This window comes from Bacillus paramycoides (assembly GCF_001884235.1).
Lineage (GTDB): Bacteria > Bacillota > Bacilli > Bacillales > Bacillaceae_G > Bacillus_A > Bacillus_A paramycoides.
Genome location: NZ_MAOI01000075.1, coordinates 1 through 57,671 on the forward strand (window position 1 = coordinate 1; position 57,671 = coordinate 57,671).

60 protein-coding genes, 3 pseudogenes, 2 riboswitches and 1 other annotated feature (1 of these 66 running past the window's edge) are annotated in these 57,671 nt (G+C 34.9%); of the genes and pseudogenes, 19 read left to right on the forward strand and 44 right to left on the reverse strand.

All coding sequences use genetic code 11. The features are described from left to right. From BAU28_RS15275 to phaZ, 7 genes and pseudogenes are all read right to left on the reverse strand, one after another. The coding region (locus BAU28_RS15275) for a helix-turn-helix domain-containing protein (RefSeq protein WP_165615167.1) at positions 1–351 on the reverse strand (351 nt) is incomplete at its 3' end. 604 nt (positions 352–955) lie between these two features. Continuing rightward, positions 956–1,687, reverse strand: coding sequence for a M15 family metallopeptidase (locus tag BAU28_RS15280; RefSeq protein WP_083594742.1), 732 nt, complete (start codon positions 1,685–1,687; stop codon positions 956–958). Positions 1,688–1,735: 48 nt separating this feature from the next. Beyond that, complete coding sequence (locus BAU28_RS15285; protein WP_071719016.1) at positions 1,736–2,971, reverse strand: CapA family protein; 1,236 nt, start codon at positions 2,969–2,971, stop codon at positions 1,736–1,738. A 302-nt stretch (positions 2,972–3,273) separates the two neighbouring features. Further along, positions 3,274–3,514: pseudogene (locus BAU28_RS30925) on the reverse strand (hypothetical protein); the annotation flags it as partial. Positions 3,515–3,692: 178 nt separating this feature from the next. Continuing rightward, complete coding sequence (locus tag BAU28_RS15295; RefSeq protein WP_000166302.1) at positions 3,693–3,893, reverse strand: NETI motif-containing protein; 201 nt, start codon at positions 3,891–3,893, stop codon at positions 3,693–3,695. Next, positions 3,877–5,073 carry an MFS transporter gene (locus tag BAU28_RS15300; RefSeq protein ID WP_025148639.1) on the reverse strand — a complete coding sequence of 399 codons (1,197 nt, stop codon included), beginning with the start codon at positions 5,071–5,073 and terminating at the stop codon, positions 3,877–3,879. The genes BAU28_RS15295 and BAU28_RS15300 overlap by 17 nt, the downstream gene beginning before the upstream one ends. Before the next feature lie 108 nt (positions 5,074–5,181). Then, entirely contained in the window at positions 5,182–6,081 is a 900-nt protein-coding gene (gene phaZ, locus BAU28_RS15305) for an intracellular short-chain-length polyhydroxyalkanoate depolymerase (protein ID WP_071719018.1), read from the reverse strand. A gap of 188 nt (positions 6,082–6,269) precedes the next feature. Between phaZ and BAU28_RS15310 the strand changes: the two genes are divergently transcribed. From BAU28_RS15310 to BAU28_RS15330, 5 genes are all read left to right on the forward strand, one after another. After that, a complete protein-coding gene (locus BAU28_RS15310; protein ID WP_002172648.1) occupies positions 6,270–6,689 on the forward strand; it encodes a MarR family winged helix-turn-helix transcriptional regulator in 420 nt (139 codons plus the stop codon). Positions 6,690–6,704: 15 nt separating this feature from the next. After that, the gene (locus tag BAU28_RS15315; protein WP_071719019.1) at positions 6,705–7,904 is read left to right on the forward strand and encodes an MFS transporter; all 1,200 of its coding nucleotides are present in this window, start codon (positions 6,705–6,707) and stop codon (positions 7,902–7,904) included. A 99-nt stretch (positions 7,905–8,003) separates the two neighbouring features. After that, entirely contained in the window at positions 8,004–9,263 is a 1,260-nt protein-coding gene (locus BAU28_RS15320) for a serine hydrolase domain-containing protein (protein WP_071719020.1), read from the forward strand. Between the two features lie 174 nt (positions 9,264–9,437). Then, entirely contained in the window at positions 9,438–9,809 is a 372-nt protein-coding gene (locus tag BAU28_RS15325; protein WP_002172651.1) for a cupredoxin domain-containing protein, read from the forward strand. A gap of 311 nt (positions 9,810–10,120) precedes the next feature. Beyond that, the gene (locus tag BAU28_RS15330) at positions 10,121–10,225 is read left to right on the forward strand and encodes a YjcZ family sporulation protein (RefSeq protein ID WP_081806744.1); all 105 of its coding nucleotides are present in this window, start codon (positions 10,121–10,123) and stop codon (positions 10,223–10,225) included. A 288-nt stretch (positions 10,226–10,513) separates the two neighbouring features. On the opposite strand, the gene BAU28_RS15335 is transcribed toward BAU28_RS15330, so the two are convergent. Beyond that, a complete protein-coding gene (locus tag BAU28_RS15335) occupies positions 10,514–10,942 on the reverse strand; it encodes a helix-turn-helix domain-containing protein (RefSeq protein ID WP_071719022.1) in 429 nt (142 codons plus the stop codon). Positions 10,943–11,330: 388 nt separating this feature from the next. Here BAU28_RS15335 and BAU28_RS15340 point away from each other — a divergent pair, with 388 nt between their 5' ends. Beyond that, positions 11,331–12,677 (forward strand): short-chain fatty acid transporter, encoded by a 1,347-nt coding sequence (locus BAU28_RS15340; protein WP_048373104.1) that lies wholly within the window; start codon positions 11,331–11,333, stop codon positions 12,675–12,677. A gap of 52 nt (positions 12,678–12,729) precedes the next feature. On the opposite strand, the gene BAU28_RS15345 is transcribed toward BAU28_RS15340, so the two are convergent. From BAU28_RS15345 to BAU28_RS15360, 4 genes are all read right to left on the reverse strand, one after another. Further along, a complete protein-coding gene (locus tag BAU28_RS15345) occupies positions 12,730–13,083 on the reverse strand; it encodes a group-specific protein (RefSeq protein ID WP_071719023.1) in 354 nt (117 codons plus the stop codon). Then, positions 13,080–13,655: an NAD(P)H-dependent oxidoreductase gene (locus BAU28_RS15350; RefSeq protein ID WP_071719024.1), complete on the reverse strand. Its 576-nt coding sequence runs from the start codon at positions 13,653–13,655 to the stop codon at positions 13,080–13,082. Before BAU28_RS15350 ends, BAU28_RS15345 begins: the two co-directional genes overlap by 4 nt. A 23-nt stretch (positions 13,656–13,678) precedes the next feature. Next, positions 13,679–14,068, reverse strand: a complete 390-nt coding sequence (locus tag BAU28_RS15355; protein ID WP_071719025.1) for an SWIM zinc finger family protein — start codon at positions 14,066–14,068, stop codon at positions 13,679–13,681. 263 nt (positions 14,069–14,331) lie between these two features. Next, positions 14,332–14,652, reverse strand: a complete 321-nt coding sequence (locus tag BAU28_RS15360; RefSeq protein WP_002172659.1) for a hypothetical protein — start codon at positions 14,650–14,652, stop codon at positions 14,332–14,334. 40 nt (positions 14,653–14,692) lie between these two features. Then, positions 14,693–14,791, reverse strand: a riboswitch (SAM riboswitch). A gap of 112 nt (positions 14,792–14,903) precedes the next feature. On the opposite strand from BAU28_RS15360, the gene BAU28_RS15365 reads away from it, so the two are divergent. After that, positions 14,904–15,095, forward strand: coding sequence for a hypothetical protein (locus BAU28_RS15365; RefSeq protein WP_002172660.1), 192 nt, complete (start codon positions 14,904–14,906; stop codon positions 15,093–15,095). A 31-nt stretch (positions 15,096–15,126) separates the two neighbouring features. On the opposite strand, the gene BAU28_RS15370 is transcribed toward BAU28_RS15365, so the two are convergent. The 7 genes from BAU28_RS15370 to rraA all read right to left on the reverse strand — a co-directional run bounded on the left by BAU28_RS15370 (position 15,127) and on the right by rraA (position 22,840). Beyond that, a complete protein-coding gene (locus BAU28_RS15370; RefSeq protein ID WP_002172661.1) occupies positions 15,127–15,849 on the reverse strand; it encodes a YwiC-like family protein in 723 nt (240 codons plus the stop codon). A 272-nt stretch (positions 15,850–16,121) separates the two neighbouring features. Continuing rightward, positions 16,122–16,823 carry an ECF transporter S component gene (locus tag BAU28_RS15375; protein ID WP_071719026.1) on the reverse strand — a complete coding sequence of 234 codons (702 nt, stop codon included), beginning with the start codon at positions 16,821–16,823 and terminating at the stop codon, positions 16,122–16,124. After that, complete coding sequence (locus BAU28_RS15380) at positions 16,796–18,457, reverse strand: ABC transporter ATP-binding protein (RefSeq protein ID WP_071719027.1); 1,662 nt, start codon at positions 18,455–18,457, stop codon at positions 16,796–16,798. Before BAU28_RS15380 ends, BAU28_RS15375 begins: the two co-directional genes overlap by 28 nt. After that, the gene (locus BAU28_RS15385; protein WP_071719028.1) at positions 18,430–19,308 is read right to left on the reverse strand and encodes an energy-coupling factor transporter transmembrane component T; all 879 of its coding nucleotides are present in this window, start codon (positions 19,306–19,308) and stop codon (positions 18,430–18,432) included. The genes BAU28_RS15380 and BAU28_RS15385 overlap by 28 nt, the downstream gene beginning before the upstream one ends. Positions 19,309–19,331: 23 nt before the next feature. Further along, positions 19,332–20,135, reverse strand: a complete 804-nt coding sequence (locus BAU28_RS15390; protein ID WP_071719029.1) for a DUF4430 domain-containing protein — start codon at positions 20,133–20,135, stop codon at positions 19,332–19,334. 56 nt (positions 20,136–20,191) lie between these two features. Next, positions 20,192–21,997: a DUF4430 domain-containing protein gene (locus tag BAU28_RS15395; RefSeq protein ID WP_071719030.1), complete on the reverse strand. Its 1,806-nt coding sequence runs from the start codon at positions 21,995–21,997 to the stop codon at positions 20,192–20,194. 360 nt (positions 21,998–22,357) lie between these two features. Beyond that, positions 22,358–22,840, reverse strand: a complete 483-nt coding sequence (gene rraA, locus BAU28_RS15400) for a ribonuclease E activity regulator RraA (protein WP_071719031.1) — start codon at positions 22,838–22,840, stop codon at positions 22,358–22,360. 221 nt (positions 22,841–23,061) lie between these two features. On the opposite strand from rraA, the gene BAU28_RS15405 reads away from it, so the two are divergent. Then, entirely contained in the window at positions 23,062–24,495 is a 1,434-nt protein-coding gene (locus tag BAU28_RS15405) for a YfcC family protein (RefSeq protein ID WP_071719032.1), read from the forward strand. A gap of 62 nt (positions 24,496–24,557) precedes the next feature. Here the strand turns inward: BAU28_RS15405 and BAU28_RS15410 are convergent, their stop codons facing one another. From BAU28_RS15410 to ybaK, 3 genes are all read right to left on the reverse strand, one after another. After that, positions 24,558–25,535: an alpha/beta hydrolase family protein gene (locus tag BAU28_RS15410; protein WP_071719033.1), complete on the reverse strand. Its 978-nt coding sequence runs from the start codon at positions 25,533–25,535 to the stop codon at positions 24,558–24,560. A 54-nt stretch (positions 25,536–25,589) separates the two neighbouring features. Further along, a complete protein-coding gene (locus BAU28_RS15415) occupies positions 25,590–26,714 on the reverse strand; it encodes a helix-turn-helix domain-containing protein (RefSeq protein WP_071719034.1) in 1,125 nt (374 codons plus the stop codon). Positions 26,715–26,864: 150 nt separating this feature from the next. After that, positions 26,865–27,341: a Cys-tRNA(Pro) deacylase gene (ybaK, locus tag BAU28_RS15420; RefSeq protein ID WP_025148658.1), complete on the reverse strand. Its 477-nt coding sequence runs from the start codon at positions 27,339–27,341 to the stop codon at positions 26,865–26,867. Positions 27,342–27,685: 344 nt separating this feature from the next. On the opposite strand from ybaK, the gene BAU28_RS15425 reads away from it, so the two are divergent. Both BAU28_RS15425 and BAU28_RS15430 read left to right on the forward strand, forming a co-directional pair. Continuing rightward, a complete protein-coding gene (locus tag BAU28_RS15425; protein WP_071719035.1) occupies positions 27,686–28,978 on the forward strand; it encodes a histidine--tRNA ligase in 1,293 nt (430 codons plus the stop codon). Positions 28,979–29,148: 170 nt separating this feature from the next. Then, on the forward strand, positions 29,149–29,457 hold the full coding sequence (locus BAU28_RS15430) for a hypothetical protein (RefSeq protein ID WP_071719036.1): 309 nt from the start codon (positions 29,149–29,151) through the stop codon (positions 29,455–29,457). A gap of 87 nt (positions 29,458–29,544) precedes the next feature. On the opposite strand, the gene BAU28_RS15435 is transcribed toward BAU28_RS15430, so the two are convergent. Both BAU28_RS15435 and BAU28_RS15440 read right to left on the reverse strand, forming a co-directional pair. Further along, the gene (locus BAU28_RS15435; protein ID WP_071719037.1) at positions 29,545–29,823 is read right to left on the reverse strand and encodes a DUF1292 domain-containing protein; all 279 of its coding nucleotides are present in this window, start codon (positions 29,821–29,823) and stop codon (positions 29,545–29,547) included. A gap of 168 nt (positions 29,824–29,991) precedes the next feature. Further along, entirely contained in the window at positions 29,992–31,044 is a 1,053-nt protein-coding gene (locus BAU28_RS15440; RefSeq protein ID WP_071719038.1) for a pyruvate kinase, read from the reverse strand. 282 nt (positions 31,045–31,326) lie between these two features. On the opposite strand from BAU28_RS15440, the gene BAU28_RS15445 reads away from it, so the two are divergent. Next, positions 31,327–33,000, forward strand: coding sequence for an alkaline phosphatase (locus BAU28_RS15445; protein WP_071719039.1), 1,674 nt, complete (start codon positions 31,327–31,329; stop codon positions 32,998–33,000). A 226-nt stretch (positions 33,001–33,226) separates the two neighbouring features. On the opposite strand, the gene BAU28_RS15450 is transcribed toward BAU28_RS15445, so the two are convergent. From BAU28_RS15450 to BAU28_RS15485, 7 genes are all read right to left on the reverse strand, one after another. Continuing rightward, a complete protein-coding gene (locus tag BAU28_RS15450; RefSeq protein ID WP_071719040.1) occupies positions 33,227–34,696 on the reverse strand; it encodes a S8 family serine peptidase in 1,470 nt (489 codons plus the stop codon). 459 nt (positions 34,697–35,155) lie between these two features. Further along, complete coding sequence (locus BAU28_RS15460; protein ID WP_071719041.1) at positions 35,156–35,455, reverse strand: hypothetical protein; 300 nt, start codon at positions 35,453–35,455, stop codon at positions 35,156–35,158. A 263-nt stretch (positions 35,456–35,718) separates the two neighbouring features. After that, entirely contained in the window at positions 35,719–36,441 is a 723-nt protein-coding gene (locus BAU28_RS15465; protein WP_071719042.1) for a hypothetical protein, read from the reverse strand. Positions 36,442–36,776: 335 nt separating this feature from the next. Beyond that, positions 36,777–37,535 (reverse strand): SDR family oxidoreductase, encoded by a 759-nt coding sequence (locus tag BAU28_RS15470; RefSeq protein WP_071719043.1) that lies wholly within the window; start codon positions 37,533–37,535, stop codon positions 36,777–36,779. A gap of 56 nt (positions 37,536–37,591) precedes the next feature. Beyond that, on the reverse strand, positions 37,592–39,256 hold the full coding sequence (locus BAU28_RS15475; RefSeq protein WP_071719044.1) for a putative ABC transporter permease subunit: 1,665 nt from the start codon (positions 39,254–39,256) through the stop codon (positions 37,592–37,594). Next, entirely contained in the window at positions 39,249–39,974 is a 726-nt protein-coding gene (locus tag BAU28_RS15480) for an ABC transporter ATP-binding protein (RefSeq protein WP_002172684.1), read from the reverse strand. The genes BAU28_RS15475 and BAU28_RS15480 overlap by 8 nt, the downstream gene beginning before the upstream one ends. A gap of 102 nt (positions 39,975–40,076) precedes the next feature. After that, positions 40,077–40,271, reverse strand: coding sequence for a hypothetical protein (locus BAU28_RS15485; protein ID WP_071719045.1), 195 nt, complete (start codon positions 40,269–40,271; stop codon positions 40,077–40,079). A 324-nt stretch (positions 40,272–40,595) separates the two neighbouring features. Between BAU28_RS15485 and BAU28_RS15490 the strand changes: the two genes are divergently transcribed. Beyond that, a complete protein-coding gene (locus BAU28_RS15490) occupies positions 40,596–40,955 on the forward strand; it encodes a DUF3796 domain-containing protein (RefSeq protein WP_071719046.1) in 360 nt (119 codons plus the stop codon). After that, the gene (locus BAU28_RS15495) at positions 40,943–41,143 is read left to right on the forward strand and encodes a helix-turn-helix transcriptional regulator (RefSeq protein WP_071719047.1); all 201 of its coding nucleotides are present in this window, start codon (positions 40,943–40,945) and stop codon (positions 41,141–41,143) included. Before BAU28_RS15490 ends, BAU28_RS15495 begins: the two co-directional genes overlap by 13 nt. Positions 41,144–41,430: 287 nt before the next feature. Here BAU28_RS15495 and BAU28_RS15500 read toward each other — a convergent pair whose 3' ends face one another. From BAU28_RS15500 to BAU28_RS15525, 6 genes are all read right to left on the reverse strand, one after another. Continuing rightward, positions 41,431–42,393 (reverse strand): tubby C-terminal domain-like protein, encoded by a 963-nt coding sequence (locus BAU28_RS15500; RefSeq protein ID WP_071719048.1) that lies wholly within the window; start codon positions 42,391–42,393, stop codon positions 41,431–41,433. Between the two features lie 234 nt (positions 42,394–42,627). Beyond that, positions 42,628–43,338, reverse strand: a complete 711-nt coding sequence (locus tag BAU28_RS15505; protein ID WP_071719049.1) for a YjjG family noncanonical pyrimidine nucleotidase — start codon at positions 43,336–43,338, stop codon at positions 42,628–42,630. Between the two features lie 48 nt (positions 43,339–43,386). Beyond that, the gene (locus BAU28_RS15510; RefSeq protein WP_071719050.1) at positions 43,387–44,331 is read right to left on the reverse strand and encodes a phosphotransferase family protein; all 945 of its coding nucleotides are present in this window, start codon (positions 44,329–44,331) and stop codon (positions 43,387–43,389) included. 90 nt (positions 44,332–44,421) lie between these two features. Beyond that, the gene (locus BAU28_RS15515) at positions 44,422–45,444 is read right to left on the reverse strand and encodes a tyrosine-protein phosphatase (protein WP_071719051.1); all 1,023 of its coding nucleotides are present in this window, start codon (positions 45,442–45,444) and stop codon (positions 44,422–44,424) included. A gap of 90 nt (positions 45,445–45,534) precedes the next feature. Next, positions 45,535–46,374: a hypothetical protein gene (locus tag BAU28_RS15520; RefSeq protein ID WP_071719052.1), complete on the reverse strand. Its 840-nt coding sequence runs from the start codon at positions 46,372–46,374 to the stop codon at positions 45,535–45,537. Between the two features lie 50 nt (positions 46,375–46,424). Beyond that, entirely contained in the window at positions 46,425–47,147 is a 723-nt protein-coding gene (locus BAU28_RS15525) for a GNAT family N-acetyltransferase (protein ID WP_071719053.1), read from the reverse strand. Between the two features lie 120 nt (positions 47,148–47,267). On the opposite strand from BAU28_RS15525, the pseudogene BAU28_RS15530 reads away from it, so the two are divergent. Both BAU28_RS15530 and BAU28_RS15535 read left to right on the forward strand, forming a co-directional pair. Then, positions 47,268–47,554: pseudogene (locus BAU28_RS15530) on the forward strand (DUF2785 domain-containing protein); the annotation flags it as partial. A gap of 17 nt (positions 47,555–47,571) precedes the next feature. Further along, complete coding sequence (locus BAU28_RS15535) at positions 47,572–48,030, forward strand: NUDIX hydrolase (RefSeq protein WP_071719054.1); 459 nt, start codon at positions 47,572–47,574, stop codon at positions 48,028–48,030. On the opposite strand, the gene BAU28_RS15540 is transcribed toward BAU28_RS15535, so the two are convergent. Then, positions 48,027–49,064: a tryptophan--tRNA ligase gene (locus BAU28_RS15540; RefSeq protein ID WP_116500372.1), complete on the reverse strand. Its 1,038-nt coding sequence runs from the start codon at positions 49,062–49,064 to the stop codon at positions 48,027–48,029. The two genes, BAU28_RS15535 and BAU28_RS15540, sit on opposite strands and share 4 nt — an antisense overlap. Before the next feature lie 4 nt (positions 49,065–49,068). Beyond that, positions 49,069–49,277 (reverse strand) — a binding site (T-box leader). Positions 49,278–49,417: 140 nt separating this feature from the next. Here BAU28_RS15540 and BAU28_RS15545 point away from each other — a divergent pair. Continuing rightward, positions 49,418–50,553, forward strand: a pseudogene (locus tag BAU28_RS15545) (1-deoxy-D-xylulose-5-phosphate reductoisomerase). Between the two features lie 28 nt (positions 50,554–50,581). On the opposite strand, the gene BAU28_RS15550 reads toward BAU28_RS15545, so the two are convergent. Together BAU28_RS15550 and BAU28_RS15555 are read right to left on the reverse strand one after the other, a co-directional pair. Next, on the reverse strand, positions 50,582–51,703 hold the full coding sequence (locus BAU28_RS15550) for an AI-2E family transporter (RefSeq protein WP_025148681.1): 1,122 nt from the start codon (positions 51,701–51,703) through the stop codon (positions 50,582–50,584). Positions 51,704–51,771: 68 nt separating this feature from the next. Next, a complete protein-coding gene (locus BAU28_RS15555; RefSeq protein WP_071719056.1) occupies positions 51,772–51,972 on the reverse strand; it encodes a hypothetical protein in 201 nt (66 codons plus the stop codon). Between the two features lie 114 nt (positions 51,973–52,086). On the opposite strand from BAU28_RS15555, the gene BAU28_RS15560 reads away from it, so the two are divergent. Both BAU28_RS15560 and BAU28_RS30435 read left to right on the forward strand, forming a co-directional pair. After that, positions 52,087–52,548 (forward strand): GNAT family N-acetyltransferase, encoded by a 462-nt coding sequence (locus BAU28_RS15560; protein ID WP_071719057.1) that lies wholly within the window; start codon positions 52,087–52,089, stop codon positions 52,546–52,548. A gap of 38 nt (positions 52,549–52,586) precedes the next feature. Then, positions 52,587–52,731, forward strand: a riboswitch (cyclic di-AMP (ydaO/yuaA leader). A 98-nt stretch (positions 52,732–52,829) separates the two neighbouring features. After that, positions 52,830–52,973, forward strand: coding sequence for a hypothetical protein (locus BAU28_RS30435; protein ID WP_002172701.1), 144 nt, complete (start codon positions 52,830–52,832; stop codon positions 52,971–52,973). A gap of 74 nt (positions 52,974–53,047) precedes the next feature. Here BAU28_RS30435 and tsaA read toward each other — a convergent pair whose 3' ends face one another. Genes tsaA through BAU28_RS15580 form a run of 3 tightly spaced genes read right to left on the reverse strand, consistent with a single transcriptional unit; the run spans position 53,048 to position 54,840 of the window. Then, the gene (gene tsaA / locus BAU28_RS15570; protein ID WP_071719107.1) at positions 53,048–53,506 is read right to left on the reverse strand and encodes a tRNA (N6-threonylcarbamoyladenosine(37)-N6)-methyltransferase TrmO; all 459 of its coding nucleotides are present in this window, start codon (positions 53,504–53,506) and stop codon (positions 53,048–53,050) included. 27 nt (positions 53,507–53,533) lie between these two features. Then, the gene (locus BAU28_RS15575; RefSeq protein ID WP_071719108.1) at positions 53,534–54,289 is read right to left on the reverse strand and encodes a class I SAM-dependent methyltransferase; all 756 of its coding nucleotides are present in this window, start codon (positions 54,287–54,289) and stop codon (positions 53,534–53,536) included. Positions 54,290–54,330: 41 nt separating this feature from the next. After that, positions 54,331–54,840, reverse strand: coding sequence for a CGNR zinc finger domain-containing protein (locus BAU28_RS15580; RefSeq protein ID WP_071719109.1), 510 nt, complete (start codon positions 54,838–54,840; stop codon positions 54,331–54,333). Between the two features lie 151 nt (positions 54,841–54,991). On the opposite strand from BAU28_RS15580, the gene BAU28_RS15585 reads away from it, so the two are divergent. Beyond that, the gene (locus BAU28_RS15585; RefSeq protein WP_071719058.1) at positions 54,992–56,188 is read left to right on the forward strand and encodes an MDR family MFS transporter; all 1,197 of its coding nucleotides are present in this window, start codon (positions 54,992–54,994) and stop codon (positions 56,186–56,188) included. Between the two features lie 542 nt (positions 56,189–56,730). On the opposite strand, the gene gerXC is transcribed toward BAU28_RS15585, so the two are convergent. After that, a protein-coding gene (gene gerXC, locus BAU28_RS15590) for a spore germination protein GerXC (protein ID WP_071719059.1) crosses the window boundary here: on the reverse strand, positions 56,731–57,671 show its 3' portion. Its footprint extends 220 nt past the window's final position; only the last 941 of its 1,161 coding nucleotides appear in the window; the start codon falls outside the window, past its right edge — the gene reads right to left on this strand; its stop codon occupies positions 56,731–56,733.

Here is a 57,671-nt window from a genome sequence, read left to right on the forward strand (position 1 = left end):
GTTTGTATGTTTCGTTGTATAGGATTGGACTTTATTGTTTTTCGATTTAAACCGAGGAGCTGTGTTTTGTTTTTTGAAGAATCTTGCATACGAGTCAGCAAGGTTGTGAAGAGAAGATTGAAGAGCGATACTGTCCACTTCTTTTAGCCATACAAATTCTTTTTTGAGAGTAGGTAATTGCGAAGAACAAGTGCCATAGGATAACCCTTTTCCTGTTTCTTTATATCTATCATTCCACTTTTCCAAAAAATAGTTAAATACAAAACGTGAACAACCAATTGTTTTCGTAATAACTATTTTTTGTTCTAAACTAGGATAGATCCGAAACTGATACGCTTTATGGGTAAGCACCGCTTTTCACCTCACTTCCTTTTTTTATTTGTTTACAATCTTTTTCATGATATGTATGAGAACGATATCATGATGTAGCAAAAAAATACTGATCACGTATCATTTCTTCTTTTTTGTCGAAAGTCCTCTGTCCCTTTCAAAAAAATATACAAATGAAAGAGCTTTTACAATGAAACAATTTCGTAGATGTAAAAATGCCTCGGAGCTGCAACATTTTCTTTCTATAGGAACGAACTGATTACGATACCAGTACCTTATACTGATTCTTCACCAAGAAGAACCTTTAGGCTTTTGCCTAACCGCCATTCAGCTCCCACCTACTCATTGGACCATGTCCTACCCATTCCTTGAGGTGGGAGTTTTCTGTCGGGAAATGATAAATTTAAGTTCTTGATACATACATCGCTTCACATGAGGTTGCTATTTACTAGTACACGATAACCCGGTTCATACGTGCTTAAATTATCATACGCAGTTTTTGCAATACTAGGAGGAAGGTTAACACATCCTCCAGATCCGCCTTTTCCGGTAGCAGTGCATAATTTATTTCCTTTGAGGAAGGGAATAATGTCCACTGGCTTTTTAATAAAATCAAATTGTATTTTTATTTGTCGGACTTAATTTTTTCGCAATATTCTTCTAAAGTTAATCCCTTTTCTTTTAGATACATAGCAACTTCTTTTCCTACATAACGATAGTGCCATGGCTCATACTTAATGCCAGTAATATCCTCTTTATCTTTTGGATAGCGGAGAATAAACCCATACTCTGCAGCATGCTTATCTAACCATTTGAATGCATCGGTAGTTTCAAATTTTGCATTTAAGTCTTCTACAGTATTCTGCCATTCAACTGAAATAATGTCTAACGCTAATCCAGTATGATGTTCACTTGCGCCAGGATACTGAAGATATTCCAATGCCTTAGCACTAGCCTCTGTATCCGACAAACCTTGAGATTTATAGCTTTTAACTGACGCATCATAATAAGTTTGTTGTAATTTTATAGCTCGATAACCTGACCTTAAATAAAGATTGATCCCCTCTTTTTTTGCAGCTGTTACCATATCCTGATAGCTAGTTGCAATTCTGCTATCTATTTTCATATTTGGCTTAGCATTTTGGGTGATACTTGTTAATTCAATCCCTAGTTCCTTTGATAACATTTGTTCTCTATTTACAAGAATAATTCTCCAATCATTAAGATCAGAAATAGGTAAAACATCTTTTTTATTCGCATTTATCTCAACTTTATTTTTATCGTTATGATTAGTAGTTTCCTGAGATGTTTGTTTTCCACTACAAGCAGCAAGGCTCCATCCCAATGCCAATACCAATGCTAAAATTATAAATTTTTTAATTGTATCTCATTCCCTTTTTGTTTATTAGTCTTTATACCAATTTCCCAACACATCTCTAGGAATATCCTTGAAATCCTTCAAAGAAACGGGGCCGACAAATTCTTTAATCCCATGATTTTTAGAATTTTCATCCGAATAATCTTTTAAAAATTGAATTTTAAAATGTTTCTTACCATCAGCATAGTCGGTTACTATCGGTACGACTGCCGCTTGTCGTATACCAAAAGTTTTATCTTCATACTTGACGAATTGTATATAAGATAGTCCTCCAACCAATGTTTCTAATTTTTCTTGAGCAGAAATAAGATTTCCAAGAGAATAATAGATTAGCGTTTGATGTCCATCTTTATTTTGTTTCCACTCAATTGGTTGAATTACATGTGGATGATTTCCAATTACTACATCTACACCTAAATCTGTTAAATATTGAGCAACTTCTTTTTGTTGCTTTGAAGGTGTAGAGGTATATTCAACTCCCCAATGCACCATAACAATCACCATATCAGAGCTATTCTTTGCCTTTTCCACATCATTTTGTATCGCTTTTTTATCAATTAAATTTAATGCCCAAGACTTATCAGCTGGAATTTTAATTCCATTCGTACCATATGTATAATTAAGTAGCGCAAAACGAATACCATTTTTTGTAATCGTTTTTATTTCATTACGTTCGTTTTGACTCTCATTAATGCCTACCGGGATAACATCCGGATATTTCTTCCAGTATTCTCTTGTATTCATAACACCTTTGATACCCATATCCATAACATGATTTGTCGCTTGAGTCACTATATTGAATCCAGTATCCACTAAAGATTGACCTACTTCTTCAGGTGTATTGAAAGTAGGATATCCCTGTACTTTTAGATTATTTCCTGCAATTGGAGTCTCCTGGTTCACTATAGCAAGATCACTTGATTGAACAGCACCTTTTATATTTTCATAAATATAGTGATAATCATATGAACCGTCTTTTTGTTTGCCATCTGTAATTACTGCGTCATGATATAAATTATCACCCGTTGCTATTAAATTCACAACCGATTTTACTTTTTTATCTTCAATAAAATTAGGAGACTGTTGAATAGGACTTTTATCTACCCAATTTGGCGCTTTTAATAATTTATCTGTATTTGATTGAGCCGGTGCTATTGAAGCTTTAGATGGCTTAACATCTGTATTACCGCAAGCGGTTAAAAGCACTAAAAAAATAAGACATAATAAAAAAAATTTTTCACTTCTCTGTAAATTATCTAACATGTGATCCTCTTTTCTGTTTTATTACTTATAACCAGTTCTAACAAATAACTTTTTAAAACAGCGTATTTTGGTTTTACACTTAATTATGGAAGGACACTCTGTTACATCTGCTTCGGAATATGCGGATAATCATTTTCCATTTTCTAACAATCTATCGATTCCATCAGAATTGATAGATTGCTAGAAAAACATTATCCACCAGGATGTCGACTAGATTCTAATCAGCATCCTCCAGATATTGAATTTGATATACCTGTTCCAATTGTAGTAGCTGGTTAATCTAAACAAGAGAGGAGAATAGTTCATATAGCCTCCTCTCTTGCTTTACTTTTGTGAGTGGCTCCAAAAAGAGGGAATCGTTGCCGTACCCCCTTATATATTGTGGAATCTTTGTAACTAATTTCTTTAAGTTGAGCGACAATCATTATACTGATAACAACAAGTAAGACCCAAGAACTTATTTTACCAATTTCCGAAAAAAGTAGCAATATTTTCTGCGATTCATATAAAGAAGCCAATTAGGAGAAATGAAAAAGGAAGTGGCGTTATCTCTATCGTACAATTGATAAAGATGTTAACGAGGCTAGAACAACCAATGTCTTTTCGTTCTTCCCAGAAAATGTCTTTTCCTTCACTGATCAATTGTAAAAAAACAAGCCATCCAACTCACAAAGAATTGGATGGCTTATTCAATACCAAAACAGAAAATCTGTAATTCGTATTACTTCAATTTCCCCTCAAAAACAATTTTTCTACCGCACGGTTCAACTTCTGTTTTCCCGTCTTTCTTCACTTCATGAAAGATTGGCTCTTCCATACGACGAGAAGGTGCATATCCTTCTTGTTCCATACGTGCTAAGCAATCTGTAATTGTTTCGTTTTCTAGTACTTCAAATTTTTTCTTATTAGGTTGTTTTGTCATGCCCTAACCTACTTTCTATTTTTCTTGATGCGAATTGATTTTTCATGTGAATAATATATAACAGTGCGAGAATTCCCATTATAATCATAACCGCAATAAAAAAGCTTGTATACTGTATTTTTTCTATAAATACGCCTCCTAATACAGGCCCCATAATACTTCCTATACTAAAGGCGATTCCGCATAATATATTACCTGCTGGTAGTAAGTGTCTCGGTAATAAATCGGTCATAAATCCAAGACCTAATGAGAAACATGATCCAATGACCATACCTGCTATAAGCATACATGCAAAGACAATCCAATAATATTGATCAAATACTGCTGCGAGTAAGAAAATGCCGGTGCTTATGCTAAATGTCCACGTTAAAATACGGTCTCTTCCGTATTTATCACTTAACATGCCGAGCGGAATTTGTGTAATAATGCCCCCAACTGCGAATGCTGGTAATAAGAAGGAAACATCTGATACAGACCATCCTTTACGAAGTGCGTATACTGGTAAGTTACTATTTAGCATCGCTTCAAGCACACCGTATGCGAGCGGACCGATTAATGCAATCCAAGCTAATCCAACGACTTGTTTATAACGAGAAAATGATGATTCACTTTCAGCTTTCGTTTCATCTTGTGCTGGAAATGCATTTTTCGTTGGTAGTAGTAAAAGCCATCCTATTAAGCAAAGTATAGTAGATACAATAAATGGTGTTGCTAGACCGTACTGAACAGTGCTTGCTAAATACGGGCCAACTGCAAAACCAATTCCGAAGAATACACCGTATATCGATACTTGCCTACCTATTTTACTCGGATCTGACGTTGTCGTAATCCAAGTTTGTGTTCCGACATGAAGCATATGATCTCCAACGCCAACTAGGAATCTAAGAATAAACCATACCCAAAATGAAAATGTTTGTGTAAAAAAGAATAATGAAATAATAACGAGAAAACCACCAATTACAATAATTGGTTTCATTCCAAACCTTTGCATCGGTTTTTCAAGAAACGGTGAAATAAATAATATCCCAATGTATAATGCCGTCGCATGAATACCATTAACGCTCGATCCGACTCCTTCTTGTTCGAATATCATGGCAATCGCAGGTAGTAACATTCCTTGTGATAAACCGGAAATTGCTACAATCCCAACCATAATCCAAAATGTAAATCGTATTGACATCCCTAACCTCTCCCTTTTCCAATTCACCACACTCATTATAAACGTTTTATTATATAATAAGAAAGAAGTTAGATATGTTTTATCTAACTTCTTTGCCATACCTATTTTTTAATTTTCCAACCAATTCTCCACATGTTGTATAAATACATCTAAACAATCAATAAACGGTGAATGTCCGCAATCTTCTAATATCGTCAATTTCGCGTTTGGCAAATGTTTTGCCAATTCCTCGCCAACTACTTGCGGGACAACATAATCGCGGTCACCTTGTATAACGAGTGTTGGAACTTGAATACGATGAATACGCCCATTTCCTTGTACAACACCATTCTGTTCATCTGAAATATTAAATGTAACTAACGAATAATTTACATCAACGAAATTGCGCTGCGTTAACATATCATCTAAATACTTTTCATAACGCTCTGATTCAGGTTGATTATGTGTATATATTAATAGATTCCATACTGTACGGTAATATACTTTATTCATATTTTTTATCGCATCTACAACTGGTATGATTTGTACTGGATCTTGCGCGATTTCTTCTTTCGTTTTTAATAAACTCGATACAATTGGTTGCCCATTAATATCTTTTTTAAAGATTGGATATCCTTTCATTCCTACCGATTCTACTAAAATTAGTTTTTCTACAAAAGTTGGGTGACTCGCTGTAAACTCCATCGCAACACCGCCGCCCATTGACCATCCCATTAATGAAAATGTCTCTAGCTTTAATTGATCTGTAAATAGTTTCACATCTTCTGCAAAGTCTTGTAATGAATCTATCGACTTATTATACGTTGATTGTCCAAATCCTCTTAAATCAATTGCGTAAATATGATATTGATCTTGAAGTTGCTCAATAACTAAATCCCAATGTTGTGACGATGTCATATTCCCATGAATGAGTACAAGTATTTCTTTATTTTGCCTTCCAACCTCTTGATATGCAATCGTTTCTCCATTCGATAATGAAACAAACTCCATCGTTGCAGGCTTAATCATCACAAGTCCCCCCATTCTTTTAATAGAAAGAAAATTATTTACTTATTTCAAGGATACCATGTAGAATGTATGTTCTCAATATAAAATCTATACGAAATTTTTACATAAAACAACATGTCTATTACTAGACAATTATTATAAAAAAGTATATAGTTAGCTAGGTAACTAATTTGAAAGGATCAAACTACATGGACGAAAAACAACATTTTTTTCACATTGTCAGTCAAACTTCTCGTAAATTTACGAAGAAATTTAATGAACGTGTATCTCCAACTGGATTATTTAGTGCACAATGGGCTGTTATTTTCCGCATTAATCAAACTGGATCTTGTACCCAAACAGAATTATGCCAGTATTTAAATGTTGAATCCCCAACGATGACTCGCACGTTAACACGTATGGAAACGATGGGCTGGATTATTCGTACAGAAGGAAAAGATCGCCGTGAGAAGCTCATTTCCTTATCGGAAACAGCAATAGAAATGATCCCAGTATGGCAAGAAGAAGTTGATGCCTTTGAAGAAAAAACGCTAGAAGGTATTAAAGAAGAAGACTTACATCAAGCATTTCAATTGTTACAACAAATTATCAAAAATTTAGATCATTAATATGGAGGGATGACGATGCAAAGTGAGAGACTTTGGACGAAGGATTTCCTCGGAACTTGTTTTAGTAGTCTGTTTCTCTTTTTAACGTTTTACATGCTTATGACTACTCTGCCTGTCTATGTTATAGACGGCCTAAAAGGAAAACCTGAGGAAATTGGCTTAGTCGCAACTGTTTTCCTTATTTCATCTGTTTTATGCAGACCATTCACAGGAAAATGGCTTGATGATTTAGGACGAAAGAAAATACTATTTATTTCTCTTTCATTATTTTTAGCCGCTACTGTTATGTATTTCGGAGCGCAAAGTTTATTTTTATTACTTGCCCTTCGCTTCTTACATGGTATTGGCTTCGGAATGGCAACGACAGCAACTGGAACCATTGTAACTGATGTTGCACCCGCTCATAGACGCGGTGAAGCACTTGCTTATTACGGCGTATTCATGAGTCTGCCGATGGTAATTGGTCCTTTTTTAGGTTTAACAATTATTTCTCATTTTTCATTTACTGCACTATTTATTGTTTGTTCGGTATTTTCATTACTCGCATTTTTATTAGGATTAGTAGTAAATATTCCACATGAAAAACCAGTAAGTAAACACAAACGCGAAAAAATGAAATGGAAAGACTTAATTGAACCATCCTCTATTCCGATTGCTCTGACAGGATTTGTTTTAGCCTTTTCTTATAGTGGTATTTTATCCTTTATTCCTATTTATGCGAAAGAGCTCGGTTTAGGAGAAGTTGCTAGTTACTTCTTTATTTTATACGCACTTGTTGTTGTAATTTCTCGTCCATTCACAGGAAAAATCTTTGATCGTTTCGGTGAAAATGTACTTATTTATCCAGCTATTATTATTTTCACAATTGGAATGTTCATTTTAAGCCAAGCGCAAACTTCATTTTGGTTCCTTGGCGCAGGTATGTTAATCGGTTTAGGTTACGGAACATTAATTCCAAGTTTCCAAACGATTGCAATTTCTGCCGCTCCAAACCATCGACGTGGTTCTGCGACAGCTACTTACTTCTCGTTCTTTGATAGTGGTATCGGCTTGGGTTCTTTCATTTTAGGTATAGTCGCTGCCAAATCAAGTTATCATAATATGTATTTTATCGCAGCTATTATCGTTGCGTTCACTTTACTTCTTTATTATGGATTACACGGACGAAAACAAAAATTCAAAAAGCAACGTACAGACGGACAAATATCCGCGTAACGTTAATAAGGAAAGTAAACTTCCCCGTTTACTTTCCTTATTTTGTATTTCTTTCAAGACGAGCGTATACTTATAATAGAAACAAAAGGAGGTACATACATGAATATAAAGAAATCTCCCCTGCTATTATTGCTATTAGTATTACTATTCGTAGTTACAGGGCTTGGGTTTACTTTCTTCAAACATAATAAAACGACTCCAACTAAAGATAATGTCACGAAAGAAAACTGGTTAAATGACCCTTACTTACGTTGGTCGTATACACATATGAAAGAATTCACTTTAATTAATGAAGTAAAAAACAATCCTGACCAAATTGCTCACTTCCCTACTGCGTTACAAAACTTAGACAATTTTGCAGTTGAACGCGGATTTGGAAATACGATCCCTCTAAAGAAGCTTTTAGACGAAAATAAATCAGATGCTTTTGTCGTTGTACATAATGGACAACTTGTTTATGAACGATATTTCAATGGTTATAACGGGAGCGAACCTCATGGAATGGCATCGTTAGCAAAGATGTTTACTGGTGCAATCATACAATCTCTCGCTGAAGAAAATCGTATTGATGTAGAGAAAACGGCTGATACTTACATAAAAGAATTAAAAAATACACCGTTCGGCAAAGCAACACTTCAGCAATTAATGGATATGCAAGTTTCTGTAGAATACCCTACGCACGGATATGTACAGCCTGGACTAGAAAATCAAGATGCACAACTATATTTAGCTAGTAATATTTTACCCCGAGGTAAAAACTACAACGGTCCTATGAAAATTTATGATATGTTACTAGAAGCAGAAGAAACCGCACCGCCTGGTTCAGCTTTTTCTTACAATAACGGATCAACAGAAACACTCGCTTGGATTATTCGAACAATCACTGGTAAATCGTTAGCTGAAAATGTAAGCGAACGAATTTGGTCTCAAATAGGTATGGAAGAAAACGCTTATTACGTTACAGATGAAACAAAAGTAGAACAAGCAAGCGCTGGTTTAAATGCAACTGCTAGAGATATGGCCAAGTTCGGTCAACTACTATTAAATAACGGTCAATATAACGGCAAACAAATCATCCCTTCTTCTATAACAGAAAGTTTGAAAAATGTACAAGAAGGTGAACTCGCAATTGACCGTGGTGCTTCTATTTCTTATCATAATCAGTGGTGGATTCCCCACAATGAACAAGGTGCTTTCGAAGTGTTAGGCAGTTACGGACAAACACTTTACATCGACCCGAAAGCAAATATGGTGATCGTCCACTTCTCTTCTAATGCTACGCCAAGTAATGAAATACATTCGATTTATTCAAATATGTATGTTGATATCGCAAATCATTTAGAGAAGCTTTCACAATAGTGGAAGCTTTCTTCTTATTGGAGTGTTTTATTTACACCAATCCTATTCCAGTTATCATTTCGTTATTAGGAGATGCTGAAAGAATTACTATTCGAAACACGCCAACCCCCCATTAATATTGATAATATTTTATAAATTTGAAAACACTAGTACTTAGGAAAGGAGGGATTGCGAATGTCTGTGAAAAAGAAATTAACTGTATTGATCATTTCACTTGCGATGATTGTAGTTATGACTACTTTAGGATCACTCCGTTTATTTGCCGAATCCGACGTTGTAACACAGCCTATTGAGGTCGAATTGAATGATGATTACTTTAATCCGAATGTCATCACTGTTCCGGTTGGAAAGACGACAACTTTACTATTGAAAAACAAAGGAAATAGAGATCACACCTTTACGGTGAAAAAGCTCGGAATCGACGCCGAAGTCCCGTCAGGAAAAGAAAAAACCATTACCATAAAACCTGAAACTCCCGGTACATATGAACTAATCTGTCGGTTCCACTACCTGAAAGGAATGGATGGAAAAGTAATAGTCAAATAACAAGCAGTACCAATTGATCCTCTCTTTTTAATAAAGTGAAACTTAGATTAGCGGAAAAAGTCAAAGAAAAGTAATAAATAATTCATCGTCCATACTTATAAAACCAACAACTGATACAAAAGCAATTCAACAGGATCAAAAGAAAAATGTTTAATTAAAAAAGTCAGGGGAAGACACTCATATACGAGTGTCTTTTCTTTATTTTCAAAAGGACCTGCTCAATTAACGCGTAAAAACATAAAGTAAAGTGAATCCATTAAAAAACATGAGTGAACCCTAGTTTTCCCCTCTTATCTAAAGGAGGAACTATTATGGGATTTGGTGGTAGTTGTGGCTGCGGCTTTTCTGGAGGATTTGCTTTATTAGTTGTATTATTTATTTTATTAATCATAGTTGGAGCTGCTTGCTTCTGCTAAAAAAACTATCGGAAAAGACACCATATAAGGGTGTCTTTTCTTCATGGAGTGCTGACGCATCGCCATCAAGCTAAAAGAACGAGTTATCCCCAAACAATAAATACGAGTAAAATGCACAAACTTTTCGTTCTCTGGGTGATATGAGATTTTAACTTGATGGGCATGGGGTACAGCCGTCATTTCAAAGGTTTGCGTATCCAAAATTGTGATTAAGTATGAATTTACTAAAGCCGACAGCAATCAGATACTATTCATCTCCCCGATTGCTGTCGGCTTTAATTTTAAAGTTTAATTAAAAAATTTTTTCTTGTTATTTTTGATGTAGTTAACGACAATTACAAAGTAAATAACAGCTATGAGATTAATTATGCTTAATGTTAGACCTGATGGATTGGACCAAGGAAGTACAAAAAGCCAAAATACTACTAAAATTAAACTCAGTACATATAACCATTTGAATTGATCTGTCATTTTTAATTCACCCATTTTTCCTTCTTTGATGATTTTATCTTTCAAGAAATCATCTCCTTTAATTAATTCATCAATGCTAATATTGAATAAATCACTTAATGTAATAAGTGTTTCAATATTTGGATAACCTTTTTCAAGCTCCCATTTAGAAACTGATTGTCTACTTATGTTTAATTTAAGAGCCAGTTCTTCTTGGGATAAGTTATGCTTTAAGCGTTCTTCTTTTAGCTTTTTATAGAATTCCATGATTTCAACTCCTCTAATTTTATTTTTACTATAGATTATAAAAGTTCGTAAGAATCGAAAAGTAGAATGATGTAACCTACGAGTAGCAAATGTTTGAAACAGGTGGTTGCATTATGTTAAAGATGTTTATTATCTTCCGCAATCGAGCACTTTGGCGGAACAACAAATTTTGAGGTTCTTACAAAATTCTTTATTTGATGGGCATGTGGCTTTACCCTCCTTTGAAATACTTCAACGCAAAATGAAATAACGTTTCTACATAGAATATTGATCTATCAATAAATTACGACAATCATCTAAAACTTCTGAATTTTCTATATATATTAAAGGTTATTACTCAAACACCCTCGAATATTGTAATAAATATACATAAGGAGGTTGATTTATTTTGTTTCGTTCCTTTACAAATGGTTGCGTCGCCTTAGTGCAACGCTTCTTACCAGAACCGTTTATTTTATCCTGTTTATTGACGGTTTTCGTTATCTTCTTCGGCATGTTTGCAACACATCAAACACCAGTTGAAATGATTACTCACTGGGGTAATGGTATTTGGGGCTTACTTGCCTTTTCTATGCAAATGGCTCTTGTACTCGTGACAGGATCTGCTTTAGCAAACGCTCCTCTTATTAAAAAAGGATTAACGAAAGCGGCGAAACTACCCAAAACAAATGGCCAAGGTATTATTGCCATTTCTATTATTAGTTTACTAGGAGCATATATAAACTGGGGATTTGGCATTGTTGTATCTGTTTTATATGCAAAGGAAGTCGCAAGACAGTTAGACGGACTTGATTATAGACTAGCAATCGCTTCTTCTTACTCCGGATTTCTCATTTGGCATGCAGGTCTTTCTGCCTCTATCCCTCTTACGTTAGCAACTGGTGGCGAAACGTTAATCAAAACGACAGCTGGAAGTATTAAAGAAGCGATTCCAATAACAGAAACGTTATTCTCACCATACGCTCTCGTTCCAGTTATTATCTTTTTAATTACGATGCCTCTCATTAATAAAGCAATGCATCCAGATGAAAAACATACGATTACAGTAGATCCAAGTGTGTTTCATGAAGAAGCTGCTGCTCAAGAAGTAGAGCAAAACACATTCGCTGAAAAAATGGAGAATAGTATTGTCATTACACTTTGCATCGGATTATTAGGTCTTATTTATATTTTTAACTATTTTAGTACGAAAGGCTTTAACCTTACACTTGATATCGTTATTTTTATGTTATTAATTGCGGGACTTATTTTCCACCGTACTCCGATTCAATATATTCGTGCTTTTTCTGACTCAACAAAAAGCGCTTCTGGTATTTTACTTCAGTTTCCGTTCTACGCAGGAATTATGGGGATGATGATTGGAGTGAATAGTGAAGGTCTTTCACTTGGAGGAGCTATTTCTACTTTCTTTATTAGCATTTCAAATGAAAACACATTCCCGCTCTTTACATTTTTAAGTGCTGGAATTGTTAATATTTTCGTTCCATCTGGAGGCGGTCAATGGGCAGTGCAAGCGCCAATCATGATTCCAGCTGGCGCTGAGCTTGGTGTACCCGCTGCAAAAACAGCGATGGCAATCGCATGGGGCGATGCTTGGACGAATTTAATTCAACCTTTCTGGGCGTTACCAGCATTGGCGATAGCTGGTTTAGGAGCTCGTGATATTATGGGATTTTGTGTTGTTAATTTACTTTATGCCGGCGTAATTATAAGCCTATGTTTCCTTTTCATTTAAATAATTAATTACTCGAAAAGCTAGTTTTATACTAGCTTTTTTATATGATAAATTATTCGCTTTCTATACAATTTATTATCTTTCTCCACACTATCTCTGTATGATTTAACACTTCATATGCAAACAAATCTTCGCACACTTTTTCAAGCATATGAGGATTGTCCTTTAAGAAATTCCACTGCAACACTTTAGGAAGAAAATATTTCTCATATTCTTTACTTCCCCTTATCACCTCATCAACTTCTCTTTCACAAATCCCTCTTATTAAAAAATCATTTCTTACTTGCAGCTGAATTTGTTTAAACGTTTCGCTGCATTTCTTCAATTGAACTAAACACTTAATATACGTACGAAAAAGTTCGTCCTCATAATTACAACACTTTATAATACGATCGATTTCATTCATAATTTACGAGCCTCTCCTTCTATTTGTAACAGCCATCTTTCACGCTTCGTTACTTTACTCGTTTTCACAGATTGAAAAACAGAACGCTTTATATTACGAATGCCACAAAAGCGTAAAACTCCTCTTTTCATCATAATCCAATCCGCTGATCGATATAATAGTGCCACGTACCATAACGGTGAGTCTAACGTGTTAATAACCCACGCCTTCTTTCCTTTAAATAAACCTTTCGGTAATGCCCCCTCATATTTATAAGCAAATCCAGCTACAAAAATACGATTGATAAATCCTTTTAAAATAGCAGGCATGCCCCACCACCATATCGGATATATGAATAGAAGCGTATCGGCCTTCTGCACTAATTCCCTATATCGCTTCGTCTCTTCTTCATGTAGTAAATCACGTCTTTTCTTCTCCTCATTAAATACAAGTACTGGATCGAATTGTTCCTTAAATAAATCGAGTAGTGTAACAGAATGATTTGTTTCTTGCAGTCCTTTTTGAACATGCTCCAAAATCGATGCATTAAAACTTGAAGGACTAGGGTGAGCGTATATAATTAATACATTCACTACAAAGTAACTCCCTTCTACAGTTAAATCTTCCCTTTCTTTAACATCTTCTCTACAATTTGCACATTTTTCGAACTTTGTAATAAACGATTTAACACTGTTAGTAACTCTTCTTTTTCTAAACCTGTTAGTTGTTCTTTAACTGTACTCTCACCAGCACCTTGAATTTCATAAACAACCGCTGCCATATGCTTGCAATAATTTTCATAAGGACACTCGCAGCTACTTTCTGTAAAATCTTCAAGATCAATAATCACTTCATAATTCCCTGCATTTCCAGTAACGAAAGCAAATACTTTCTTGTCGTGTATTTCAACATCTTCTACATGTCCTTCTTCATAATATTCATAGCCTCTATCTATAATGTACTTTGGAATCCATTTCGTTATATCTTTTAATAAATAAGCATACATAACAGCACCTCTTCCTTTAATTCCCTTTTGACTTCCAAAACCCTGCGTGTTATTCTAATTACTGTCAAGTAGCAAGTCTACGTGACAAAACAACTGACACCTATTCGGCGAAGGTGTCTATTTTTATTTGTAGCCGATATGAAGTGCCTCTTTCAGGTACATTCAATTTTTGACACTACACACTCAACACCATTCCCTTGTATCAGGCTGCTTTAGCAGTCTTTTACTCTACATACTTCGTTATTTCAAGAAAAAAAGAGAGCTTAGCTCCCTTTTCTCGCTTTATAAAATACCCCTTTTTCAGCATAGAGATATTCATCAGAAGCTAAAGTAATTTTCCCATCCAGTTTCAGTTCATCTAATAGCCTTGATAAATAAAATTGATGTAACATTTTTTTCGTGAATTTTCCTTCATGATGCGAAACGATATGTTCTTGAATATCTAACAATGATATTGGCTTATCTTGCTCTATCATATATTCATAAACTGCATTACGCAGTTTTACGTATTTTTCGAGTGTCACAGTACTTCGCAACCCCTTTCTTCTTATTATGTATTTTCGTAATCGGTTTTTTTGCAACAAAAAAACCTCTCCGATAAGAAGAAGTTACGTATATATCTTCGTCTTATCTCCCAGAACAAATATGTTCTGCTGGAATTAGCACCTGCATCGCGGTTGCTGGGTTTCATCGGGCCAGTCCCTCCACCTCTCTGGATAAGAAAATATTCACTTTGAATTTAACTATACGTATCTTTATTGTAATTGTCAAATAAATTATATTTTCTTCTTTATTGTTCATACTACAAACAGATGTACAAAAGGAGGTTACTACGTTGCAAAAGAACGCCCGTGGATACGTACAAGATTCATTTCATTCGTTACAAGAAGCGAAGCATTGTTTAGAAGATGCATTACAAACTGTTGAAAAAGAAAGTAATCGCGCACGTATTGAACAATCCCTTTATGCTGTAGAAGAAGCATTACAAAGATGTGATTATACTGTTCATATTTTAGAACAAGAATGAAAACTTCCCATCAAAAGATGGGAAGTTTTTTTCAAATGGCATACTTCATCATTATTGCCGTTATTATTAAAAAATATACAGAATTAACAATTTCCAAAATCCCTACTTTTAATATAGAAATCTTTTTACCATACAACATAATTGCTCGAATGACACTTGGTACGAATATGAGAGAACACCATGGATTTATAGCAAATACGATTACCGTTAATACAATATGATATCCCCAAGATATATAACGATACTTCGGATTATTTTTTTCACGAATCATTGTTTTCACGTAAAACGTGCTTCCTAAAAAATATAAGAATGAAATAAGCGCAATGAATACTGCTGTTCTATCAATAAATTTCATTGAGAAATAATAACTGATTAAGCCACCTATACAAAACACAACAATCGCGCAAATGTCATTTAGTAATGCTCTTTCATTTTTTTGACGAGCGTAATACATGTTTACAATAAACAAAGGAATCAGTAATACTACGAATAAAAGAATTCGCCATTCATATAATAAAGAAATCATCCCAAATACGAATGCGCAAATAAAATATACAATTGCAGCGTGTAGAAACTCTTTTTTTCTTCTTTGCTTTATGTACATGAGAAATGGATACGTAGCTAAATAGATAAAAAACCAAGCTAAAAACAATGGAATATGATAAAAAGTAGGTTTGCCAAGTAATACACTTAATAGAAATGGAATGACAAGCATCGCCCATGCTCCATGCTGCTTCGGAATAACTAACTTCATTAAATATACACCTCCCTTTTGAAAATAATTCTCACCTATTATTATACAAATAACTTCATATAAAAACGAAGATATATTAAATCTATTCTTTGACACTTTTACAATAAAGTGAAACTTTAATCAGTGGGGGTTTTGTTCGTTCCCCACTGATTATTAGCCCGCACCAATCGGGCGTTTACGGGATAAAAAAATGCTTCTTACAATTTGTAAGAAGCATGAAAGAGGCAAACGAATATGTAAGTCGCGACCCTACCTTATATGAGTATGCTTTTCTATGTCACCTTATGCTCATCTAATATACCATATTTATTTTTAAATCTTGTGAGGATTGTAATCCATGAAGTACTGAATAACAGTAGGAAAATAACATTCGATATCGCATGACTAAGATCGAATGAAAAACTTGCGACATAGTAGGCAATAACCGTTTCCCACGTTGCTTCTCGTATAAAACCAAGAAGCCCCCAGAAATTCATAATCCATCCAAAAACGAATCCAACGACAAAGCCATATATGAGCCTTCCCCAAAGCTTTTTCATTAAAAATGTGTTGCGCAATAGTCCAGCTATAAATCCAATCATTCCCCACGAAAACATTTGCCACGGTGTCCACGGACCTTGTCCTAAAAAAATATTAGATACAATGGCCGCTGTTGCACCAATCATAAAGCCAGTTTCACTCCCAAAAACAATTGCAGAAACGATAATGACAAAGGAAGTCGGTTGTACACTCGGTAAAATCGAAAATGGCACTCGACTAACCGCTGCGATTGCTGCTAACACGGCAACGATAACAATTTCACGTGAAACAAACGCTTTCCGTTCAAAGCGGACATAGAAAGGTAACATAATGACAGCTAATAAAAACAAACTACTTACCATGTAATAGCCATCCATAATAAGAGTCGTAAAGAGTAGTGTACATATTACAACAGCAAAAATAAATATTATAAATGCGACATATCGTTTGGACACGCTTCGTACACATCCTCCCACGTTAATGCAAATGGCAACTTTTTTCGAATGAATCGATTAATAGATGTTGTATAAAAGAAATTGCCACTAAAGAACTCTTTCGGTGCATCATTCATAATGACTTTCCCATCAAATAACATCATACATTGATCTACATATTTTGCTGCAAATTCAATATCATGCGTTGCCATCACAATCGTTGTACCTTCTTTTTGCAACTGCTTAAATAGCTCTCCTACTCTTTCTTTCTTCCATGGATCCAGGCCTTTCGTTGGCTCATCAAGTAATAATAAAGTTGGCTTTGATAATAACGTTGTACATAATGCAAGTAGTTGTTGCTCTCCCCCGCTACAATCATGCGGATGCCGATCGATAAGCGAATCTAGCCAAAATTTCTTTAACATTTCTTCTGCTATTGCTTTTCCCTCTTCGCCATATAATTCACGAGCACGCTCATAAACCTCTTCCCACACTGTATCAAATGTGAAATGATAGTACGGATGTTGTGATACGTATCCTATACTTTTAAATCGTTCTTTCGAATCGATTTTATGTATCACTTTTCCACTCCACTTTACTTTCCCTCTTCTAACTTTTTGTAATCCTGCTAAAATCGTTAACAGTGTAGACTTCCCGGTACCATTTTTTCCGACGAGAGCTGTCCATTTTCCTTTTTCGATATTCACTGTCAAATCTCGCAAAATGATTGGACTATTTTTTTCATATTGAAAAGATATATGTTCTGCACTTAAAATTACTTCTTGCTTCTCACTTTGTTCCACTTGCTGATTCATATATGGTATCGCCATAAAATCATTCATTTTCATTTGTGCTTCTCGCACTGTAAACGGAATATCTTTCACATTCCACTCTAAGAACAATCTTGGAATTTGCGGAATGAATGGACGAAATTTTTCTACTTCCCACATTTTCGCTATCACACTTTTAGGCGTACCATCATAAATGATTCTTCCGTTATCCATACAAACGACACGAGTTGCTAGCGGCATCACTTCATCTAAACGATGTTCACTTAAAATAATCGTAATTCCAAGTTCTTCATTAATACGCTTTAACAATCCTAAAAACTCTTTCGCAGCAATCGGATCTAGTTGTGCTGTCGGTTCGTCCAGTAATAATAGCTTCGGCTGCATGACTAACACCGCAGCCAAATTTACTAGTTGTTTTTGCCCACCAGATAAAGTATGGACAGATTGGTGTAACAAATCTTGAAACCCTAAAAAACTAATGAGCTCCGCTATTCTTTTTTGAATAATATGTGATGGTAATCCGATATTTTCTAAAGAAAATGCTAGTTCTTGAATCACTGTATCCATTACGAGCTGATTTTCTGGATTTTGAAATACCATACCAATTTCTTGTGCAGATAATAAATCTGGTACATTTTCTAATAAAGCACCATCATAATATGTATGTCCAGAACGCGTGCCAATTGGAAGTAACTCCTTTTTGAAATGTTTTAATAAAGTTGTCTTCCCAGAACCTGAACCGCCAGCAAGTACGATAAATTCTCCTTTTTGAACAGAAAGAGAAATGTGCTGTAACGCTTCTTCATTTTCATCAGCATATACAAATGATAAATTCTTTATTTCTGCATGCGCCACCATATCCATTCCCTTCCTTCCATTACAAGCGGTAAGCTAATAAACATCATAAATAACAAAAACATAATTCCATCGTATTGCTGGAATAGTATTGATTCCACTTTCGGATAAATGATCAATTTGCCTCCGCCGTAATAACTACATATGAATGAAGTTATTATTAGAAAAACTAAATAACTCAACGTAGACCAGTCACGTCTTTCCATTCTATATCGAATATACGTCGTACGCTTCGTTACACCAAATCCGCGAGCTTGCATAGAATCAGCCGTTTGTAGTGCGTCTTCTAACGAACAAACTAACAATACTTGCAGTAACTTCATCCCATTTTTTATACGCTCAATGAGTGAACCTGAATCTAATTGTACACCTTTCGTTTTTTGAACGAGTGTAATTTTCTTTAATCGCCTAATAAATAAAGGAACAAATCGTACTGTAATCATCGTTAATAGTGCAACTTTCGGTGAAATTCTTGAAAACAAATATAAAAATTTATGACTTGAAATAATATCGTTATAAGATGCAAAAGTAAACATTACCGCAACTAATAATAATCCCATAACAAGTCCATACATACATGCTTCAAGCTTAATCCGGCTATCTCCTAAACGAAATAACGTAGTCGCTCCTCTATGTGTTAATAAAGAATTAAATAAAATTACCATTAAAAAGAATACAATAGTACTCGGCAGCATCTTTTTTATTTTCTCGCCATTCCCTTGTACTATATTTATGGTTACTATTAGTACAATCGCTCCAATTAAAAAAAGAGGATGAAGACACATCATACATAGTATCATCACCCCAATATAATAGAAAAAATTCACAAAAGGATGTAAAGAAGAAAAGCTTATTTTCATAGTCCTTTACCGAAGATCCTTTCCTATTTTAATACAAACACCCACTCAATTGTATCTCCTGGTTTTACTTTAACTACACCAGCACTATAGTTTGGAAAAGCACCGTTCACACGATATTTCCACCCACTAGTAGCAGTAATATCTTTTTCGTATAAATCATTAATACCTTTTACATAAATACCGTCTTTAGAGCCCATTGCATCAACCTCTAGTCCTGTACTCTGTAGCACACTGTAAACTGTATCGCCTTCTTGTACATCAACCTTTTTCGCACCTAATAAGTATCCTTCATGACCCTTTACGGAGATAGTAACTTGTTTCGCTTGCGGCTCTGGTTTTGGCTCCGCCTTTGGTTCTGGTTTTGGTTGCGGTGGAGCCGGAACAGTTACCTGTTGTTGGCCTTTATTTGGATCTTCTTTTTGTTCTTGTTTTGGTGTTTCTTTCGGCTGATTAACAACCTTTGCTTCTTCTTTTACTTCTGGTGCTTTCGGTTGCTGCTTCTCTTCTTGTACTTTTTGTTGTTCTGGTTGTTTATTTGCAGCAGGTTGTTCTTTCGGTTTCTCTTCTTTCTTTATTTCAGGTTGTTCCTGCGCTTTTTCTTCTTTTTGTTCTTGCTTATCTTTCTGCTCTTCTTGTTGTTTTTGTTCCGGTTCAGTTTGTTTCTCTTCCGGTTTCGTATCATCTTTTTGTTTTTCTTGTTTCGCTACTTCTTTTTGCTCTTCTTGCTTTGGTTCTGCCTTCTTTTCAGGCTTTACAGCTGTTTGTTCACATCCGGCTAATAATCCCAAAGAAAGAAATAAAGAAATGAACCATTTCATCTTACTCATGCTGCCCCTCACCTTTCATAATAAAATTAGGAGCAAATAATTGCTCCTAATTTTTGTTAAGCTGCTTTACGTCTCCATAATACATATGCAGAAGCAATACATAATACACCCATACCTACTTCTGTAGCTGCACTATGAGAAGATGCTCCTGTTTTTGGTAATTGATTTTTATTCTTGTTTGTTTCTTTATTAACTCGTTCGTTATCTACAACAACTTTCAAATTTTCATCTTTTGGTTGTTTTTGTAACTCTTCTTGTTGTTTCGGCTGTTCTACAACTTCTTTTTCTTCTACAGTTGTTTCTGGTTCTACAATTGGTTTCGTATCGATTTCATTACCTGATACATTTGACAAATCATAAATCGATTTCCCAAGATCTTTAAACTGAAGTAAAGCTAAAAATGCTTGCTCTGTAGCCATTCCGCTACCTTTTTGATCTTTTGGTAACCATTTGAACTCACCATTTGGAAGCTGGTATGACATTAAATTTTGTACTGCTTTATTAAGACGAGTGTGATCTACATCTTTAACTAGCGATAGTCCAATAATTGTTTGTGCAGTACTATTAGAATTCTCTTGTCCATCAGCGGCAAAGCCACCATTGTCTAACTGCTGCTTGTATAAGTAATCAACAGCTTTTTGAATAACTGGCTTAACATCTTGTTGTTCTTGGTAAGGAGCTAATGCTGATAAAACCATACCTGTTACATCAATGTTACTAGCACTTTCTTTATTACTTGAACTATCATACGTCCAGCCGCCATCTGTATGTTGCGCCTGTAAAAGTGCTTGTAATAATGCAACTCGATTCCATTTCGCATCAACTGGAACCTCATATTTCTTTGTATCAAATGCGAGTAAAGCAAATGCGTATCCTGTAACAGAATCCACTTTATCTGATTCAAACAAATTTTGTACTAAGTTTTGTCCCTCTATCTTTGTAGGATCTACATTCATTGCATTCATCATGATAATCGTTCTAGCTAAATCTGTTGCTGAAAAACGATTTAAACGCTTCTTAACCTTTTCGGCTACTGGCTTAACATAGTTTACTTTCGTTTCAACCGGAATGTTTACACCTGAACGAGCAAGCCCAATCGCTACCCAATCACTACCAATTCCATCTTGTAACATCTTTTCTGACGTTTTAGAAATTGCTTCGTTTAATTGTGCCGCTGGAATTTGAATATTCTCTTGCTTTGGTTGTTCTTTTGTTTTATCATTTGTTTGCGTTCCATCTGTCGGTTTACCATTTTCGCCTTCTGGTTTTGTTTCGCCTGTTGGTTTACCATTTTCGCCTTCTGGCTTTGTTTCGCCTGTCGGTTTACCATTTTCACCTTCTGGTTTTGTTTCGCCTGTCGGTTTACCATTTTCGCCTTCTGGTTTTGTTTCGCCGTTAGGTTCTTCCGTTTTACAAGTTCCGAACTTATCTAACGTTTCTTTCAATGTTTCTTGACTCATATTGCTCCAGTCTGAAACGTAACGAAATGCAACAACATCCCCAGATTCTAATTTATAACTATCCGCACCAACTTCTGCAGATTTATCATTTACATCATACATCCAGCCGCTCGTTGCTCCAGCCATTAATCCATCAATGCCCTTTACATACGTTCCAAATGACATACTTTCAGATGTAACTTTGTCCCCCATTACTTTTTGGAGCAAACTAAGAGCTGTTTCTCCATCTTCAATGGAAACTTCTTTCGGACATAACATAATTCCTTTTTGTGATTCACCAACAATTACAAGTTTCGCTGTTTTTCCTTCAGCAAACGCAATATGTACGGAATTCGTAAAAGAAACAAATACAAGTGCGACTGCCATTAATGATGTAAGCAGCCATTTCTTTAACATTGCCATCCTCAATTATTCCTCCCTTTACTAACATTCACACAAAAAAAGGCCCTTCAAGGGCGTGCGATTGACACTCTTTTTTTGTAAGTGTCGAACAAAAAGCGCACAACACCTCCTATCCGCATGATTCGCGGCTATATTTGTATAGGAACAATAATTTCGTTTATGAACGCACCATTGTGATAACATTCACTTTTCTAGGCAAAATTTACTTCCATTTCAAGTTATCGTAAAACGATAAACCTATACATTCTGTAAATTATAAATTTCTGTATTATTTTACTATTGACAAAGGATTTTGTCCATGTTTTATTAGATTTATTTCCCTATAAAACTATCTTATTAGGCTTTAATTAATAGAACTCACTACTTACTATGTAAGCTCTTTTCACTAACAATAATTCCATCTTCATCCACATAAACATATTCATTCGGTTTCCATTCAACTTTTCCAAATTGCAATGGAATATTTTTTTCTCCTTTTCCTTCTTTTATACTTCTATTTGGCATCGTCCCTAATGCTAAAATACCGATATTAATATTTTTCAGCTCTCTAGAATCACGAACATAACCATTCACAATAATTCCTGCTAAATTTCTTTCTTCCGCAATAGCCGCTAAATTATCACCGAGTAGCGCGCAATTTGTAGAGCCCTCACCATCAACAACTAATACTGTTCCTTCTGGTATTGTTTGTAATCCTTCTTTTACTAGTACATTATCATCCTTCACTTTTACTGTTGCAATTTTTCCATAGAATTGCTCTTTCTTCCCATAAGACTGAAAAGACTGGCGACATATTTGTAATTCATTTTCAAATTCATCACATAGATCAGTAGTTTTCCACATCTCTTTCCCTCTTTTCCTATTTCTTTTTATATTACATATTCTTGGATTTTTTTCGTTTCCCTGTCTAATGTTGTAATAATTTGTATATGAAGTAAAAGCCAAATAAGAAAAAAAGTAGTTTTAAAAACTATTGCTTTAAGGAGAAAGCTTTATTATAATCTATCACACGTAAGAAAATTCAGAATATTAAAACTTAACCATGTGAAAGAAGGAGGGATTTCATGCAACTACAAACCGAGACGAAAAAACAGCCTAGTCAATCAAGATTTAAAATGCCTGATGCATATGTTCTATTATTTTTTATCGCTTTACTTTGTGCAATTGCAACTTATTTTGTTCCTGCTGGAGAATTCAAAAGAGTTACAAAAGGCGCCATTACCACAACGATACCAGGAAGCTATCATTCTGTTCCGCAATCTCCTGTAGGGTTTGTTTCCTTTTTTACTGCCATTGAAAAAGGAATGACACTTGCTGCCCCAATTATCTTTTTAATTTTATTCACCGGTGGCGCAATTGCTATTCTCGAAAAAACAGGTGCTCTTGATGGCTTAATCTATCATGTTATTAACAAATTTCGTAATCAGCAACTACTTTTCATTTGCATTGTCGCAGCACTCTTTTCCATTCTTGGCACAACTGGCATTATCGTTAACTCAGTTATCGGTTTCATCCCCATCGGGATCATCGTTGCACGCACGTTAAAATGGGACGCTATCGTCGGTGTAGCAATCATCTATTTAGGCACTTATGCTGGTTTTAATGCTACTTTATTATCTCCCTCACCTTTAGGCATTTCACAAAAAATCGCAGAACTTCCGATGTTTTCTGGAATTGGTTTGCGTGTCGCAATCTATATATCTTTTTTAATTGCTACGATTTTGTATATACATTTTTATGTCAAACGTTTAAAGAAACCGAATAAAGGCAGTATCCTCGGAAACAACTGGTTTCCAAGCAACGGACTTTCAAATAATAATGAAGAAACAAATAAAACAGATGTCTCTTGGACAATTCGCCATAAATTAATATTACTAGTTACGTCATTATCTTTAATTGCATTTTTAATAGGGGCTTTTCGTCTACATTGGTCGGATTCACAAATGACTGCCACATTTATTTTTATAGCAATTGCAGCTGGGCTCATTGGTGGTATGAAAGCAAATGATATCGCCTCTACGTTTCTAGCAGGATGTCAAAAACTCATATATGGTGCTTTGATCGTCGGAATGGCTCGTTGTATTTCAGTCATTTTAGAACAAGGAAAACTACTTGATACAATCGTTAACCAACTAGCACATTTTCTTGAAGGACAAAGTCCTATATTCGGCGTTATGGGAATGTATATCGGAAGCGCCGCACTACACTTCCTTATTTCATCAGGAACAGGAGAATCTGTTATTTTCATTCCTATTTTAGCGCCTCTAGCAGACTTAATGCATATTACACGCCAAGTGACTGTAGAAGCGGTTATGCTTGGAGAAGGCGTAGTAAACTGCTTAAATCCAACTTCTGGCGTTTTAATGGGCGTACTCGCAGCAAGTGGCATTTCTTACGGGAAATGGATTCGTTTTATGGCTCCCCTTGCACTCATTTGGTTTATAATTGGACTTATTTTTCTTATTGTTGGCGTGAATATTGAGTGGGGACCTTATTAAATAATAAAACATATGAAGCTATCACTATTCAAAAGTGATAGTTTCATATGTTTTTATAACTGTTAGACCTCATGTAATGTGAACTCTTTATTGTTAACAAAATGCGCATCCATCCAATTCACAACAATTTCTTGCAACTGTGGATGAAGTGGCTTAGCTGCTCCTTCCGCATAAATCTTTTTAAATTCCAACGCTTTAAAATCACCTTCAAAATATTTTAAGGTATGATCCATATTTTTTATTACATGTACTTCAGAATCACCCTTAACATAATTACCAATTCGCTTCGCTTTTTCGGGATCTGTCTGAAAGTCTTTATCACCAGCAATTGCTAATACTGGACACGTTACTTTCATTAAATCTTTATAAATGTCATGCTGAAAATGCTCTCTAAGCCATTTTGCATTCATTGGCTTAAATCCAATTTTAACAATATCTTTTTTGCAGTTAATCATTTTCTCTGTTACTTTTTGTGCCTGCTTTTCTCCTCGTTTCTCAATATTGAGAAGACGCATTAACTTTCCTTTTATTCCTTTCTGCTCTTTTAACTCCTTATAAATAATCTCTCTTTGTCTTTTAGTAGCTTCTTCTAACGATTCCGCAGCTCCCGTAAGTAATATAAGCCCATTAACTGGTGTTTTTGCATTGACTACCGTCGCTAACATACATCCTTCACTATGACCAGCTAAAATGATTTTTTCCGAATCTACAAAAGGTTGCTCTTTCAAATACGCAATAACAGCTTCTATATCGGATACTAAATCCCACATCCCAGCTTTCATAAATTCACCCTCACTTGCTCCAACACCACGTTTATCAAAACGTAATGTAACTACTCCGAGGTTCGAAATTAAATGTGCCAAATCTTTATACATATTCACTTTCATATTCAGTGGCACTATTGTTCCATCGCGATCAACTTCGCCAGATCCAGCGATAATTAACACAGCGGGATATTTCCCAACACTTCTTGGCTTTGTAATTGTAGCTTGTAACGTTACACCGTTATTTATGACTACTTCATATTCCTCAAAACTCATATTTTCATCCCCTTCTATTTTGGTCCATTCATTAATAAAATCCCAATAACATATCTATTCTTTTATACTTAATTTAAACTTCAATGACGCTACGATACTTTTATAAGCTGACAATTCCTTCAAAGGAGTAAAGAGTGGATTCTCTATAATACTTTGCATCATGCTTTCTTTAATAACGGATTCACTTCTAACCGTTTTCGCTCCAAGTGGAAACTCCTCAAACCACGAATCAATTGCATCGAAATATGAATCCCCGTGTAATTGTAGACTATTTAATGTAAAACTAGCACCACAAACGGTCGCATATTTACGTAACATTTCCAACGCACTTTCATAGTTTTCTTGCATGCAGTATACTTGTGCAGCAGCGTAGTAGAGCTTCAAAGTCATATTAGGATGTAAATTTTCTAGATTATAAATTTCTATAAGTATAAATGCTCTATTTAAAATGATGTCTACCCTTTCCACACTTGATGCATTTAATAGTAAATAATTTGGTATTACCCCAACTAGTCGCATTAAATGCTGATACATACTAATTTGCATCACTTCCTTCGCCTTTGGCGCATTCCCAAGCATTTGATACGCCTGCGCTATTAGCTCTTCATCTGGAAGGTTAGGACGTATCGTTTCACCGAGCAAATGTAGAACTTCATTCGGCCTTTGTAATATAAGATTACATGTCGCTTCTAACGAGGCTGCCTCTTTAGCAAGAAAAACATCCTGACTTTCTTCCTGTACTCGATTAAAAAGATGAATCGTCTCTTCTATTATTTCAATTCTTTCATCCGTATCTTCCGTCAACATATGGTGATTAATAAATAGTACGCCCATCTGAAGTAATAAAGGAAAACAGGAATAATATTTTTTTATCATTTCTCTACACTCCATCATTACTTCATGAAACGGCTTTTCACTAAAGGCTTGCGCAAGTCTATGATATAAATTTTTAATATCTTCCTGTGTCATTTGTGGAGCATACCCTATTAGTGCATCTATACTTATATTAAAGTACGATGCTAACTGTGGTAGAAATGTAATATCTGGATAACTTTGCCCCGTTTCCCATTTTGAAACAGACGCCTTCGTAATCCCGATATACGCTGCCAATTCTTCCTGTGTAATGCCTTTTTCTTTCCTCTTAACCGCAATTATTTTATGAATATTTATCTCTTCCACATCATCACCTCATACTTTTATTATATGCTTTTATTTCAGACAAAATATGGATTTGAAGTCAACTTCAATTAACAAAATCAACTATTAGGAAACATCCTCATAAAACAAAAAGAAGTTCCAGTAAACTAGAACTTCTTTTTCTATGTATATTTATTTCGTTACTTCACCAAATTTCGCTTTCGTCACTTTCGCCAAATCTTCAACTTTAAGCTCAATTTGCACACCAATTTTCCCGCCACTAACGATCATCGTTTCAAGTGATTGGGCGCTCTCATCAATGCATGTAGCAAATAACTTTTTCATTCCTACTGGTGAACAACCACCGCGAATATATCCTGAAACTTTCGTAATATCTTTAACGGGAATCATTTCTATTTTCTTTTCACCGACTGCTTTTGCGGCTGCTTTTAAATTCAGTTCCTCATCTACCGGGATTATAAAAACATGATATTCTTTACTATTCCCTTGAGCGACAAGTGTTTTATATACTTCTCTCACGTCCCTACCAATTTTTCCCGCAACTGAAACACCATCAATTTTCCCATCGTCCGGATCATATGACATCATCGAATATTCAATTTTTTCTTTATCTAATATTCGCATCGCATTTGTTTTATCTTTTTTCATGAGTTTCTCCTTAAAAAATTATTTCATATTATTAAGATTTCTTTTATTATACACCTTTTTTAAATTACCCTGCATAACTTCACTCATTTTTCAAAACTGAAAATATTGATATTTCAAAAATCTTCTGTTATACTTTTGAAAAAACTTATTAAGGAGAGATTTGTAATGCGAACTTTTAATACTTCTTTCCAACTTCATCATCATACGTAACGCCGTGTATCCGAAGAAAAATTTTTCTTCGTGGGTACAGGGCTTTTCCTGTTGACCCACGAAGCGTTCATAAAGCTATGTGGGTATTTTTATACCTGCATAGCTTTTTTTAATTTAAAAGAGGAGTGATTAGAATGGAAATGAAAAATGTAAAAGGAACAAAAGACTATTTACCAGAGGAACAAGTATTACGAAATAAAATTAAAAGAGCTTGTGAAGATACATTTGAACGATATGGATGTAAACCTTTAGAAACTCCAACATTAAATATGTACGAACTTATGGCATATAAATATGGTGGTGGCGATGAGATTTTGAAAGAAATATACACGCTTCAAGATCAAGGAAAACGTGAGCTTGCCTTACGCTACGATTTAACAATTCCATTCGCTAAAGTTGTTGCGATGAACCCAAATATCCGCCTTCCTTTTAAACGATATGAAATTGGAAAAGTATTTCGAGATGGTCCAATTAAACAAGGGAGATTTCGTGAGTTCATACAATGTGATGTTGATATAGTTGGTGTAGAGTCTGTAATTGCAGAAGCTGAATTAATGGGCATGGCATTTGAACTTTTTCGTACATTAAACTTAGATGTACAAATTCAATATAATAATCGAAAATTATTAACTGGTATTCTCGAGTCGATTAACATTCCTACTGAATTAACGAATGATGTTATCTTATCATTAGACAAAATTGAAAAGATCGGCATTGATGGCATTCGAAAAGATTTGCAAAACCGCGGAATTATAGAAGAAACAGTAGAAATAATATGTGATACAGTGCAATCTTGCATAGAGTTTGATATTACTGACTTTGAAAAAGCGTTCAATAATACACTCGTTACAAATGGAGTAAATGAACTACAGCAATTACAGCAATATTTACTCGCTCTCGGAATTAAAGAAAGTACTATATTCAACCCGTTTTTAGCAAGAGGACTCACAATGTATACAGGAACTATATATGAAATCTTTTTAAAAGATGGAAGTATCACATCGAGTATTGGTAGTGGTGGTCGCTATGACAATATAATCGGAGCCTTCCGTGGTGATAATATGAGCTATCCAACTGTAGGGATTTCATTCGGTTTAGATGTTATTTATACAGCGCTACAAAAACAAGAAACGATAGCATCTACGGCAGATCTATTTATCATTCCACTCGGGACAGAATTACAATGTTTACAAATCGCCCAAAAATTACGTGCTACAACTTCCTTAAAAGTTGAACTTGAACTAGCTGGTCGTAAATTAAAGCGTGCCCTTAATTACGCCAATAAAGAAAATATCCCGTATGTACTTATTATTGGAGAAGAGGAAATTACTACAGAAACCGTTGTGCTACGAAATATGAAGGAAGGCACTGAAGTAAAGATTCCCCTCTCTTCTTTAGAAAATAACACATTTAATAACTATATATAATACGTGCCACCCTCCTTTGGGTGGTTTTTCTAATGAATGAATAAATAAAGATTGAATTAGTTTACATAACATAATTATCATTACATTTTAACGTAAATCACAAAAACATATCTATGCATCCACTATATTTGGTAATATATTCATACGAGCATATTTAGGAGGAATTTACTTTGAAGGAAGTCGTAAAAACATTAAAGTGGACTACAGGTATTTCCCATCTGTTATTAATTCTTTGTTATTTACTTCAAGGAATAGTTGACTTATCCGAGATACCATTACTTATAGTAATTACTCTACATATCATTACTATTTTATTAGCTAAAAAAGAAGGCATGAAAACCTATGCTAATTATATAGGAATCCTCACTATTCTAGTTGCTTTCTTTCCCTATATACGAATCGCTATATATATTATAGCGTCGATTTTCCTTCTATTAGATGCCGCTTCCACGAACACAAAAGAAGCGTATGATTTATAGCGGATTGAAAAATAGCAGTTAACGAAAGATTTTTCAACCCTATACAAAAAAGAGGGCAGATATGCATCTCCCTCTTTTGTCTAACTATTATGATTCTTGTCCTTGCTCGTCCATAATCTTCTCAAACGCCGCAGATACTTTTTCAAATTCCTCATCACTTTCAATGTATGAGAATTCGTCATCTTCTTCTACTTTTAAAAAGAAGATATCAACGTCTTCCTCTGTTTCCGCTTGAATGTCTTCTACAAAGGCAACTGCAATGTATTCTGCTCCTTCAACATCCATCGCTCCAAGCACTTCAACATCTTGCTCTTCATTATTTTCATCGCTAAGGCTAAACACTTCGCCTACTTCAATATCTGACATATTCATTCTCCTCCTATCACACTCTAAAAAATAGAACGTTCAAATCGTATACTCACTAACATATCTTTCCATAAAAAAGTTGAATTCATACAGAAAGAACAACAAATTCTTGTTGATTCAGTATAAGTATCCAACTAATACTATAAACGATAAATGCAAATTTTTATACTAAAGCGACTTATGCAACAATTCAAGTACATCTTTCATAGCATAAGGACCATCTTTTTTTACGTGCTCTGCGAATTCAGAAACGAGACGCAACGTTTTCACACTTTCGATTGGATGATCTCCTGACGCACTTTCAGCAGAAAGCATAACTGCATTCGTTCCATCCAGTACAGCTTGAAATACATCCGTCACCTCAGCTCTTGTAGGAATAGAATGATCTACCATAGATTGAAGCATTTGTGTCGCTGTAATGACATACGTATTCGTTCGATTGCACTCACGAATCAGCATTTTTTGTAAAAGCGGTATAATTTGATACGGCAATTCCACGCCTAAATCTCCCCTTGCGATCATAATTCCATCCGCTACTTTACATATATCTTGAAAATTCTCGATCGCTTCCATCGTTTCTATTTTTGCAATTAAATTTGGTGAAGTTTCTTTATGCTCTTGTATAAAATTTCGTATTTCCTTTATATGACTAGGTTTTCGTACGAAAGAACACGCAATAAAATCAACATCCTCTTCTAGAAGAAACTGAATATCTTTTTTATCCTTCTCTGTAATAGCTGGTAAACTTACGATTGTACCTGGTAAGTTCACCCCTTTATGAGAGGAAATATTGCCACCTGTTTTTACTCTCGTTTCTATTTTTTCCGTACTTACCTTTTCAACAATTAACTCAACTTCTCCATCATTAATAAGAATTCTACTTCCAACTTTTACGTCATTCGCAATCCCCACATAATCAACACTTGCTTCTTCTTTATTCCCTTGAACTGGATTGGTATGTAAAGTAAATAACTCCCCTGCTACAAGTGTAATTTGTTCCTCTTTTATTTCACCCAATCTTATTTTAGGACCTTGTACATCCCCTAGAATTTTAATAGAATCGTCTAACGATTTTACTAAACGAATGATATCTTTATGACTTTCATGCGTGCCATGTGATAAATTTAACCGAACAATTTTCATACCATTGTCTATTAACTGAGCTAATGTTTCTTTATTATTGCTTACTGGTCCAATTGTACAAACGCGATCGATTGTCATTCTTCCCACCATCCTTTTTATAAATAGTTCCCATAAAATAAAGAGAAGATTCTTTTTATAGGAAAGAAGGTACAACTTAAGAATACAAGAAGGCTTTATGTGATGAGAAGATTTTTCTGAAGAATTAGCTTACATTTAACTTTTTGTGTTCACCATTTTGACTCAATAGTTTTTGTTAGTTTCTTGGCAATGGGGTACTACTAACAAATAGAAAAAATCAAAACTATGTTTACATACGAACGTTAGATTGGGATGCCGAAAACAATCTATGGAGGGACAACAATGACTAATCTTTGTAAAAAGATACTAGGACTAACTTTAGCCAGTACTATAACACTAGGTTCATTAGCTGCAGGAAGCATGATGAGTGGTAATGAAGTAAAAGCTGCGGCGAAAAAAGCAGAGAAACAACCAAAAAACGTAATTATCATGGTTATGGATGGGACAAGCTCTTCTGTCACAACATTGGCCAGGTGGTATAAAGGGGCACCTCTTGCACTCGATCAAATTGTATCAGGAGGTGTTCGTACGTATTCGGCAGAATCAGCTATTACGGATTCTGCACCAGCAGCCACAGCTTTAGCGACAGGCAATAAATCAAATTCAGGCTATGTGGGCGTATTACCTTCTGTTGTGAATTCGCCTGGCTTAGAACTCGTCAAAGAAGAATGCAAGTTCCGTCCAGTTGCCAACGTCTTAGAAGGTGCAAAACGTTCAGGACGCGCAACGGGAATTATTGCTACATCAGAAATTCAGCATGCTACTCCTGCTGGTTTCTCTGCCCACCATGCTAACCGCAAAAATTTTGAAGTAATTGGTGAACAGCAAGTTTATCAAAATATAGATGTTGTATTAGGCGGTGGAAAGGCAGCACTTCTGCCTCCGACAAGCAGTGGTATTCGTAAAGACAAAGAAGATTTAGTAAAAGTGATTCAAGATAAAGGATACGACTTCGTCGAAACAAAGGATGCATTATTAAATTCCAAATCAAATAAAATCTGGGGCTCTTTCTCCAGTAATGCACTTGCATTCGATATAGATCGTGCAGCAACCAATCCTGAACAACCAACTCTTTCCCAAATGACGGAAAAAGCAATTCAAACTTTATCAAAAGATAAAGATGGTTTCTTCTTATTCGTAGAAGGCAGTAAGGCAGATTGGGCAGCACATGCAAATGACCCAATCGGGATGATTAGCGATGTATTGGCATTTGATGATGCGGTTACGGCAGCGTTAAAGTTTGCGAAGAAAGATCGTAATACTATGGTCATCGCTGTAACCGATCATGGAAATAGCGGTCTTTCCATTGGTAACAGCAATACTACAAAAGGATATGATACCACACCAGTATCAGCCTTCATTACCCCACTGAAAAAGGCGAAAATGACACTTGAAGGTGCTACAAATAAACTAAAAGATGATTTATCTAATATAAAAGAGGTCGCTGCTCTTTACGGTTTAGACAACCTAACTAATAATGAAAGTGAAAAATTAAAAGCTGCTCAAAAGAAAGCTGATGTAGGTCCAATCCTTACTACATTATTGGCTAACCGTGCGAACCTCGGTTTTACAACTGGTGGTCATACGGGTGAAGATGTATTCTTACACTCTTACGGGCCTCAAAAGCCATACGGTTTAGTTCAAAATACGGACATTGCAAAGACAATGGCCAGAGCAATGGGCTTCCAATTAGGAGACATAACGAAGAAATTATTCTTAAATGCCGAAACATCATTTAAAAAAATTGGTGCAAAAGTAACAATTGATAAAAAAGATGTAGCAAACCCTGTACTTGTAGTAAAACGCAATAATACGGAGGCAAAGTTGTCTGTTAATAAAAACATTATCTGTATCGATGGAAAAGATTATGAACTAGGAAGCATCATTGTAGAAAGTAACGGGAAATTCTATGTACCTGAACAAGCAATTCAACTATTTTTAAGACACTCTCGCTAAAAAAAGATTGCCTCTTAAGAGGCAATCTTTTTCTTTTTTCAAATTTTGTTTAAGTATGAAATTTATGTTTTTGTAGCCTACCTCCACATATCCATCAAACTAATATTCTGAAGTACTCCGAAAACGAGATTTTTATCCTTTGATATTTATCAATATAGATTCTGCCCATTTTTTGGAACAACAGGTACCTGAACTTAATAGGGATAGGTGCTATCCCACTTTTTTATTATTTTTTTATTTTTAATAACGCATTATAAATATTTGCTTCTCCAGATCCAAATAATGCATCATGTCCTGGTTTACCGAAATCTTTTGCTGTTTGTTTAATTAAGTTCTCTACTTGTGCAGGAGAATATGTCGGATGAGCCGCTTTAATAACCCCCGCAATTCCCGCTACTTTTGGCGAGGCCATTGATGTTCCATGCATTAAAGCATAGTTATGCAGATCTGAAGTGAAATATGGTTCCAAATAAGTTGGCCATGTACTTAATGTACGATAATGGAAATCTCGCTGTGCTAAATCGCCTGTTTCAGCATATACAGGACCGTTATCACCGCCTGGTGCTGCCACATCAATAAAACTGTTTCCATAGTTTGAGTAAAATGCAATTTTATCAGTTGACCATTGATTAGAAGAAGATACATTAATTACACCCGGAATTTGACCCGGAGTTTCTACATAAGGCCCTTTAAAGATAAGATCGTCTGAGCCATACTCCTTATTTAAATAATCTGTTATCATTTTCTTATCATTCATATTGAGTGATTCGTTTCCACTTGCCGCTACGACTGTTACATTTTTTTGTACGGCATATTGAATTGCACGCTTCCAAATAAGAACATCCGCATTATCGCTATATTTTTTTCCGTTATCATAGTATTTCATGCTATCAAATCCACCGATAGACATGTTTATAACGTCAACATTATCATTTGCAGCCGCAACAATAGCGTCTACAATCCAAGCTGTCGGTGCACTACCAGATTCGGGGAAAACGCGATATGAACGAACTTTAAGATCTGGTCCAACCCCTTTTAGTTTTCCATTTGCTGCAATTGAGCCTGCTACATGAGTTCCATGTCCTCCCCTATCCTTCACATCAGCAGGATCACCTTTCTCAGTTTCATCCGCACCAGCTGGTACGAAATTCTGACCACCACTATAGTTTTTTATTAAATCAGGATGATTCGCATCGATACCGCTGTCGATTACACCGACTGTTGCTCCTTTTCCTGTTCCTCCATTCAGCTTATAAGACGCACCATCATTTGTTATATTTTTGATGTCCCATTGATAATTCCAATAGCTGTCTATATTTTCTGGCTGCGGGATATCCGTTACTGGCTTTCCGTCCGCTGCGGTTGGCCTTATTTCTTCTTTATCTAAAGCGTGGAAAACTTCTTGATTTGCAGCTTGGATAGATGAAACCCCTTTCAAGTTATCCAAGAAGGAAGGGTTACTTGACTTTACTTCCATTGCTCCGATGGCAGGAATGACGCGGAGAATTTGCCCACCTGCATTCGAAATAATAGATTGATAATTGCTAGGTAAATCTTTCTTAAAGGCAATCAAATAACTTTTTTCTGTTTGAGTTGAGCTAGATGTTGTTTTTGTTTCCGCAGACACATTGTTTCCTGCTAGAGTACCGAATGTTAAGGCTGTAGCTAATGTCAAAGTGGTGATCCTTAATTTCATTACAATCCCCCCTAAAAAAATTAGTAATGCTTGGATAAGATTCTATTCCACATTAGGAATAGTAAAACCTTCGATAAACTACCTATGTGAAAATATTTTTTTGCTGCTCCTCCCCCATAGCTATCAAGCTAACAAAATAAATATGACGGTCTTAATGAACTCTCTTCAACCAGGACAAACATGTAAAATATCCAATGCTTATGTAGGAATGACTGATAAAGTGCCAATCCATGTGATTATTCGTCAGCTAACAAAAGAACAAAAAAAGATTACAAGATCAAACAATCTCGCTTATCATTGACGTTATATGAGTTTAGCTTGATGGCAATGTCCTATCCCCATCAAGCTAAAAAGGTTTTTGTTCCCATCAAAGAGCTATTTCTGTTTGTCATTGTTCGCTATAAAACATATACAGTTTCATACAGTAACGATCAAAAATAAAATCCATCCTTGTATAATCTACATCATGTAATACGATTGTGATGGGTAATACGACTGTGATGGATAATACGACTGTGATGGGCAATACGATTGTGATGGATAATACGACTGTGATGGGTAATACGATTGTGATGGATAATACGACTGTGATGGGTAATACGATTGTGATGGGTAATAACTTTGTTGCATTTGTTGTGATTGTAATGCTTGTTGCTGTGCTTGTATAGCCTGATGAACAGCTTGAATAGTACTTTGTGCAGGTCCCTGCCCTCCTAAAGGACGCATTTGCGTTTCATTGTAAAAATACTTGGAAAGCATTCTTTATTCACCTCACCTCTGCAGATATTTTTGTCTTCATGTTTCATACTATGAATATTTAATTAAAGTGGATAATTCATGAAACTTTTCATCTTCCCAGCTAGTTGCTTTTCCATTTCCTTATAAAGTGAGTAAAGAAAATTATGTCATTCAACAAGCGTTCGATTCATTTCGTATCATAATTGAAAAGAACAATAAATAACGAGCCCACACACTACTTCAACAAACTAAAAAGGCCTACTCACACGAGTAGGCTTTTGAAACTATGAAAGCTTCGTTAATAATTGATTTAAATCTTGTTTCGTTTTTGTCGTTAATGACTTCATTTTCTTAACATCTATCTTTTCTTTTTCCGCTCCTACAATTAACGGATACATACTTTGACCAATTGTTTTATACTCGGTTGGATGTGATGCTTCTAACTCTTTTTCAATTACATCCCACTTCTCATTAATTTGCTTTCCAAGTTTGTTAACTGTTTCAAATTTAGGGTTTGCCGCTAATTGCTTGTCTAAGCTTTCAATTAGTACAACTACTTCTTTCACATTTGTTTTCACAGCAACGTTTTTCTTCGGATCTTTCGTTGTTTTCCCATTATTGTCTGTACTTGTACTTGCGCTTGTGCTTTGATCTGTTGCTTTTCCACTAGTAGTTTGATCATTCGTTTTCCCTGTCGTTTCTTTTTCTTTCGTTTTGCCATTTTGATTTTGAGTAGACGTTTTGCCGTTACTTTCTGTGCTTGATGATTCTTTCGTATTTTTTGAATCCTTATCTGTTTTTTCATTCGAAGAAGTATTTGTGTCTTTTTCAGTATCTTTCGTTGTTTTTGACGCTTCATCTGCACTTGTCGTTTTTGATTGTTCCTCATTTTGTGCAGTTGCTTGGTCCTTCTTCGCTGCATCTTTATCCGTGGAGGTACTACAAGCTGCCATAGTAAGCATTGTACCAATTGTAATCGAAGCGATAGCGACTTTTTTCATTTTCATAAAAATCCCCCTATGTTTACAATTTTATCCTCCTCTTTACGATTCTATTTTCCATTAAAAAATTCCTTTTCACACGAATCACCATCTTTCCGACAGTAATCTTCATAATAATACGTACAAAAAATGATAAAATGATTTTAATATTCGAGTTTCTTCTACCCTATTTTTCTACTACGTAATAAAAGAAAAAGAGTATATTGTCACATAAAGAATTGTGATCTACATGTGGCAATATACTCTCATATCAACTTTTTCTCTTTTTTGACATTTTATTTATACAAAAAAAATAAAATAAGCCAACTTTTTTGTTTCTCAACTTTGTTAACATAATATTTTTATGAATAACCACCATTCGAATGAATCACTTGCCCAGTAACCCACTTCGCTTCATCACCTACTAAAAAGGAAATTAAGCGCGCAACATCCATTGATTCTCCAACTCTTCCTTGCGGGAATTTCCATACTAAATGATGCTGTAATTCTTCAGTAATCCATCCTGTATTCGTTGGTCCTGGATCCACAGCATTGACTGTAATCCCCTTCTCCATAGCAACTGGTGCCACTGACTTTGTAAATGCCTCTATTGCTCCTTTCGTTGCTGCGTATGCAAGTTCATCTGGCATTGGCCCCAATGACTGACCTGAAGTAAGATTAATAATGCTTCCACTCGTTTTGAGTGAAAAATGTTTAATAAATAATGAACTTAATAACATAGTAGCGCGAACATTAACCGTATAATGTTTATCTAACTGTTCTACATCTAGCTCTTCAATTTTCGTATGAGTAGAATAAGCTGCATTATTAATAAGAATAGATGGTTCGCCTAATCGTTCTGATACCATATACAATACACGATTAGGCGAATAAGACTGCGATAAGTTGATTTCTGCCATTTCACATCGAACGCCATAACTTTCAATTTCCTTTTTCAATAAAAAAGGTTCTTGATCATTCATTCCCCACGGCATTGCTTTATCATACCGAGGCCAGTACGTGAAAAAAATGTCTATCCCCTTTTGAGCAAGCACCTTGCATACAGCTGCACCAATTCCATTAAGACGAGTTGCCCCTGTTACAATTGCTATTTTCTTCACCTTTTCTCCTCCATCTATGGATAAATCCTCTGTACGAATACAGAGGATCTATCTTCTTAATTAATATTTGACAATATACGTTCTGCACTTAATTTTAAAATTCTAATTAAAATTAAATTGGCAATGGTAAACAGTATAAATAAAATAATAAACATAACCCACAGTCCTACATGAAGGACAAAGTATAATACACTTACTCCCGCTACAATAATTAAAGCTATTAAAATATTAGCTAAAAAATTCCACAAAGTTGTATATCGGCTTTTAAATAATTTCTGTTCTGTATCCCAATGAATATCTGCAGTTTGTGCATCCCAGCGTGTACCGATTAAATTGATTAACAATAAACCGTTCGCACTTAGTAAGAACCATAGTACCATAAATACTGGAGAAACCCCCGCTACAACTGCCATCGTAATACCGAATACTGCTAAGATTGATATATTAATTAGCCAAGCTGTTAATGTTTTTGCGAAAAAGATATCGGAAGCCTTTACTGGTAAGTAACGATTCACAAACCAAGAGCTTCCATCTCGAGAAAATGACGTTGTTGCAATTACGTTATTTCCCATTAAAAATAACGATGCACAAAGGCCAACACCAATTGCGAAACCTGCTGATTCCGGATTATCAATATACCCCGTAATCCATTTTAAATTTCCATCTTGTACAAATAAAACAAAAAACAGCATAATCGGCATTACAAAAGTTTGCACAATGCAGTTTAAGAAAAATTGCGGTGTACGGAATAACGTTTTAAATTCTTTTTTCACATATGCTTTTAAATGAGAACTTTGTACAGTTGATTTCTGTAAACCTTCTGCTGAAATTACCTCTTTCTTTGCTGTACTCGTTGAAAGTCCAATAACCCCTTTCAAATATGTGCGCTCTGCAATGTAATAAAACAGCCCGAAAAACGCGATAGAAATAAGAATGTAAATAAGAACGTATAATAGGCCTTTCCACGATGCACTTTCTACTAATCCCATCGCTCCAAAATATGTAGTTGGAAAATAATTTGTCATTTGTATGAAAAGTGAGGATTCATTATTTGCAAGATAATTCGCAACCGAATCTCCAGCTCCAGATACTGCACTTTTATTTCTCCATTGCATAAACACATTAATTCCTACGATAAATAATATACTTACAATTCCAATGAAAATATTTCCTCGATCTTTATTTTTCGCTATATTCGTATACCTCATAATAATTGTCATAATTAGCGAAGCTAAAACTAGCGGAATGATCGGGAAGAATATGTAAATGACAATCATATAAATGTAATATGTAATGAAAGCACCACTCTTTAAACCGTAAGTAATAAAGATAGGCAATAAAATAAACGAGCTCATTACGTATTGTGTAATTAACACTGTAAAGAACTTTGCCGAAATAATTTGTGCTGGTTTTAACGGTAACGGTAGCAACATTTCAACATCATTACTATAGTAAAACACTGTTAAAATGTTCATAATACTCATCAAAAATACCCATATACTAGCAACTGCTAATCCCATCGCAATAACAATTCCTGGATTCTGTCCGAGGTGTATCATTCCTTCATATATTCCATGGGTCATCGAACCGAATATTAAAAAACCTACAAATAAAATGGCTGCAAATGAAAATAAATACGCCCATCGTTTCTTTTTATCTGTTAAGAAATCCGCATAATTTAATTTCAATAATACTTTCGTTAACGTCCAAATTTTACTCATTGCCCGTCATCTCCAAGAACATTTTTTCAAGTGATTCATTGGATTTAAAATGATCTCTCATTTCAGCTAAATTCCCTTTAAACTGCAAATTCCCCTTATTAATTATAGCAACGCGGTCACATATTTTTTCCGCTACCTCTAATACGTGTGTAGAGAAAAATACAATCTTCCCTTTATCTGCATGTTCTCTCATCATTTCTTTTAAAATATAGGCAGATTTCGGATCAAGCCCCGTTAATGGCTCATCTAAAATCCACACATCCGGTTCGTGTAAAAGCACACCAATAATAACAATCTTTTGTCTCATACCGTGTGAATAACTTTGAATTTGATCGGATAAAGCATTATAAAGATCAAATTTCTTCGCTAAAGACTCTATTCGTTCTTGTCGTACTTCTTTCGGCACTTCATACATATCTGCCATAAAGTTTAAATATTCAATTCCTTTTAATCGTAAAAACATATCTGGACTATCTGGAACATAACCAAACGTCTTTTTCGCTTCCATCGGCTCTTTCATAATATCTTTGCCGTTAATCGTAATGGTCCCTTTGTCCACCCCATGAATACCAGTAATCATCTTAATTGTCGTTGATTTACCGGCACCATTCGGTCCTAAAAAACCAAAGATTTCTCCGCTAGGTACTGTTAAACTTAAATCTTTTACTGCATAGGTAGATCCATTATAACTTTTTGACACATTCGTAATTTCAATCATTCCATCCAATCCTTTCCTTAATTACCAAATAACTATATTAACATTATAGCATACTTATATTTTTAGATTTTTATTATTTTTCAGTTTTATCGGGTTGTACTTTTATCCTTTAAAGTAAATATAAGCACCAAGTCCAACTATTAAAACAATAGCTAATATAATATAAATCATCGTAAGCCGTGTAATATTTCCTTTTGTCGCTTTACTATAATTCGCATCACCATTTCGCCCAATTAATACCGTGCCAATTACAGTAATAACTACAAGTAATATAACGATCATTATCCAAGTTAGCATTTTTTTCTCCCCCTCCTTACAAACATTTTACGATATTTTCCTTTTTATTTTACAGAATATTTATCCTTTTTTACTATTATTATGAAACAAACTGTAAAACTATTATTACCATTCATTTCTACATGTGATATATTTATAACATATAGTGATTTATCCCGCATTAACGGGCAGTAAGAATCCCACCTCAAAATTCGGCTGGAGCAAAGAAGTTTGGTGGGACATCAACTGCCCATAAACGCCCGATTGGTTCAACTAATAATCAATGGGGATGCCCCCACTGATTAAAGTTTCACTTTATTTCTAACACTGAAAGGAGAATCCATCGTGAAAACAACTTGGATTAAATATTTAGGATTTCTCGGTTTCTTTGGCTTTCTAGGATTTTTTTATGAAAAAGGCTTGTTTACTATGTTTTGTTTTTTCTCCTTTTTCACAACGTATAGAAAAGTTCATCATGATGAGCTTTTTGAACAGATTGTAAATAAATCGTGCCGAAATGCCTTTATCGTTACATTACTAACAACCGCTATCATTATGTTTATTGAAATGTTATTTCCGAATCCTACATTACAAGAGATTGATATCGCCCTTATTTTCGGCACACTCATTCTTACGTTCGGCTTCTCTATTTTCTTTTACGATAAACCAATTGATGAAATGGAAGATGCACCATGGCGTTCGTAACGAAGATAAAAGAATACCGTGCCAAATTGAATATGACACAAGAAGATTTAGCGAAACAAGTTGGTGTACGTCGTGAAACGATTAGCCATCTTGAAAAAGGAAAGTATAATCCTTCATTGCAGCTTGCTCACGATATAGCGAAAGAACTTCATAGTTCTATTGATGAAATCTTTATTTTTGATGATTAATAAAGGGCACCAAGTCTAATATGTAATACTGAATCTAAAGTAATCAAAGATATATAAGATATACTACACGACGACCCATGTTGTTTAACAATGTAGTTTTAAGGTGTATCAACACTTTGCTTGATATGCCTATTTTTTATAGTTTTTATCACTACATTTATCAAAGCGACAAATAGGTTGCAACGAAAATACCGTCCTTTTTTCAGAACCATAAAAAAATACCGGCATCCTTCCCATGAAGAATACCGGTACTTCCCATTTATCCCACTAATTATAGTTTCACTTTATCACCCATACAAAACCGCATGAAATACGCCTAACAGTAAGTATTGATCCTCAATATAATCATCATCATATACATTCATCTCGATGTGATACATGTCTTCCTCAAGACGAATATTCCAATCTGCAATTACATAGCCGTTTCGTAATAACTTTCCAAGCCCAAGTGAAGTTTTGTGAACAACATATTCTTCTGTGTTATATGTAAAGGTAAATAAGAAATTTGCATCCAATAACTTTCCGTCACATACAAGCACTTCATGCTCTGCATCATTATTATCGATGTACGTTACTAAAATCTTTCTTTGGCGCTGCCTACTTACATCCTTTGCAATGACGCGAATATTGTCCTTACTATCCTTTATTTCGTAAATGATATTACTACCAACTTTCGGAATGAAGTCTAGCACTTTCATCAACGTATTTTTATAATAACCCCGTACTACGCCTACTTGTTTGCTTCCATTGTAAACCTCTATCGACGTCGTATCCGCTTTACTATCACACAGTCGTTTGTAAGAAAGCTGCATCATTCGCTCTCCTCTTAAGTACTGATCAAACGTCACAGGATATTCTATCGCGCGCAGTTCCTTATTTAGCTCATATAAATAGCGTTGAACGCTCTCTACTAATGTTGCAGTAGATATACGCTCCTGAAGTTCAAATTGTTGCCAACTGGAAGAAACTCCCCACTGATCGTCCTCTTCATAGAAGAATCCGAGAATTACTTCATCACGGTCACTCGTTTCATAATTCATTTGTACGTTCTGCCCATGTTGAACTTGTTCCATCCACTGTCCTAAATAAATGCCGAGCTCCGCGACCTTCATACATGACTTCTGAAAAAGTACTCTGTCACCGACACGAATTGTTAAATCCCCTTCAATAAAGCCCTTTGTATAAGAGACATACCGTGGCTCATCCTTCTGCGGAATAGCCTTGTCTAACTCAAATAAAAACGTTAACATCCTTCACTCACCTCTAGTTGTTACACAGCTCAAACCTGACATCGAATCACTCTGAAAAACTATGCATATACGTATATTTAATTCATGCATTATAACACATGAATGACCTTAGTATAGTAGCGCTATTTTTCAATCCATATATTAGTTGAACGATTTTTCAAATATATCTAACACAACTTACAATATATCAACGATTTTTTCGATATATCGATTTATCGACAAATATCAACATGATTAAAATGAGGCTACCTTTTCTTCCGCCACTTCCACAATTTCTAAAATTTGCAACAAACTCTCCACTTCATAAGTCGGCTTAACGCCTGTCGTATTCTCTTTTAAACTAGGATTATACCAACAAGTATCAATACCGTAATCTTCTCCGCCTTTCATATCAGAAGTTAGCGAATCTCCAACCATTAGTACACTTGATTTATCAGTAATGCCAAGCTTTTCAAAGGCATAATCAAAAATCTCACGAGCTGGTTTTTGATGGCCTACTTCTTCTGAAATAATAATATGATCAAAGAAGTTACTTAAAGGCGAATTTCCAATTCTAGATTGTTGCACTTTTGTATATCCATTCGTAATGATACCTAACTTGCAATCTTGAAGATTCTCGCATAATTGCACTGCACCTTCTATAAGATGTACTTCTTTCCCCAAGTTTTCAAGGTATACATCACTAAATTGCTGTGCATCCACTTCTAGATTATGAAGAGCAAATAATTGTCTAAATCGATCTACCGCTAATTCACCTAGCGTAATCATTTTATTTTCTAAATCTCTCCATAATCCATTACTAATCTTTTTATAACTTGCAAGATAATCATCATACCCTGTAGGCATGCCGAATTGTACAAACGCATTATGTAATGCGTTTTTTTCTGTTTCAGGAAAATCTAATAATGTATCGTCTACGTCAAATAATATAACTTTGTATTTCATGATGCTCTCCTCAATTCCTATATTAAAAACTTCATTCTTATAGCTTAATTATAAGCTTTTATATATTTCATTATAAAGTGCTTTGACTCGCTCTTTATAGAATACACCTTTATCTTCTATTTTCAAATGTGCTATAAATAAGTTTGCAAGCATAACCGAGGTATCTAATCTATAAAACAAACTAACGATATGAGGAGTAGCGTTAAAGATATTATCATTCTTATATCCATCTTTAAATTCATCCCAACTAACCTCATTCGTTTCAGCTATTCTCATAAGCTCCAATAATGGATGACCAATTAGAGCGTTATCCCAATCAACTATCGCTTTAACTTCTCCGTTATATCCAATTAAATTTGCTGGTCGAATGTCCATATGCAATAAACTTTTCGTATGATCAGCCCTACTAAGAATATGTTCAATTGATTGTGCATCTGGAAGTTTAATATTACAGTTCGTAATTGTATTAAAACCTTCTACTCTTTTCACAATTCGTTCCGCTATACGCTTACTAATTGGCTCTCTAATGTTTTGCTCGTAATGTAAACCTTCAAGTGACATACTATGAAGCTTGTTAACTAGCTCTCCTATTTTATACGCAGGAATAGGCATATGATCCGTAGCCACATAATCCGAAATTAAAAAATCAAGGTCGGTAGAAAGATGCAATCCGTATATCCTTGGTACTGGAATACCTTTTGAATTACAAAACTTAGAAAGCTCTGCTTCCTTTTGCAACGAAAGTCGACTATTAAATAAATCTTCATTTATATTTTCCACTTCACGTTCCCACGGCACTCGAAATGCTAAAGGTCCTTTTTCTGAATCTCCTCGAAAAACAATATTTTGCACTCCTGTTCCAATCACCTTTAAATCCTGAACAGCTAAATCCTTATATTCTTGACTTAATATTGTTGTTAGCTTTCCCCTTAACTCGTCTGCTTTTAAACGTGTATGAATCATTTTATCCCCCGATTCGTAAGTTCTTTTCACCCATTTCCCCCTCGGTGCACAACATCCTCATAAACGAAATTATATCAACAATAATAAAAGGAGACTAATCTAAATCAGCCTCCCTTCTTGTTATTGATCTTCCAAAAGTAATTCTTTCATTTCCTCTAATGATTCTTTCGTAAAGCCAAGTCCTTTTTCAGCATATGCTTCAATAGATCCATACTGCTTTTTAATTTCATCAATCGCAGCCTGTAAATACTCAGCGCGTGCTTCAAACATCGCCCCTAATATTGCTCTACTTTCATCGTTTTGTAATTTGGCACCTAAAAATGCCATCATTTTTTCGTTTAACTTTTCACGGAAACCGTTACTTAGTAAATAGTCTTGCATTACCGTTTCTTCTGATACACCTAATAGAAGTAATAATAATGCTGAGCCAAAGCCAGTCCGATCTTTACCGGCTGTACAATGATTCACTAACGGTAAGTTTTCTGGATTTTGTGCTAACTGTAAAAAGCTCACAAACGCCTCATTACCCTTCACAAAATCTTGATTCATTTTCACTAAATATTCACCAGGTTTTCCTAATACAGATAAGTCACCAACCTGGAAAAACTCATTTATATTTAAATCTTTCGCTAAGTCTTGCATAACTGGTATGCATACTTGACGAGCACCCTTAATGCCTGGGTTCGGCTTATGCTTCACTTCAAAATCTGTACGGTAATCACAAATTAGTTTTAATCCCAACTTCTGTAAATACTCGATATCCCATTCTGTTAATCCTGCTAACTCTTCAGAACGATACAATTTGCCCCATTTTACTTTACGGCCTTCTGTCGTTTCATATCCTCCCATATCACGGAAGTTAAACGCTCCTTGTAATGGTAATCTGCGCTCCGCTACAGTTACCACTTGTCCATTACTTCCTACTAACCTAAAATATGGACGCTCATTTTCACTCGGGTTTTCAATTGTACATGATGACTCTCCAATTACCGTTACAAGTAACTCTCCACTTTCTTCAATATGTTCTGGTGAAGTACTCCAATAAATACGAACTTCTTCTATATTATTTTCCCACTCTATATGTAACGTATTATCTTCATTTCGTTCTACAGTTGCTTGTAACCAATTTTTTTGTTGCTTCATACTTTCACCAACGCTTTCTTCGTATAGTCAAATCCTTCTCTATTGTATTATAGGAAAGCTTACTTTGTCGTTTTGATTTTTCTGTTTATCTTACAAACATACAAAAAGTTCTTTTATTTGTTCATAAGTTGTACACGGATTACCGCGAAAAACATAAGCGATTTGCTCATCACCTAAATCTTCATATACAACTGTGCCTCGGTCCTGGTGTGAATAAAACTCTAAACCATTTACTACTTGTTTCGCGCCATAATTCGTTGTCCATGAAGAAATAGGATAGTACGCTTTATTTTTATGCCTACAAACCCAAAGTGCATATAGTTTATTCTCTTCGTCCCAGTATACATACTGCATTTCATCATTTCCGAATCCAATCGATTCGAGCTTCCAACTTAACTTTTTATGAATTGGCAATTGCGAATATGATACGTCATCTGGAGAATTCCATTCATGACATCTTCCTATCTCACCAACTTCACCTCTTTTCGCTTGAAAGCTTAAATGGTGAAACGGTGTATGTAATATCGTTTTCGCAAACTCCGTATTTACCGGCTGTAACTCGAATAAGAACCTTTCCATTTGATCTTGGTTTACATATCCAAGATCAATAGAAATTTCAATTTGCGTTTTCCATTTAGATGTTACATAACTTTCTTTCCCCTTATAATTTACACCTTTCCAATACACAAGCCCTTTATATTGAAAACAATCTCCTTTTGCCTGAGAAAGACAACTATCTGGAAACACCGGTTCCATTATATCAAGAAAAAATTCCTTAACTCGAAACTTGCTAGTTGGGGTAATAACTTGAAAACAAAAAGTTTCCCACTTTTCCCCTTCATTACGTTCTGAAAACTTTTCAATTTTCCAGCCTTCTAACAATATTTTCGGATACAGTAAAGTGAATGAATGCAATGTTTGCTTCAACATATATACTCCCTCCCGCTAAATGAGTTCGAGAGAGTATGTCATTCATCCTTCTAAAACTTTCTCACATATCGCTCAGTAGAACTTAGCAGCTGACATCCGTTCTTTTCAAAAATATCCTTCATCCACTCATTTTTCACATTTGTCTCGCCAATATAATAAGAAGCTCCTATTTCTTTTAAGACAAACATCGCCCCTGTAAATAATGCTGCTTCATACCCTTTATTTCGCATATTTGGAGCAACTGCAAAATACATGAGTCTCCCTTCTTCTAACGTACCTCTCTCAATATACGGGATTACAATTCCTATTAGCTCTTCACCTACAACCGCTGTTAAACAATGTTCTTTCCATTGCCCACCAATTTCTTGCTCCATCATATGTACAAATTGATCATACGCTACTTGTTCTTCCGTCACTTCATTCCAAAGAGAGTGAAAGGCTTCTTCTCCTACTTCCTCAACAAGCTTAAAATCGATATCACTTTCTATATCATCCACTTCATATATATCCTTAAATACAATTATGTTTTCAGCAAAATGTTCAAATGAATGCTTTCCGAAACATTTCCTATACGCATCATAATTTGGACTTTTTGAAGAAATCTCAACATGCAGTTTTTCTAATCCATCTTTTTCTACCTCAGCAACGCAACGTTGCATCATCTCTTCTAATTGCTCTTCTGTCAAAACCTCTGCATTATTTTCTTTTATCACTATAGAAGAAGCACTTCTTCTTATTTTGAAATATTTTTCTAACTGTTCTATATTCGTCATATTCTTCCCTCATCTATATCATACTCGAATTTCTAATTGTTCTCCTTGCATGAGCAGGATTGTCCTTGAATATCTAGAATACTAGAAAAGATCGCATCTTTAAAGTGCGGAGAAGGTTCTCCATTGGATATTTACCATAACAATGAAGATGAGAGAAATGTTCCCCCTTAGTATCGATGCTGTATCATGACTTCCCGCAAGATGAGTTAATTTCAATTATTCATAAAAAAATAAAAAGGCTTCCTCAAATTAGAAAACGCCTTTCGCTTAATGAGTATTGTATTTTATGTGCCAACATTAAAACCTTTTTACGCACATTATTTTTTAGAACAAAAGATGATCATAACCTAGCCTTTACAGCACATAACACAGAAAGAATGTTAAAAGAACTTCCTAACTATTATTAAAAATAAGGAGAAAAATTATGGGTTATATTGAAGACATGAGAAAACGAGTAGGAAATCATCCACTTATTTTAATAGGATCACACGCAATTGTATTAAATGAGAAAAATGAAATATTACTGCAGCTCCGTACAGATTTTAACCGCTGGGGTATTATCGGCGGGGCCTTAGAATATAACGAAACATTAGAAGACGCTTTAAAACGAGAAGTATTTGAAGAAACTGGGCTTATTATCAAAAATCCAGAAATGTTCCGTACATATTCTGGCCCAGAATTTTTTCAAATCTATCCAAACGGTGATCAAGTGCATGGTGTACTCGTTGTTTATATTTGCCGCGAATTCCAAGGTGAGCTTGTATGCGACTATACTGAATCGAAAGAACTGCACTTCTTTTCACTTGATGAGTTACCTAGTAATCTTCCTTCTGTAATCGAAAGAGTTATTACAGATTTCAAACAAAAACAAGGGAACGCTTAACGTTCCCTCTCAAACCCAATCCGTTTTTTAATTCCCGCTAAATTTGCCTTCGCAATAGTCCGTGCCCTCTCAGCACCTCTTTCTAACGCTTCATATAATAAGTGCGGCTCATTCATATACGTTGCGTATTTTTCCCTAGGACCTGCTAATTCACGGTCTACAACGCGGAATAATTCTTTTTTCACATCGCCCCATCCAATTCCAGTCTCATACTTTTCACGCATCGACTGAATTTCATCTTCTGTCGCAAATTCTTTATATATTGTAAATAACGTTTCTAGTTCTTTCGGTTCATTTGGAAGTGAAGAATCTGTTTTTATTTTAAAAATGAGCTTTCGGAGTTTTTCTTGCTCTGCAAATAGTGGGATAACATTTCCATAGCTCTTGCTCATCTTTCTTCCATCAAGTCCGGGCAAAATTGCCCCTTCTTCTTGTATCACATACTCTGGAAGCGTAAATGTCGTGCCGAATGTATGATTAAAATAAGTCGCAATATCACGAGCGATTTCAATATGCTGAATTTGATCTTTTCCGACTGGTACATGAGTAGCTTGAAATAATAATATGTCAGCCGCCATTAAAATCGGGTACGTATATAACCCCATATTAACTCCTGCATCAATTTCTAAACCCGCTTCTTTATTTTGCTCTACCTTCGCTTTATACGCATGAGCACGGTTCATAAGTCCTTTCGGAGTTAGACAAGCTAATATCCAGGCTAATTCTAAAATCTCTGGTACTTCTGTTTGTCGATAGAAAATCACATCTTCTCCAAGTCCAAGTGATAACCAAGTAGCTGCTACCTCTTTCGTATAACTACTAAACTGACTCGGATCATGCACAGCATTTAATGCATGATAGTCAGCTATAAAATACAATGCTTTTCCTTCATTATTCTTTGACATTTGTAATGCAGGTTTAATCGCTCCAATATAATTTCCTAAATGCGGATATCCTGTTGGCTTAATTCCTGTTAACATTATTTTTCCATTCACCCTAACTCCTCCTTTCTCAAAATAAAAAGAGCCCCTCATCCTTAAAAAGGACGAGAGACTCCCGCGGTACCACCTTTATTAGCTATCATTAGCTCACTTCATACTTCGATAACGTGAAGTAACCGTCTTTAACCTACTCATTTCAGTTAGAAGCTCCAGAGCCCATTCCATATTCATCCCTTACTGATTCTCACCACATATCAGCTCTCTGAAAAGTTTCGAATATGTACTCTTCTCTTTCATTGCTTTTCCACTTATTCTCCACAGTTTATCACACTTCACTTCCAAATAAACCCTAATTTTCTGTTTTATATAGCAGGAATTTCCACTTTAATTGTTTAATAGTATATAGGTTTGTAGAAATAATTGAAACATCTTTGGAGGTTTTTTTCATGGTAAAATATATATCAATTTTAGGTTCAACAGGGTCCATCGGCACATCTGCATTAGATGTCGTTTCAGCTCATCCTGAACATTTTAAAATCGTCGGTTTAACCGCAAATTATAATGTCGATCTTCTCGAAAAACAAATTGAAACGTTGCGACAAAAGAATTAGCAGATACATTACGTTCTCGTATTTCAACAAATACGAAAATTACATATGGGACTGATGGTTTAATTGCAGTAGCTACTCATCCTGATACAAATCTTGTATTAAGTTCCGTTGTCGGTGTTTCAGGATTACTTCCAACGATTGAAGCATTAAAAGCAAAGAAAGATATTGCCATCGCTAACAAAGAAACTTTAGTTGCAGCTGGACATATCGTAACCGAATTAGCGAAACAAAACGGATGTCGCTTAATTCCAGTTGATAGCGAACACTCAGCCATCTTCCAATGTTTAAACGGAGAAAATAATAAAGAAATCGAAAAACTAATTGTTACAGCTTCTGGTGGCGCTTTTCGTGATAAAGCACGTGAAGAAATGAAACTATTACAAGCGAAGGATGCTTTAAAACACCCAAACTGGTTAATGGGGGCAAAACTAACAATCGATTCTGCCACATTAATGAATAAAGGGTTTGAAGTGATGGAAGCGAGATGGTTATTTGATATTCCTTACGAAAAAATTGATGTTATGATCCATAAAGAAAGTATTATTCATTCTTTAGTCGAATTTATTGACGGATCAGTCATGGCACAACTTGGTGCTCCTGATATGAGAATGCCGATTCAATATGCGTTTCACTACCCTACTCGACTACCTTCTTCCTATGAAAAATTAAATTTACTAGAAATCGGTAGTTTACATTTTGAAAAACCAGATTTAGAGAAGTTCCCATGTCTACAATACGCATATGAATGTGGCAAAATCGGTGGTACTACTCCCGCCGTATTAAATGCAGCGAATGAAATTGCAAATGCACTATTTCTTAAAAATGAAATTGCATTTTTCGATATTGAAAAAACAATTTACAAAACAGTTGAGGCTCATCATAACGTAAAAGATCCTTCTTTAGATGCCATATTGGAAGTTGATCAATGGGCGCGCCAATATGCAAATCAATTGTTAATGAAAAAGAGCTAAAACAGTTTTATCTGTTTCAGCTCTTTTTTCACGTATTCAACTTAACAAATCTATAACCATGCGTCACTAACACTTTTAGTATCGCATATCCCGGAATTGCTAAAATAACCCCCATAATTCCAAATAAATTCCCTGCGGTCAAAATGATAAATATGATTGTAATGGGATGAATATCTAACTTTTTCCCCATTACTTGTGGTGAAATAAATTTCCCTTCTGCTAGTTGTACAACCATCATTACAATAATTACTTTTAAAATCATTGCTGGTGAGTCAATAAATGCGATAATTAATGCTGGTGTTATCGCAATAACAGGGCCTACATACGGAACAACGTTTACAATCATCGCCAAAATAGCGAGTAATACGGCGTATTTAATTCCAATGATTAAATACCCGATAAATAACATAATTCCGATAAATAGACTAACAATGATTTGTCCCCTAATATACGAACTAATCGCATAATGCATATCATCTAGTATTCTCTTCGCAGCTGGTTGCCTTTGCTCAGATATAAACTTTAAAAAGTGATTCGGTAACTGTTCGCCATCCTTTAAAAGATAGAACAATATAAAGGGAACCATCACAAATGTTAAGACGACCTCAGTTACTGTGCTTAAAAATCCTGTTACATTTCCCGTTACTGATGATAACGATTTTGTAAAATCTACTGTGTAATCTTTTACTATATTCGCAACATCAACATTTAAATTCTCTTGAATTTTACCAAGTAAATTACTTTCTCCAAGTCTACGTGCTGCTCTTTCAATCTCATGACCGAAATACGGTAAGTTACTTATTAACGCATCAATTTGGTCTCTAATAATCGGGATAACCGTTACAACTAAAAACACAAATAGCCCTAATACAAGTATATATATAGAAGCTATCGATACAATTCTTGAAACACCCTTCTTCTCTAGAAATGAAACGAAAGGATGCAAGATGTAAAATAGGACTCCCGCCAATAACACTGGGAAGAAGATTGTTTTCAAAAAGACAATAAACGGTGTAAAGACAAATGAAATTTTTGTTAGCAACAATATGTTAATGAACAATAATGCAAATCCAAGTAACACCGCTAAATAATTTTGTTCTTTAAAAAACTTTTTCAGCTTATCTCTTTTTCTCAAATTTACTTTCTCCAACTATACCACCTCAGTTAATGATGAAAAGCCCTTATAAAGGGCTTTTCATCATTGTATATATTATAAATTTATCTTCTTGCGACCTTTACGATAAATGATACAATGAGAATTAGAACAATCGCCCCTATGTATACACACCATCTAACAAAGGACACTAAGCACAATAATTCATCACCTAGCCAAACCCCTAGTAAACAAGCGATTATATTTCCGAACATACGAGTAGGAAAATCTTTACCTGTTATAGAAACTGCAATTGTACCTATAATAGTATGACTCTATTTAGCTACCAACTTATTACTTAATCCTTATATTTATTATATCCAGAAAAGAAAAATCTTGTCAAACGCATGAAAAAACAGCCTAAAAGGAGATTATAAACTATGATTCAAAAATTAATAGTAAACTCTTACGATACAGCTACGTCTATTTTAAAAATTCAAATTCCCGCTTATGAAATTGAGGCAAAATATATAAATAGTACAGCCATCCCCCGTTTATATGATACTGTAACTGATATTCAAAATTGTGATGAAACTTTTTACGGATATTTTTATGAAGACTTACTCACCGGATTTATTTCTTTTAAAATTGATGAAGATGTAGTTGATATTCATCGTTTAGTAGTCTCACCCGATCATTTTCATAAAGGGATTGCAACGAAGCTGCTCCTACATATATTTGACATGTTCTCCTCTTCTGAAACGTATATTGTACAAACAGGTAAGGCAAATACTCCCGCTATCGCATTATATAAAAAACACGGCTTCATTGAAGTAATAGATACAACACTCCCTGATGGTATGATTCTTACACAACTAAAAAAGACAGAAAATACGAAATAATTTGACTTAGTTGTTTCTTTATGTTATTTTTTACTTTATACAACCTTTTGCTGAGTCCATTTTTTTGGAGCGGGGGAACCATTTATGTAGCTTTTTGCTACTTGGGGCGAATCTTTTTAAGTAGGGAAACTCTCACTTCCCGAGTCCGACAGCTAACCTCGTAAGCGTAATGGGAGAGGAAGGTGCTTTTTGCCTATGTTACACAGTATACCTCCTTAACTATAAATTATGGAATCGATATCAAACAGAAACCTATATTTATAGAAAAGGAGACATGTATAATGTTACGTTTATCAGATCACGAAGTAAAAATGATGGAGCAACGCATTCGATTAGAACAACAACGTACGTATCAAGCAAACAAAATGGTCGATAATTTACATCACAAATACTTTTTCCAACATATTTTTCAGCCGAAAAGATAAATAGATTATACGTACGATATAATGTAATACAAAAGGCTTTGCAATTTATAATTGCAAAGCCTTTTGTATTACCACTAAAAATAATCTTGCATTAATTTATTCATCCAATCTGGAACACATACATTTTCCCTTGCATCAAAAGCAGTAATGTATGGTTTTATATCTAAAATAGCCGTTCGATCATTAGCGTCTAATCCTTGCACAGTAATAACATTATTTTTAATCGACAATATTTCAACAGTAGTTATTCCAATAGGGTTTGGACGATACTTTGTCCGTTGCGCAAAACATCCCTTTTCATCAAAATCACTTAATCCCCTTGGCTTTCTAACCCACGACTCGTTATTTTCTTCCTGGAAATCATTCATATAAAAAATAACAATTGCATGAGAATAATCCTCAAGCCCAGCTAATCCTCCAATATACTCTGGATATATTTTAATGTTAGAAATAACACTTCCCCAATTACTGTACACTTTTTCATCTATAGAAGATCGCACTTCACCAATCTTCACCATATGAATATGATCCATTTCTTCCCCTTCTTTATGTAGCACTAGTTACTTCCTCGCCTTCACAATAAAAGTAGTCGGCACCATTCTAGCTTTATATAAAGAATAGTATTTTGTAGAAGGCTCTGCCATTTCTTCATCAAACCTACTGGCTGGTTCAGGTTCTTCTATTCTCTCAATTGTAAATCCGGCTCTATTTAACTCATTTATGTATGTACTCATTTTTCTTTTATATAATGTCGCTTGTACTGCTTCTCCTTTAAATGTTTCAAACGTAATAGGAGTTTCTTCATGATAGGAAGACTTTAAAACAATTTCTTCTGTACCATACTGTAAGTTTGAATATACCGGATGCTCCCAGCTAAAAATAAAACTCCCTCCTGGCTTTAAATATGAATAAATAATTTCTAATGTTCTCCCTAAATCTGAAGTCCATCCTAATGCATAGATGGAGTATACAATATCAAAATACCCTTTCGGAATATTTACTTCCTCTTCCATTGCTCCGCATATTAACTTCGGATTCCAAGACTTTAACGTTTCATTCGCTGTTTTAATTTGCGTACTCGAAAGGTCAAGTCCCCATAATTCCTTTGCACCATGTTCCGCCATGTATCGCAAAGAATGCCCACTACCACATCCAATATCGAGAACAGTTTTATTCTCAATTGAATCAAATAAATGGATTTCGTCCTCTGATGCCGTATACGGTCCGTATTTAGGTAAACAATCTACTTGAAAAAAATGAGGTGCTACTACGTCCCAGCACTTTTTATTTAGCTCTAACATTTTTGTTTGTTCCACCACTTTTACATTCCCCCCTCTTTTTTCTTCTCCTATACGAATTAACCGTTATAACCTGATCTTCCTTTTCTTTTAGCTCGATAATTTTTCACTTTTGCGATTGTACCACAAGCTCTGCCTTCTTCCCCTCCAGCATACATGCCACACCATCTTTTACTTCCATTACGGGAATGGTCGTAAAAGACCCAGCGGCAATCTGGACACGCTTTTAATCGCCCCCATTGTTTTTGATTAATAGCCTTCAAAATAATTTGTAACATCTTCGTATACAAATTATTTTCTCCTATCGGTTCATATGCGATATCCTCCATATTTTCTGCCACACATACTCGGAATGGATATTTCTCAAACCACTTTTGCAACATTCCCTGCTCTTCAACAGTACGACGAATATCCTCTCTAAATTGCTTTAACTCGTCCAAGGTATGAAACAATAGCTCCTCTTTCCAATATTTCTCCCTAAATGTTATAACATCATCTATCGTCTGAAACTGATCTATAGGATTTCTTGTATCATTTGGTATTCTCCATGTATTTAAAAATTCTCTCATTATCTCAAGTTGATCAGGTGCCTCTTGATTTTGGCTCAAATATATTCACCATCTTTCTAAAATTTACTTTTTTCTGACTTTATGTATAATTATAATATAAAATCGTTAACCAGTAATTAATTTTAATGGTTACATAATTAGGAGGAGTTCTATGAAAAATTTCTCAATTCCGATTCGTTTTATGCTCATTTCTTCATTTTTTATGGCTTTTGGGTATTTTGCGGTATATGCATTTTTAACTATTTATCTATTAAATTTTCTACACTTTTCAGCTGTACAAGTCGGAACAGTTTTAACGATTATGACAATTACATCTAGAGTTATCCCTTTATTCTCAGGATTAATCGCTGACAAAATAGGCTATATCTTTATGATGATAGCCGGATTATTTTTAAGAGGAATCGGATTTATTTTCTTAGGAATATGCTCAGATTTCTATACAATTTCTATTTCTTCCGCTCTCATTGGATTTGGGACTGCATTTTACGAACCTGCAGCTCGCGCCATATTCGGTTCACAACCAGCTCATATGAGAAAAAGTTTATTTACATACTTAAACCTTAGTTTTAATTGCGGTGCGATAATCGGACCAATTGCAGGAGGTTTCTTACTCCTATTAGATCCGATATATGCTTTCGCACTAGCCGGATTTCTCATGCTATTATTTGCTCTTATTTTTTATTTTCTTAAAAACCACTTCCAAGTTTCTACTGAAAACACGTCTATTACATTAGGAATACAAGCCATCTTACAAAATAAAATTTTTCTTTCATTTTCATTTATTATGATTTTCTTCTACATTATGTTTACTCAGCTTACTGTCGCACTTCCACTTCATATGAAAAACATTAGTCATAGTAACCAACTCGCTACTTTAGTTATTACAATAAATGCAATAACAGGCGTCATATTTATGATATTATTCCGAAAGATTTTTCATAAATACAATACACTCTCTATCATTAAATACGGTGTTTTATTAATGGGAATTTCCTTTTCACTCATTCCTTTATTCCAGCACCCATATTGGATTTTTATTTGTGTAATTTTATTTACAATTGGAGAAACACTCGTATTACCTAACGCTGACATCGCTATTGCGAATTACAGTAACGAATCATACACAGCTACCTATTTCGGCTTTTATCAACTTTCACTCGCATTTGGTTTTATTATTGGTAATTATACAGGGACATGGTTTACATCGAACTTACAGAAAACGTTCGTACCATGGGTTATTTTCGGGGTATGTGGATTAATTGGCTTTCTTTCACTTCACGGTTTAAATAAGAAAAAACTCATCTCTAAAGAAAACATGTCTCTATGTAAAGGTACGGAACATCATTAAAAAATTACAATTGGGGTAGAATCACATCGCTATCAAGCAAAGGTTTTAAAGTAGCCTCTAAATGAAAATTTTCTTTCTTCACAGTTAGTTATTTTGAGAAATCAGCCCATTTTTTTGTTTTAGGAATGTTTATTTTTCTTAAGTTGATAGGCAATGTGGCGGGATTCCATGCCCATCAAGCAAAGATTTTAAAGTACCCCCCATAACAAAAATTTCACCTTATATATACTCCAAAGATAGATTAAAATATATAATAGTTGTTTAAAAAAGATGGTGTGAATTTGGAAATCATTCCATCTTTTATTATTATCCTATACAATGAAGAAAGAATATTTCGGTAATTCGATTGGGAAACGGGTAGAAAAGGAGAGAAACTCCTGCCCCTATTCCCCACTTAGTCCAATTTAAATACGTAATAAATAAAACCGACTCCGATTACAGAGCCGGTTTCTACTGCGTTAGCCTAGAGTTCTAATACGTGTGTCCTTTCGAATCTCCTATTTAGAGTCGATATTTTACGTTTTCTTTCATTTTCAATCATTCTAATGCTCGACGATATTACGCATATTTTTAGATTTTCCATTTGTAGCTATATTAATCGAGACATTAAAATCTATTTCTTTATTTTGAAGGGATATTCTCCCCTCTTTTTTATATTTTTTCCACAAATTAAAATTCTGACGATATAATGTTTGTGATAACTGATACGTGTCAATCCCTTTTTCGATTCCTTTTCGGTACGTTTTTTTAATTTCTTTTTCAACTTGGTCCTCTGCAATTTTTTTTAAATTATTTACAGGCATAGAATTTATTAATTGATAAATATCAGCATCGAAATGGATGTTCATAAGTATGCGCAACTTCCCTTTTTTTGCAAAAAAATCCGTATCTATCTTTGGGTTTTTTAATATTATTTGTCCAATTATTTTTTTATTAAATTTTAATAGCAATGGAGCTCGTTTGGTATTTTCATCCGTCCATCGAACTCCAGCAATATCGTGGCTATTTAAATGATTTATATAGGATTTATCACTTATAAAACCATAACCATTAAATTTTAACATCGGAAATGATGTATGCCCTTTTTTCCAATTTGTTTTAGTCGTAGCTAAGAAAGGAATTCGAGTTGTCATCCCAGGTTCATAATAATCTCTTTGGAATTTATATAAAGGTAAAGGATCTATAATTGAATATTGCTTGGTTATCTCTTGTGGCAAATTAATAATTGTATATACTTGAGAAATATTTAAAATATTATTGCTCGCTAATATATTTTCTAAAGGCTCCTTAGTTCCAAATATCCACATAGTATCTCGAAACTGAAAAAAACGAGAGAAAAAATCATTAAATTGATTAAAATCACCATGTTTTAGAAATCTCTCTGTTACAACAATCGTTTTGATATGTTCCCATGAGATCTCTTGTTGAGCACTCTTATAAAAATCAAATGTTGCATCATCTAAAATGAGTCCTTTTCCCTTTC

What these genes read in the sequence shown, in the direction of transcription:
- BAU28_RS15285 (WP_071719016.1), bottom strand. Translation starts at nt 2,971, where the DNA reads ATGTTAGATAATTTACAGAGAAGTGAAAAATTTTTTTTATTATGTCTT.
- BAU28_RS15295 (WP_000166302.1), bottom strand. Translation starts at nt 3,893, where the DNA reads ATGACAAAACAACCTAATAAGAAAAAATTTGAAGTACTAGAAAACGAA.
- BAU28_RS15300 (WP_025148639.1), bottom strand. Translation starts at nt 5,073, where the DNA reads ATGTCAATACGATTTACATTTTGGATTATGGTTGGGATTGTAGCAATT.
- phaZ (WP_071719018.1), bottom strand. Translation starts at nt 6,081, where the DNA reads ATGATTAAGCCTGCAACGATGGAGTTTGTTTCATTATCGAATGGAGAA.
- BAU28_RS15310 (WP_002172648.1), top strand. Translation starts at nt 6,270, where the DNA reads ATGGACGAAAAACAACATTTTTTTCACATTGTCAGTCAAACTTCTCGT.
- BAU28_RS15315 (WP_071719019.1), top strand. Translation starts at nt 6,705, where the DNA reads ATGCAAAGTGAGAGACTTTGGACGAAGGATTTCCTCGGAACTTGTTTT.
- BAU28_RS15320 (WP_071719020.1), top strand. Translation starts at nt 8,004, where the DNA reads ATGAATATAAAGAAATCTCCCCTGCTATTATTGCTATTAGTATTACTA.
- BAU28_RS15325 (WP_002172651.1), top strand. Translation starts at nt 9,438, where the DNA reads ATGTCTGTGAAAAAGAAATTAACTGTATTGATCATTTCACTTGCGATG.
- BAU28_RS15330 (WP_081806744.1), top strand. Translation starts at nt 10,121, where the DNA reads ATGGGATTTGGTGGTAGTTGTGGCTGCGGCTTTTCTGGAGGATTTGCT.
- BAU28_RS15335 (WP_071719022.1), bottom strand. Translation starts at nt 10,942, where the DNA reads ATGGAATTCTATAAAAAGCTAAAAGAAGAACGCTTAAAGCATAACTTA.
- BAU28_RS15345 (WP_071719023.1), bottom strand. Translation starts at nt 13,083, where the DNA reads ATGAATGAAATCGATCGTATTATAAAGTGTTGTAATTATGAGGACGAA.
- BAU28_RS15355 (WP_071719025.1), bottom strand. Translation starts at nt 14,068, where the DNA reads ATGTATGCTTATTTATTAAAAGATATAACGAAATGGATTCCAAAGTAC.
- BAU28_RS15370 (WP_002172661.1), bottom strand. Translation starts at nt 15,849, where the DNA reads ATGAAGTTAGTTATTCCGAAGCAGCATGGAGCATGGGCGATGCTTGTC.
- BAU28_RS15380 (WP_071719027.1), bottom strand. Translation starts at nt 18,457, where the DNA reads ATGGATATGGTGGCGCATGCAGAAATAAAGAATTTATCATTTGTATAT.
- BAU28_RS15385 (WP_071719028.1), bottom strand. Translation starts at nt 19,308, where the DNA reads ATGAAAATAAGCTTTTCTTCTTTACATCCTTTTGTGAATTTTTTCTAT.
- BAU28_RS15390 (WP_071719029.1), bottom strand. Translation starts at nt 20,135, where the DNA reads ATGAGTAAGATGAAATGGTTCATTTCTTTATTTCTTTCTTTGGGATTA.
- BAU28_RS15395 (WP_071719030.1), bottom strand. Translation starts at nt 21,997, where the DNA reads ATGGCAATGTTAAAGAAATGGCTGCTTACATCATTAATGGCAGTCGCA.
- rraA (WP_071719031.1), bottom strand. Translation starts at nt 22,840, where the DNA reads ATGTGGAAAACTACTGATCTATGTGATGAATTTGAAAATGAATTACAA.
- BAU28_RS15405 (WP_071719032.1), top strand. Translation starts at nt 23,062, where the DNA reads ATGCAACTACAAACCGAGACGAAAAAACAGCCTAGTCAATCAAGATTT.
- BAU28_RS15410 (WP_071719033.1), bottom strand. Translation starts at nt 25,535, where the DNA reads ATGAGTTTTGAGGAATATGAAGTAGTCATAAATAACGGTGTAACGTTA.
- ybaK (WP_025148658.1), bottom strand. Translation starts at nt 27,341, where the DNA reads ATGAAAAAAGATAAAACAAATGCGATGCGAATATTAGATAAAGAAAAA.
- BAU28_RS15425 (WP_071719035.1), top strand. Translation starts at nt 27,686, where the DNA reads ATGGAAATGAAAAATGTAAAAGGAACAAAAGACTATTTACCAGAGGAA.
- BAU28_RS15435 (WP_071719037.1), bottom strand. Translation starts at nt 29,823, where the DNA reads ATGTCAGATATTGAAGTAGGCGAAGTGTTTAGCCTTAGCGATGAAAAT.
- BAU28_RS15440 (WP_071719038.1), bottom strand. Translation starts at nt 31,044, where the DNA reads ATGACAATCGATCGCGTTTGTACAATTGGACCAGTAAGCAATAATAAA.
- BAU28_RS15445 (WP_071719039.1), top strand. Translation starts at nt 31,327, where the DNA reads ATGACTAATCTTTGTAAAAAGATACTAGGACTAACTTTAGCCAGTACT.
- BAU28_RS15450 (WP_071719040.1), bottom strand. Translation starts at nt 34,696, where the DNA reads ATGAAATTAAGGATCACCACTTTGACATTAGCTACAGCCTTAACATTC.
- BAU28_RS15460 (WP_071719041.1), bottom strand. Translation starts at nt 35,455, where the DNA reads ATGCTTTCCAAGTATTTTTACAATGAAACGCAAATGCGTCCTTTAGGA.
- BAU28_RS15465 (WP_071719042.1), bottom strand. Translation starts at nt 36,441, where the DNA reads ATGAAAATGAAAAAAGTCGCTATCGCTTCGATTACAATTGGTACAATG.
- BAU28_RS15475 (WP_071719044.1), bottom strand. Translation starts at nt 39,256, where the DNA reads ATGAGTAAAATTTGGACGTTAACGAAAGTATTATTGAAATTAAATTAT.
- BAU28_RS15480 (WP_002172684.1), bottom strand. Translation starts at nt 39,974, where the DNA reads ATGATTGAAATTACGAATGTGTCAAAAAGTTATAATGGATCTACCTAT.
- BAU28_RS15485 (WP_071719045.1), bottom strand. Translation starts at nt 40,271, where the DNA reads ATGCTAACTTGGATAATGATCGTTATATTACTTGTAGTTATTACTGTA.
- BAU28_RS15495 (WP_071719047.1), top strand. Translation starts at nt 40,943, where the DNA reads ATGGCGTTCGTAACGAAGATAAAAGAATACCGTGCCAAATTGAATATG.
- BAU28_RS15500 (WP_071719048.1), bottom strand. Translation starts at nt 42,393, where the DNA reads ATGTTAACGTTTTTATTTGAGTTAGACAAGGCTATTCCGCAGAAGGAT.
- BAU28_RS15505 (WP_071719049.1), bottom strand. Translation starts at nt 43,338, where the DNA reads ATGAAATACAAAGTTATATTATTTGACGTAGACGATACATTATTAGAT.
- BAU28_RS15515 (WP_071719051.1), bottom strand. Translation starts at nt 45,444, where the DNA reads ATGAAGCAACAAAAAAATTGGTTACAAGCAACTGTAGAACGAAATGAA.
- BAU28_RS15520 (WP_071719052.1), bottom strand. Translation starts at nt 46,374, where the DNA reads ATGTTGAAGCAAACATTGCATTCATTCACTTTACTGTATCCGAAAATA.
- BAU28_RS15525 (WP_071719053.1), bottom strand. Translation starts at nt 47,147, where the DNA reads ATGACGAATATAGAACAGTTAGAAAAATATTTCAAAATAAGAAGAAGT.
- BAU28_RS15535 (WP_071719054.1), top strand. Translation starts at nt 47,572, where the DNA reads ATGGGTTATATTGAAGACATGAGAAAACGAGTAGGAAATCATCCACTT.
- BAU28_RS15540 (WP_116500372.1), bottom strand. Translation starts at nt 49,064, where the DNA reads ATGAGGGGCTCTTTTTATTTTGAGAAAGGAGGAGTTAGGGTGAATGGA.
- BAU28_RS15560 (WP_071719057.1), top strand. Translation starts at nt 52,087, where the DNA reads ATGATTCAAAAATTAATAGTAAACTCTTACGATACAGCTACGTCTATT.
- BAU28_RS30435 (WP_002172701.1), top strand. Translation starts at nt 52,830, where the DNA reads ATGTTACGTTTATCAGATCACGAAGTAAAAATGATGGAGCAACGCATT.
- tsaA (WP_071719107.1), bottom strand. Translation starts at nt 53,506, where the DNA reads ATGGATCATATTCATATGGTGAAGATTGGTGAAGTGCGATCTTCTATA.
- BAU28_RS15580 (WP_071719109.1), bottom strand. Translation starts at nt 54,840, where the DNA reads ATGAGAGAATTTTTAAATACATGGAGAATACCAAATGATACAAGAAAT.
- BAU28_RS15585 (WP_071719058.1), top strand. Translation starts at nt 54,992, where the DNA reads ATGAAAAATTTCTCAATTCCGATTCGTTTTATGCTCATTTCTTCATTT.